Source organism: Pseudomonas sp. HLS-6 TE3448, from assembly GCF_053629555.1.
The window spans coordinates 2459547-2516292 of record NZ_JBRJIO010000001.1; the positions used below are offsets into that span (position 1 = coordinate 2459547).

At 61.0% G+C, this 56746-nt stretch carries 51 protein-coding genes (2 of these 51 only partly in view); 28 read left to right on the forward strand and 23 right to left on the reverse strand.

Annotated features, from left to right (window positions below):
- Together recJ and AB7M23_RS11345 are read left to right on the forward strand one after the other, a co-directional pair.
- On the forward strand, window positions 1-673 hold the final stretch of the coding sequence (recJ, locus tag AB7M23_RS11340; RefSeq protein ID WP_454240848.1) for a single-stranded-DNA-specific exonuclease RecJ. Its footprint begins 1037 nt before the window's first position; 673 of the gene's 1710 nt are visible here — the last part of the coding sequence; its start codon lies off the left edge, out of view; it ends in the stop codon at window positions 671-673.
- Window positions 674-798: 125 nt separating this feature from the next.
- The gene (locus tag AB7M23_RS11345) at window positions 799-1905 is read left to right on the forward strand and encodes an NADH:flavin oxidoreductase/NADH oxidase (protein ID WP_454240849.1); all 1107 of its coding nucleotides are present in this window, start codon (window positions 799-801) and stop codon (window positions 1903-1905) included.
- A gap of 83 nt (window positions 1906-1988) precedes the next feature.
- Here the strand turns inward: AB7M23_RS11345 and AB7M23_RS11350 are convergent, their stop codons facing one another.
- From AB7M23_RS11350 to AB7M23_RS11380, 7 genes are all read right to left on the reverse strand, one after another.
- Window positions 1989-3413, reverse strand: a complete 1425-nt coding sequence (locus tag AB7M23_RS11350) for a gamma-aminobutyraldehyde dehydrogenase (protein ID WP_454240850.1) — start codon at window positions 3411-3413, stop codon at window positions 1989-1991.
- An 18-nt stretch (window positions 3414-3431) separates the two neighbouring features.
- Window positions 3432-4238 (reverse strand): ABC transporter permease, encoded by an 807-nt coding sequence (locus AB7M23_RS11355; RefSeq protein ID WP_454240851.1) that lies wholly within the window; start codon window positions 4236-4238, stop codon window positions 3432-3434.
- On the reverse strand, window positions 4228-5178 hold the full coding sequence (locus AB7M23_RS11360) for an ABC transporter permease (RefSeq protein WP_454240852.1): 951 nt from the start codon (window positions 5176-5178) through the stop codon (window positions 4228-4230). The genes AB7M23_RS11355 and AB7M23_RS11360 overlap by 11 nt, the downstream gene beginning before the upstream one ends.
- Before the next feature lies 1 nt (window position 5179).
- Entirely contained in the window at window positions 5180-6220 is a 1041-nt protein-coding gene (locus AB7M23_RS11365; protein WP_454240853.1) for an ABC transporter ATP-binding protein, read from the reverse strand.
- A gap of 142 nt (window positions 6221-6362) precedes the next feature.
- On the reverse strand, window positions 6363-7514 hold the full coding sequence (gene ydcS / locus AB7M23_RS11370; protein WP_454240854.1) for a putative ABC transporter substrate-binding protein YdcS: 1152 nt from the start codon (window positions 7512-7514) through the stop codon (window positions 6363-6365).
- An 89-nt stretch (window positions 7515-7603) separates the two neighbouring features.
- Window positions 7604-9061 carry a gamma-aminobutyraldehyde dehydrogenase gene (locus tag AB7M23_RS11375; protein WP_454240855.1) on the reverse strand — a complete coding sequence of 486 codons (1458 nt, stop codon included), beginning with the start codon at window positions 9059-9061 and terminating at the stop codon, window positions 7604-7606.
- Window positions 9062-9194: 133 nt separating this feature from the next.
- Window positions 9195-10106, reverse strand: a complete 912-nt coding sequence (locus AB7M23_RS11380; RefSeq protein ID WP_065759944.1) for a LysR family transcriptional regulator — start codon at window positions 10104-10106, stop codon at window positions 9195-9197.
- Window positions 10107-10274: 168 nt separating this feature from the next.
- On the opposite strand from AB7M23_RS11380, the gene AB7M23_RS11385 reads away from it, so the two are divergent.
- The 15 genes from AB7M23_RS11385 (at window position 10275) to AB7M23_RS11455 (ending at window position 26254) form a co-directional block, all read left to right on the forward strand.
- Window positions 10275-10958: a tellurite resistance TerB family protein gene (locus tag AB7M23_RS11385; RefSeq protein WP_454240856.1), complete on the forward strand. Its 684-nt coding sequence runs from the start codon at window positions 10275-10277 to the stop codon at window positions 10956-10958.
- A 137-nt stretch (window positions 10959-11095) separates the two neighbouring features.
- Complete coding sequence (locus tag AB7M23_RS11390; RefSeq protein WP_454240857.1) at window positions 11096-12718, forward strand: methyl-accepting chemotaxis protein; 1623 nt, start codon at window positions 11096-11098, stop codon at window positions 12716-12718.
- Between the two features lie 7 nt (window positions 12719-12725).
- Complete coding sequence (locus AB7M23_RS11395; protein WP_454240858.1) at window positions 12726-13256, forward strand: chemotaxis protein CheW; 531 nt, start codon at window positions 12726-12728, stop codon at window positions 13254-13256.
- Window positions 13253-14533 (forward strand): CheR family methyltransferase, encoded by a 1281-nt coding sequence (locus AB7M23_RS11400; protein ID WP_454240859.1) that lies wholly within the window; start codon window positions 13253-13255, stop codon window positions 14531-14533. Before AB7M23_RS11395 ends, AB7M23_RS11400 begins: the two co-directional genes overlap by 4 nt.
- The gene (locus tag AB7M23_RS11405) at window positions 14530-15198 is read left to right on the forward strand and encodes a chemotaxis protein CheW (protein ID WP_454240860.1); all 669 of its coding nucleotides are present in this window, start codon (window positions 14530-14532) and stop codon (window positions 15196-15198) included. Before AB7M23_RS11400 ends, AB7M23_RS11405 begins: the two co-directional genes overlap by 4 nt.
- On the forward strand, window positions 15195-17516 hold the full coding sequence (locus AB7M23_RS11410; protein WP_454240861.1) for a response regulator: 2322 nt from the start codon (window positions 15195-15197) through the stop codon (window positions 17514-17516). Before AB7M23_RS11405 ends, AB7M23_RS11410 begins: the two co-directional genes overlap by 4 nt.
- Window positions 17513-18523 (forward strand): chemotaxis-specific protein-glutamate methyltransferase CheB, encoded by a 1011-nt coding sequence (gene cheB / locus AB7M23_RS11415; protein ID WP_454240862.1) that lies wholly within the window; start codon window positions 17513-17515, stop codon window positions 18521-18523. Before AB7M23_RS11410 ends, cheB begins: the two co-directional genes overlap by 4 nt.
- 51 nt (window positions 18524-18574) lie before the next feature.
- Complete coding sequence (locus AB7M23_RS11420; protein ID WP_065759936.1) at window positions 18575-19579, forward strand: response regulator; 1005 nt, start codon at window positions 18575-18577, stop codon at window positions 19577-19579.
- A gap of 102 nt (window positions 19580-19681) precedes the next feature.
- Window positions 19682-20777, forward strand: a protein-coding gene (gene prfB, locus AB7M23_RS11425) for a peptide chain release factor 2 (RefSeq protein ID WP_099773686.1) whose coding sequence is annotated in 2 segments (ribosomal slippage) — window positions 19682-19753 and window positions 19755-20777 — 1095 coding nt in all. Because the reading frame shifts where the segments join, the coding sequence is not laid out codon by codon here.
- Between the two features lie 74 nt (window positions 20778-20851).
- On the forward strand, window positions 20852-22354 hold the full coding sequence (gene lysS / locus AB7M23_RS11430) for a lysine--tRNA ligase (protein WP_330522070.1): 1503 nt from the start codon (window positions 20852-20854) through the stop codon (window positions 22352-22354).
- A 102-nt stretch (window positions 22355-22456) separates the two neighbouring features.
- Window positions 22457-23161 carry a TetR/AcrR family transcriptional regulator gene (locus tag AB7M23_RS11435; protein WP_454240863.1) on the forward strand — a complete coding sequence of 235 codons (705 nt, stop codon included), beginning with the start codon at window positions 22457-22459 and terminating at the stop codon, window positions 23159-23161.
- A 27-nt stretch (window positions 23162-23188) separates the two neighbouring features.
- On the forward strand, window positions 23189-23734 hold the full coding sequence (locus AB7M23_RS11440) for a hypothetical protein (RefSeq protein WP_102052890.1): 546 nt from the start codon (window positions 23189-23191) through the stop codon (window positions 23732-23734).
- Between the two features lie 24 nt (window positions 23735-23758).
- Window positions 23759-25036 carry a flavohemoglobin expression-modulating QEGLA motif protein gene (locus AB7M23_RS11445; protein ID WP_102052889.1) on the forward strand — a complete coding sequence of 426 codons (1278 nt, stop codon included), beginning with the start codon at window positions 23759-23761 and terminating at the stop codon, window positions 25034-25036.
- Window positions 25008-25925, forward strand: coding sequence for an alpha/beta hydrolase (locus AB7M23_RS11450; protein ID WP_454240864.1), 918 nt, complete (start codon window positions 25008-25010; stop codon window positions 25923-25925). Before AB7M23_RS11445 ends, AB7M23_RS11450 begins: the two co-directional genes overlap by 29 nt.
- A 2-nt stretch (window positions 25926-25927) precedes the next feature.
- Entirely contained in the window at window positions 25928-26254 is a 327-nt protein-coding gene (locus AB7M23_RS11455; protein WP_065761723.1) for a hypothetical protein, read from the forward strand.
- Window positions 26255-26306: 52 nt separating this feature from the next.
- Here the strand turns inward: AB7M23_RS11455 and AB7M23_RS11460 are convergent, their stop codons facing one another.
- On the reverse strand, window positions 26307-26651 hold the full coding sequence (locus AB7M23_RS11460; protein ID WP_099773688.1) for a pilin assembly protein: 345 nt from the start codon (window positions 26649-26651) through the stop codon (window positions 26307-26309).
- Between the two features lie 132 nt (window positions 26652-26783).
- On the opposite strand from AB7M23_RS11460, the gene ppc reads away from it, so the two are divergent.
- From ppc to AB7M23_RS11485, 5 genes are all read left to right on the forward strand, one after another.
- On the forward strand, window positions 26784-29411 hold the full coding sequence (gene ppc, locus AB7M23_RS11465; RefSeq protein ID WP_454240865.1) for a phosphoenolpyruvate carboxylase: 2628 nt from the start codon (window positions 26784-26786) through the stop codon (window positions 29409-29411).
- Between the two features lie 209 nt (window positions 29412-29620).
- A complete protein-coding gene (gene adk, locus AB7M23_RS11470; protein ID WP_099773690.1) occupies window positions 29621-30268 on the forward strand; it encodes an adenylate kinase in 648 nt (215 codons plus the stop codon).
- A gap of 88 nt (window positions 30269-30356) precedes the next feature.
- The gene (gene tsaB, locus AB7M23_RS11475) at window positions 30357-31031 is read left to right on the forward strand and encodes a tRNA (adenosine(37)-N6)-threonylcarbamoyltransferase complex dimerization subunit type 1 TsaB (protein WP_099773691.1); all 675 of its coding nucleotides are present in this window, start codon (window positions 30357-30359) and stop codon (window positions 31029-31031) included.
- Between the two features lie 129 nt (window positions 31032-31160).
- Entirely contained in the window at window positions 31161-31454 is a 294-nt protein-coding gene (locus AB7M23_RS11480) for a hypothetical protein (RefSeq protein ID WP_099773692.1), read from the forward strand.
- A 3-nt stretch (window positions 31455-31457) separates the two neighbouring features.
- Window positions 31458-32327 carry a DUF72 domain-containing protein gene (locus AB7M23_RS11485; protein ID WP_454240866.1) on the forward strand — a complete coding sequence of 290 codons (870 nt, stop codon included), beginning with the start codon at window positions 31458-31460 and terminating at the stop codon, window positions 32325-32327.
- Window positions 32328-32349: 22 nt separating this feature from the next.
- On the opposite strand, the gene AB7M23_RS11490 is transcribed toward AB7M23_RS11485, so the two are convergent.
- Window positions 32350-32970 carry an energy transducer TonB gene (locus tag AB7M23_RS11490; RefSeq protein ID WP_454240867.1) on the reverse strand — a complete coding sequence of 207 codons (621 nt, stop codon included), beginning with the start codon at window positions 32968-32970 and terminating at the stop codon, window positions 32350-32352.
- Between the two features lie 95 nt (window positions 32971-33065).
- Between AB7M23_RS11490 and AB7M23_RS11495 the strand changes: the two genes are divergently transcribed.
- Complete coding sequence (locus tag AB7M23_RS11495) at window positions 33066-33848, forward strand: class I SAM-dependent methyltransferase (protein ID WP_454240868.1); 783 nt, start codon at window positions 33066-33068, stop codon at window positions 33846-33848.
- On the opposite strand, the gene AB7M23_RS11500 is transcribed toward AB7M23_RS11495, so the two are convergent.
- Window positions 33849-34484 (reverse strand): TetR/AcrR family transcriptional regulator, encoded by a 636-nt coding sequence (locus AB7M23_RS11500; protein ID WP_454240869.1) that lies wholly within the window; start codon window positions 34482-34484, stop codon window positions 33849-33851.
- A gap of 202 nt (window positions 34485-34686) precedes the next feature.
- Here AB7M23_RS11500 and AB7M23_RS11505 point away from each other — a divergent pair, with 202 nt between their 5' ends.
- A complete protein-coding gene (locus AB7M23_RS11505; protein ID WP_102052881.1) occupies window positions 34687-35787 on the forward strand; it encodes an efflux RND transporter periplasmic adaptor subunit in 1101 nt (366 codons plus the stop codon).
- Window positions 35788-35793: 6 nt separating this feature from the next.
- Window positions 35794-38859, forward strand: a complete 3066-nt coding sequence (locus AB7M23_RS11510; RefSeq protein ID WP_454240870.1) for an efflux RND transporter permease subunit — start codon at window positions 35794-35796, stop codon at window positions 38857-38859.
- 108 nt (window positions 38860-38967) lie between these two features.
- Here the strand turns inward: AB7M23_RS11510 and AB7M23_RS11515 are convergent, their stop codons facing one another.
- From AB7M23_RS11515 to plsB, 3 genes are all read right to left on the reverse strand, one after another.
- Window positions 38968-39657, reverse strand: coding sequence for a DUF4197 domain-containing protein (locus AB7M23_RS11515; protein WP_102052879.1), 690 nt, complete (start codon window positions 39655-39657; stop codon window positions 38968-38970).
- A 33-nt stretch (window positions 39658-39690) separates the two neighbouring features.
- Entirely contained in the window at window positions 39691-40089 is a 399-nt protein-coding gene (locus AB7M23_RS11520) for a YbaY family lipoprotein (protein WP_454240871.1), read from the reverse strand.
- A gap of 81 nt (window positions 40090-40170) precedes the next feature.
- The gene (gene plsB / locus AB7M23_RS11525) at window positions 40171-42657 is read right to left on the reverse strand and encodes a glycerol-3-phosphate 1-O-acyltransferase PlsB (protein WP_454240872.1); all 2487 of its coding nucleotides are present in this window, start codon (window positions 42655-42657) and stop codon (window positions 40171-40173) included.
- A gap of 210 nt (window positions 42658-42867) precedes the next feature.
- Between plsB and AB7M23_RS11530 the strand changes: the two genes are divergently transcribed.
- Window positions 42868-43077 carry a cold-shock protein gene (locus AB7M23_RS11530; protein ID WP_099773702.1) on the forward strand — a complete coding sequence of 70 codons (210 nt, stop codon included), beginning with the start codon at window positions 42868-42870 and terminating at the stop codon, window positions 43075-43077.
- Between the two features lie 59 nt (window positions 43078-43136).
- Here AB7M23_RS11530 and AB7M23_RS11535 read toward each other — a convergent pair whose 3' ends face one another.
- The 4 genes from AB7M23_RS11535 to AB7M23_RS11550 form a co-directional block, all read right to left on the reverse strand.
- Window positions 43137-43514: a hypothetical protein gene (locus AB7M23_RS11535; RefSeq protein WP_099773703.1), complete on the reverse strand. Its 378-nt coding sequence runs from the start codon at window positions 43512-43514 to the stop codon at window positions 43137-43139.
- Window positions 43515-43536: 22 nt separating this feature from the next.
- Entirely contained in the window at window positions 43537-44349 is an 813-nt protein-coding gene (locus tag AB7M23_RS11540) for a putative RNA methyltransferase (RefSeq protein WP_454240873.1), read from the reverse strand.
- The gene (gene dapE, locus AB7M23_RS11545; RefSeq protein ID WP_099773705.1) at window positions 44349-45500 is read right to left on the reverse strand and encodes a succinyl-diaminopimelate desuccinylase; all 1152 of its coding nucleotides are present in this window, start codon (window positions 45498-45500) and stop codon (window positions 44349-44351) included. The genes AB7M23_RS11540 and dapE overlap by 1 nt, the downstream gene beginning before the upstream one ends.
- A gap of 96 nt (window positions 45501-45596) precedes the next feature.
- Entirely contained in the window at window positions 45597-48188 is a 2592-nt protein-coding gene (locus AB7M23_RS11550) for a glycosyltransferase (protein ID WP_330522080.1), read from the reverse strand.
- 282 nt (window positions 48189-48470) lie between these two features.
- Between AB7M23_RS11550 and tcdA the strand changes: the two genes are divergently transcribed.
- Window positions 48471-49295 carry a tRNA cyclic N6-threonylcarbamoyladenosine(37) synthase TcdA gene (tcdA, locus tag AB7M23_RS11555; protein WP_454240874.1) on the forward strand — a complete coding sequence of 275 codons (825 nt, stop codon included), beginning with the start codon at window positions 48471-48473 and terminating at the stop codon, window positions 49293-49295.
- On the opposite strand, the gene AB7M23_RS11560 is transcribed toward tcdA, so the two are convergent.
- Genes AB7M23_RS11560 through AB7M23_RS11575 form a run of 4 tightly spaced genes read right to left on the reverse strand, consistent with a single transcriptional unit; the run spans window position 49274 to window position 52358 of the window.
- On the reverse strand, window positions 49274-49684 hold the full coding sequence (locus AB7M23_RS11560; RefSeq protein ID WP_330522081.1) for a SufE family protein: 411 nt from the start codon (window positions 49682-49684) through the stop codon (window positions 49274-49276). The two genes, tcdA and AB7M23_RS11560, sit on opposite strands and share 22 nt — an antisense overlap.
- Complete coding sequence (locus AB7M23_RS11565; RefSeq protein WP_454242169.1) at window positions 49681-50886, reverse strand: aminotransferase class V-fold PLP-dependent enzyme; 1206 nt, start codon at window positions 50884-50886, stop codon at window positions 49681-49683. Before AB7M23_RS11565 ends, AB7M23_RS11560 begins: the two co-directional genes overlap by 4 nt.
- Window positions 50887-50940: 54 nt before the next feature.
- On the reverse strand, window positions 50941-51975 hold the full coding sequence (gene dapD, locus AB7M23_RS11570; RefSeq protein ID WP_454240875.1) for a 2,3,4,5-tetrahydropyridine-2,6-dicarboxylate N-succinyltransferase: 1035 nt from the start codon (window positions 51973-51975) through the stop codon (window positions 50941-50943).
- Window positions 51976-52016: 41 nt separating this feature from the next.
- Window positions 52017-52358 (reverse strand): ArsC family reductase, encoded by a 342-nt coding sequence (locus AB7M23_RS11575; protein WP_256587616.1) that lies wholly within the window; start codon window positions 52356-52358, stop codon window positions 52017-52019.
- Window positions 52359-52612: 254 nt separating this feature from the next.
- On the opposite strand from AB7M23_RS11575, the gene AB7M23_RS11580 reads away from it, so the two are divergent.
- Entirely contained in the window at window positions 52613-54271 is a 1659-nt protein-coding gene (locus tag AB7M23_RS11580; RefSeq protein WP_102052911.1) for a Na+/H+ antiporter, read from the forward strand.
- Window positions 54272-54369: 98 nt separating this feature from the next.
- Here the strand turns inward: AB7M23_RS11580 and dapC are convergent, their stop codons facing one another.
- Both dapC and AB7M23_RS11590 read right to left on the reverse strand, forming a co-directional pair.
- Entirely contained in the window at window positions 54370-55563 is a 1194-nt protein-coding gene (gene dapC, locus AB7M23_RS11585; RefSeq protein WP_330522082.1) for a succinyldiaminopimelate transaminase, read from the reverse strand.
- Window positions 55564-55585: 22 nt separating this feature from the next.
- Window positions 55586-56746: the end of a [protein-PII] uridylyltransferase gene (locus AB7M23_RS11590; RefSeq protein WP_099773712.1), read on the reverse strand. 1539 nt of this gene lie beyond the right edge of the window; only the last 1161 of its 2700 coding nucleotides appear in the window; the start codon falls outside the window, past its right edge — the gene reads right to left on this strand; its stop codon occupies window positions 55586-55588.

The window sequence follows — 56746 nt, forward strand, 5'->3', positions numbered from 1 at the left end:
GCCGTTCGGCCTGTGCCTGTTCGAGCCCGACTGGCACCAAGGCGTCATCGGTATTCTCGCCTCGCGACTGAAGGAGCGTTACCACCGCCCGACCATCGCCTTTGCCGATGCCGGTGAGGGCATGCTCAAGGGCTCGGCCCGCTCGGTGCCGGGGTTCCATATCCGCGATGCACTGGACGCGGTAGCTGCTCGTCATCCACAGTTGATCAGCAAGTTCGGTGGCCACGCGATGGCGGCCGGTCTGTCATTACCGGCAGAACACTTTCCGGCGTTCGCTCAGGCCTTTGATGAGGAAGTGCGTCGGCAATTGCGTGAAGACGACCTGACCGGTCGGTTGTTGTCCGACGGCAGCCTTTCGGCGGAGGAGTTTCACCTGGAGCTGGCGCGGGCGTTGCGTCATGCCGGCCCATGGGGGCAACACTTCCCTGAACCGCTGTTTCACGGGGTGTTTCAACTGGTCGAGCAGCGGGTGGTGGGGGAGCGCCACCTGAAAGTGGTGCTCAAGAGTGAGTGTGGCTCGGTCAAGCTCGACGGTATTGCCTTTGGCATTGATCGGGATATCTGGCCCAACCCTACCGTGCGTTGGGTGGAGCTGGCCTACAAACTCGACCTTAACGAGTTCCGAGGGCAGGAAACCGTGCAATTGATGATCGTCCATATGGAGCCGCGCTGATTGCAGGGAGCAAAGTGGTCTAGGCTCTAAAAAGGGTTGATCGGGTCGAAGAGCCTGCGGGGAAGATTCTGTGGTCGGCCGATCAATGCCTCTGGAGCCTTACCACTTAATTTGAGAGGTGCCCCATGAGCTTGCTGCTTGAGCCCTACACCCTGCGCCAACTGACCCTGCCCAACCGAATCGCCGTATCACCCATGTGCCAGTATTCGGCCGCGGATGGGCTGGCCAATGACTGGCATCTTGTACATCTGGGGAGCCGCGCGGTCGGCGGTGCCGGGTTGGTCTTTACTGAAGCGACTGCGATCACCGCCGAAGGCCGGATCACCGCTCAGGACCTTGGCCTGTGGAACGATGCACAGATCGGCCCATTGCAACGTATTACCCGGTTCATAACGGCCCAAGGCGCGGTACCCGGCATTCAGCTGGCGCATGCCGGACGTAAGGCCAGTACCCATCGGCCCTGGCTTGGCAAGCGTGGCAGCGTCAAACCCGAAGACGGTGGCTGGGTACCGGTGGGGCCGTCGAAAATTGCCTTCGACCCTGAGCACACCGCCCCCAGTGAATTGAGCGTGGCGCAGATTCACGAGGTGATTCAGGCCTTCGTCAGTGCGGCCAAGCGTGCGTTGACGGCCGGCTTCAAAGTGGTCGAGGTGCATGCCGCCCATGGTTATCTACTGCACCAGTTCCTGTCGCCCTTGAGCAATCAGCGCCGTGATGAGTACGGCAGCAGCTTTGAAAACCGAATTCGCTTGACGCTGCAGGTCACCGAAGCTGTCCGTGAGGTCTGGCCCCGTGATCTGCCCGTATTCGTAAGGGTGTCGGCCACTGATTGGGTCGAGGATGGCTGGAACCCGGATGAAACCGTCGAATTGGCCAGACGCTTGAAAGCCCTGGGGGTCGATTTGATTGATGTGTCCTCCGGCGGGACCTCCGTACATGCCGAAATCCCGATCGGGCCAGGCTACCAGACCCGATTCGCCGAGCGGGTACGCAAGGAGTCGGAAATCGCTACAGGCACAGTGGGCATGATCACCGAGCCGGCTCAGGCCGAACATATCCTGCGCACCGGTCAGGCCGACATTATCCTGCTGGCCCGAGAGCTGCTGCGCGATCCTTATTGGCCGCTGCATGCCGATGATGACCTGGGCGGTAACAAGGCGGTCTGGCCTGCACAATACCAGCGAGCCACCAGCCGCGAGCAGCCGATTCACGAGTCAGATTTGCGCGATTGAAGGCGAGCCTTCATCGTCGATGCTCTGGAAAACATCGCAGGCAAGCCCGCTGCTGCCATTTGGGCTTGCCTGCGATTGGGCGATCAGTGCTTGAACATCACATGGCGAATGCAGGTGTAGTCCTCTAGCCCGTACATCGACATGTCCTTGCCGTACCCGGACAGCTTTTGCCCGCCGTGCGGCATTTCACTGACCAGCATGAAGTGGGTGTTCACCCAGGTGCAGCCGTACTGAAGGCGTGCCGAGATACGGTGTGCACGGCCCACGTCGGCGGTCCAGAGTGAGGAGGCCAGGCCGTAGTCGGAGTCGTTGGCCCAGGCCACTACTTGTGTTTCATCCTCGAACCGGGTCACGGAAACCACTGGGCCAAACACTTCACGGCGGACGATTTCATCGTCCTGCTGGGCGTCGGCCAGTACGGTTGGCTCGAAGAAGAAACCATGGCCAGGCACTGATTTGCCGCCCGTGATCAGACGGATATGTGGCTGGGCAATCGCGCGCTCGACGAAGCCGGCAACGCGTTCACGGTGCTGGGCGGTGATCAATGGGCCGAGTTCGGTACTGGGGTCGCCTTGCTTGCCGTACTTGATGGTGGACACCGCCTTGCCGAGTTTCTCGACAAAACGTTCATAGATACCGCTCTGGGCGTAGATGCGGCAGGCGGCAGTGCAGTCCTGGCCTGCGTTGTAGAAGCCGAACGTGCGGATGCCTTCGACGGCGGCATCGATGTCAGCGTCGTCAAAGATGATGACCGGTGCCTTGCCGCCCAGTTCCATGTGCATGCGTTTCACGCTGTCGGACGTGCTGGAAATGATGTTGGCGCCGGTGGCAATGGAGCCGGTCAGCGAGACCATGCGCACTTTCGGGTGAGTCACCAGCGGCGTGCCGACACTCGGGCCACGGCCAAACAGGATGTTGAGGACCCCTGCCGGAAAGATCGGGGCGGCCAGTTCGGCCAGGCGCAGGGCCGTCAGAGGGGTCTGCTCCGAGGGCTTGAGCACCACGGTATTGCCGGCGGCCAGCGCGGGGGCGATCTTCCAGGCGACCATCATCAGCGGGTAGTTCCACGGAGCGATGGAGGCAACAACACCGATCGGGTCGCGACGGATCATCGAGGTATGCCCCGGCAAATACTCGCCCGCCGCCGAGCCGCTCAGGCAACGGCTGGCACCGGCGAAGAAGCGGAACACATCAGCAATGGCCGGGATCTCGTCATTCAGGGCCGCGTGGTACGGTTTGCCGCAGTTGTCCGACTCCAGTTTTGCCAGCTCGCCACCATGCGCTTCGATGGCATCGGCCAGTTGCAGCAACAGGTGTGAGCGGTCTTTCGGCGTCGTCTGCGACCAGCTTTCAAAGGCCAGGTCTGCCGCGCGGACGGCGCTGTCGACCTGCGCTTCGCTGGCTTCATTGATTTCTACCAGCACGCTGCCCTGTGCCGGGTTGATCACTGGGTAGGCGCTACCTTCGCCGGCAACCAGTTGGCCGTTGATCAGCAGTTTGGTTTGCATGTTCGAGTCCTCCAGGAGTTATTTGCCGCTGCCGGCAACGCTTTCGCCGCCGCGGGTCAGGTAGTAGGCGCCAAGGATCGGCAGCATGGTCACCAGCATCACCAGCATTGCAACGACGTTAGTGACAGGTACATCGCGTGGCCGGCTGAGCTGATTGAGCAGCCAGATCGGCAGGGTGCGCTCATGGCCGGCGGTAAAGGTGGTGACGATGATTTCATCGAACGACAGGGCAAAGGCCAGCATCCCGCCAGCCAACAGGGCTGAACCCAGGTTGGGCAGAACGATGAAGCGGAAGGTCTGCCAGCCATCGGCACCCAGGTCCATGGACGCCTCGATCAGGCTTTGCGAGGTTCGGCGCAGGCGAGCGATGACGTTGTTGTAGACGATCACCACGCAGAAGGTGGCGTGGCCAACCACGATGGTGAAAATGCCCGGTTCGATGCCCAGGCGCTTGAACGCGGAGAGCAGGGCTATACCGGTGATGATGCCAGGCAGGGCAATCGGCAGGATCAGCATCAGCGAGATGCTTTCCTTGCCAAAGAAACTGCGCCGGTACAGGGCCGCCGAGGCCAGGGTTCCCAGTACCAGGGCAATCAGGGTGGCCATGCAGGCGACCTGCAACGAGAGCTTGATCGACTCCAGCACGTCGGGGCGCGAGAACGCCACGCTGATCCACTTCAGGGTGAAGCCCTTAGGTGGAAAACTGAAGGCGGCGTCTTCAGTGTTGAAGGCGTAGAGGAAGATGATCAGGATCGGGAAGTGCAGGAACACTAGCCCGCCCCAGGCGGCCAGGCGCAGGCCCAGGGACGCTTTTTCAGAGTGCATCGAAGGCCCCCAGTCGTTTGACGATGGACAAGTAGATGGCAATCAGCACGATTGGCACCAGGGTAAAGGCTGCGGCCATCGGCATGTTGCCGATAGCGCCTTGCTGGGCATACACCATGCTGCCAATGAAGTAGCCGGGCGGGCCGACCAGTTGCGGCACGATGAAATCGCCCAGGGTCAGCGAGAAGGTGAAGATCGAACCGGCGGCAATGCCCGGTATCGACAGCGGCAGGATGACCTGCATGAAGGTTTGCCGGGGTTTGGCGCCCAAGTCCGCCGAGGCTTGCAGCAATGAGGGCGGCAGGCGTTCCAGCGATGCCTGGATCGGCAGGATCATGAACGGTAGCCAGATGTAGACAAACACCAGAAAACGGCCCAGGTGCGAGGTCGACAGGGTGCTGCCGCCAACGCCCGGAATACCGAGGATGACATGCAGTACCGGCTCCAGATTCAGTTGCTGAATGAACCACTGGGCAACCCCGCCCTTGGCCAGCAGCAGGGTCCAGGCATAGGCCTTGACGATGTAGCTGGCCCACATGGGCATCATCACGGCAATGTAGAAAAAGGCCTTGGTCTTGCCACTGGTATAGCGCGCCATGTAGTAGGCAATCGGGAATGCCACCACTGCACTGGCCAAGGAGACCGCGACGGCCATACCCAGGGTGCGCAGGATGATGTCGAAGTTTGACGGGTTGAACAGGGCGGTGAAGTTCGCCAGGGTCAGCTCGGGGGTGACCGCCATGGTGAAGTCGTCGAAGGTGTAGAACCCTTGCCAGAGCAACGTCAGCAGTGAACCCAGGTAAATCGCTCCGAACCAGATCAGTGGCGGCACCAGCAGCAAGGCCAGGTACAGGTTCGGCCGTCGGTAGAGCAGGTTGGAGAAGCGTCGCAGCGCAGGCTCGTGTTGTGCGGGCGCCTGTTTATCCAGGGTCAGGCTCATCTTACTGGCCCTCGTGCAACGCGGTTTCCTGCAGGGCGGTCATGGCCTCGCGGGCCCAGCGCGCGGTCAGGCGTTGGCCAGGCTGAAAGACCGGCGACTGGGCTTGCCACTGGTTATTGGCCTGGCTTACCGCCAGGGTCTGGCCGCTGTCCAGCGTCAGTTCGTAGCGGGTGGCGCTGCCCTGATACTGAATGTCATGAAGCAGCCCGCTGACCTGCACCTCATGGCTGGCCAAGGGGCCTTCGCCGAAGCGGATATGTTCCGGGCGAATGGAGAACGGCAGGTTGCTGCCATTGAGCTGTTGGGCCAGCTCGCCACGGACCACGTTGGAGGTGCCGACGAACTCGGCGACGAACGTGGTGGCCGGCTGCATGTAAAGATTGCGCGGGGTATCGACCTGTTCGATGCGCCCTCGGTTGAATACGGCTACGCGATCAGACATCGACAGTGCTTCGGTCTGATCGTGGGTGACGAAGATGAAGGTAATGCCTAACTGACGCTGGAGCTTCTTCAGCTCACTCTGCATCTGCTCGCGCAGCTTCAGGTCGAGGGCGCCCAAGGGTTCGTCGAGCAACAGTACGCGCGGCCGGTTGACCAGGGCGCGGGCCAGGGCCACACGCTGGCGTTGACCACCGGACAGTTGCGCCGGTTTGCGCGCGCCGTAGCCCCCCAGCGCGACCATGGCCAAGGCTTCTTCGGCGGCGGCGTGGCGTTCGTTTTTTGAGACGCCTTTGACCTTCAGGCCGTAGGCGACGTTATCGAGAACGTTCATGTGCGGGAACAGGGCATAGTCCTGAAACACCGTGTTGACGTCACGCTGATAGGGCGGCAGGCCGGCAGCCTCCACGCCGTGTATGCGAATCGAGCCGGCACTGGGTTGTTCGAAACCGGCGATCAGTCGCAAGCAGGTCGTCTTGCCTGAGCCGGACGGGCCCAGCATGGAGAAGAACTCGCCGTCCTGAATATCAATGGAAACCCGGTCTACGGCCTTCACTTCGCCGAACAGACGGGAAACGTGGGTGAACTGGACTGCAAGCGTCATGGTGCGGTGCTCCGGATAGGCGTAAGGGCGCGCAGCGCGCCCAAAGCCTGGACTGCTGAAATCGATGTAAGGTGTCTCTCAAGGCTTTGACCTTGCCGGTGCAGGGTTATTACTGCACCGGCAAGGTCGGCACTTGAAGCTGTCAGCGACCGCCCATGATCGCGATGTAGTCTTGAGTCCAGCGGCTGTAAGGCACGAACTTGCCACCTTCGGCCTGTGGGGTCTTCCAGAAGGCGATCTTGTCGAACTGGTCGAAACCGTTGGTTGCACAGCCTTCTGCGCCCAGCAGTTCACTGGCCTTGCAGGCTGCAGGGACGGCGGGCAGCGAGCCGAACCAGGCCGCTACATCGCCCTGGACCTTCGGTTGCAATGACCAGTCCATCCACTTGTACGCGCAGTTGGGGTGCTTGGCTTCGGCATGCAGCATGGTGGTGTCCGCCCAGCCCGTGGCGCCTTCCTTGGGAATGGTCGAGGACACAGGCTGTTTCTCGGCTTTCAGGCCGTTGACCATGTAGCCCCACGAGCTGGAGGCAACCACACCTTCGTTTTTCACATCGCTCATCTGGACGGTTGCGTCATGCCAATAGCGGTGAATCAGCGGTTGCTGCTGACGCAGCAGGTCAAGCACGGCCTTGTACTGGGTTTCGGTGAGTTCATAGGGGTTCTGAATACCCAGTTCCGGTTTGGCCGATTTCAGGTAGAGCGCCGCGTCGGCAATGTAGATGGGGCCGTCGTAGGCCTGGACCCGGCCCTTGTTGGGTTTGCCGTCTGGCAGGTTCTGTGGCTCGAACACCACGCTCCAACTGGTCGGGGCCTGCTTGAACACATTGGTGTTGTACATCAGCACGTTCGGGCCCCATTGGTACGGGGTGCCATAGACTTGCTTGTTGACCACATACCATGCGCCATCTTTCAGGCGCGGATCGAGGTTCTTCCAGTTGGGGATCAGTGCGGTATTGATAGGCTGTACGCGTTTGCCAACGATCAGGCGCAGGGAGGCATCGCCCGATGCGGTGACCAGGTCGTAACCGCCTTTGGCCATCAGGCTGACCATCTCGTCGGAGGTCGCGGCGGTTTTCACGCTGACCTTGCACCCGGTCTCTTTCTCGAAACCGGTTACCCAGTCGTAGTTCTTGTCACTTTCGCCGCGTTCGATGTAGCCGGGCCAAGCGACGATATCCAGTTGGCCTTCACCCGCACCAACAGCCTTGAGTGGTTCGGCCGCTTGCAGGCTGGCACTGGCCAGCAGCGCGGTAGCCAAGGAACTGAGCACTGCAGTCTTGTTCACGAACATGGTTATCCCTCTTCTTTAAATTATGGTCGGGGCAGTAGTGAAGGCGTTATCTGATCTACTTCTTATAAGCGTAGTGCGGTTCTGCGGGTCTAACCCCATGGTTCGCCCTGGCGGGCCATGATGTGCCGGACCACGCTGTAGTCCTGCAGCGAGTCGCTGGACAGGTCCTTGCCGTACCCGGAGCGCTTGAGCCCGCCGTGAGGCATTTCGCTGACCAGCATGAAATGGCTGTTGATCCAGGTGCAGCCATACTGCAGCCGAGCCGCAACCTGCAGGGCCTTATCCAGGTTCTGCGTCCATACCGATGAGGCCAGGCCGTATTCGGAGTCGTTGGCCCAGTCCACGGCCTGGGACAGTTCGTCGAAGCGGGTAACGGTCACCACTGGGCCGAATACCTCACGCTGGACAATTTCGTCGGTCTGTTTGCAGCCGGCCAGCAGGGTCGGCTGGTAAAAGAAACCTGGCCCGGAATGCACCGCAGCCCCAGTGATGCGTTCGATGTGGGGCTGGCTCAGGGCGCGCTCGACGAAGCTTGCGACCCGGTCCCGCTGGCGGATACTGATCAGTGGGCCGATCTCGTTGTCGGCATCGCGCTTGCCGGCAAAGCGTACGCTGGAAACGGCGCTGCCGAGCTCGCTGACCAACCGATCATGGATACCGGCTTGAGCATAGATGCGACAGGCCGCGGTACAGTCCTGGCCTGCATTGTAGTAACCGTAGGTGCGTACAGCCTCGACGACGGCCTTGAGGTCGGCATCGTTGCAGACGATCACCGGTGCCTTGCCGCCCAGTTCCAGGTGCGTGCGCTTCAGGGTTTTGGCGGCGCTCTGGAGGATTTTCTGGCCGGTGACGATATCGCCGGTCAACGACACCATGCGTACCGCCGGGTGGCTGACCAAGTGGCTGCCAACCCCTTCGCCACCGCCACAGACAATATTCAGTACCCCGCGTGGCAGGCGTTCTGCCAGCGCCGGGGCCAGTGCCAGGATCGACAGTGGTGTGTGCTCGGAAGGTTTGAACACCACGGTGTTGCCGGCGGCCAGCGCAGGCGCGATCTTCCAGGCGGCCATCATGATCGGGTAGTTCCATGGCGCAATCGAGGCGACCACACCGAGTGGATCACGGCGCACCATGCTGGTGTAGCCGGGCAGGTACTCACCGGCCAGTTGACCGGTCTGGCAGCGCACGGCCCCGGCGAAGAACCGGAACACGTCGATGGCGGCCGTCAGGTCGTCCTGGCGTGCCAGATGCAGGGGTTTTCCGCAGTTCAAGGCGTCAAGGCGCGCCAGCAGGTCTGCCTGCGCTTCGATGGCATCGGCAATCGAGAGCAGGGCGCTGGAACGTTGCTGTGGCGTTGTGCGGGCCCAGCCAGCAAATGCGCGTTGAGCCGCCTGAATGGCCTGCTCGACCTGCTCGGTGCTGGCGTCGGCAACCTGGGTCAGCACCTCGCCGGTCGCAGGATTGATGATTGCTTCGGCCCGACCGTGACCGGCCACCTGTTCGCCGTCAATCAGCAGATGGGTGAGCAGTGGGGGCGTGCCAGCCATAGTGCGAGTTCTCTTTTGTTCTGTCGGTGCCAAGTGCTTCGTCGGGAAGCCTGGGGCCTTGCGTGCTCGTCACAGAGAGACTAGTGGCCATGAGCTAGGTCTACAAATTCTAAATACTGAAGGCTGCGTTCGATTAAATAGATGGCTTGCGCCCGGAGGGTTGTTCACGGGCCACGGTGAGAAAGGGGTCGACCAAGGCCGGCCTTGCCGTGCCTCGGCGCCAGGCCAGACCGACGTCGAGGGTCTGGTTGAGGTCTGCCAGGGGGCGGGCCTCGATAATGTCGCCCTCCAGCGACCAGGGGCGGTAGGTCATGTCCGGTTGTATCGAAACCCCCAGGCCGGCCGCGACCAGGCTGCGCACCGCTTCGGTGGATGCAGTGCGAAGGCTGATGTTGGCCTGCAGGCCGGCACCCGCCCAGATGCGCTGGGCATTACGCTCCATTTCATCGACGTTGAGCTGGATCAGCGGTTCGCGGGCAACGTCGGCCAGGCTGATGCTGTCGTGTTCGAGCAGAGGGTGACGCGCGGGCAGCCAGAGCCTGTGGGGGGAGTGGGTAAGGACTTCAGTCTGCAGGGCCAGGCGGTCTTCAAGGTTGGACAGGATCAGTACCCCGACATCAATTTCACCGTTGACCAACAGGTGCTCGATGTAGGGGCGTTCATCCTCGGTCACGCGGATATCGACATTCGGGTAGGCCCGCTGGAAGCGGGTCAGCAGGTCGGCCAGGTAGTAACCGGCGACCAGGCTGGTTACGCCAATGGTCAGCTGCCCGGCAACCTGATCGGTACTCTGCTGCAGGCTGCGCTTGGCATTGTCGACCGTGGCGAGGATCAGGTGGGCCTGACGCAGGAACTGATGGCCCTGATGGGTCAGGGTCATTCCCTTGGCGTGCCGACTGAACAGGCTGACGCCGATGTCCTGCTCCAATTGCTGGATCGCCAGGGTCAGGGTTGATTGGGAAATGAACGCGGTTTGAGCGGCGGCGGAAATGGACCCGGTTTCAGCGACGGCGATGAAATGGCGGATCTGGCGCAAGGTCATCATGGCGTTGGCTTTTATGAGTTTTTATGGGATTGGTGAGTCTATATCGTTTTTATCAATAGGCGTGTTTTGCCTCGGGTGCAACATCCAGAAGCAAATACACCGGTATGCAAGAAAGCTGATCGGCTTAATCTGGACCGCAGTTTTTCGTCCCTCTCTTGGAGGTTGTGAATGGATACCCGTGGCTTGCTCGACCAACTACTCAAATCCGGCAAGGACCTGTTGCAGAACCAGGCTGGCAATGTGACAGCCGCAAAGGCAACCAAGAGCGGCGGGCTTGGCAGCTTGCTCTCGGGCGCCGGAGGTGGCGCGCTGGCTGCCGGAGCCATGGGTTTGTTGCTGGGTAACAAGAAGGCGCGCAAGTATGGTGGCAAGGCGTTGACCTATGGCGGTTTGGCCGCCCTGGGTGTGCTGGCCTACAAGGCGTATGGCAACTGGCAGGCCAGTCAGGCCTCGGCACCGAAGGGCGAGCCGCAGACCCTTGATCGGCTGCCTCCTGCGCAGGTCGAACAGCACAGCCAGGCGATCCTCAAGGCGCTGGTGGCGGCAGCCAAGGCCGATGGGCATGTCGATGAGCGCGAACGTGCACTGATCGAGGGTGAGTTCGTCAAACTGACGCCGGATCAGGCATTACGCCAATGGTTGCATGCCGAGCTGAACAAACCCCTTGATCCGGCGGATGTTGCTCGTGCAGCCAGTACGCCGGAAATGGCCGCTGAAATGTACATCGCCAGTGTCATGCTGGTGGATGAAGAGCATTTCATGGAGCGCGCCTACCTCGATGAACTGGCCAGGCAACTGGGGCTCGACCCGGCATTGAAGCAGGCACTGGAGGCACAGGTTCGCGAGGCCTGAGGTCAAAAAGTATGGGCTGATTGCCACTATTTATGACTTTCAGCCAGTTCAATGCGCTATGTCAGCCGCAAAAGCGACGAGTGGCGGGCTATAATCCGCCCATTTTTCCGCTCGCGTAGAACACTTGAGGGCTGACTGTGAATAATTGGACACTGCGCCAACGGATCCTGGCGAGCTTCGCCGTGATCATCGCCATCATGTCGCTGATGGTGGTTGCTGCCTACTCACGGCTGGTGACGATCGAGTCCGGTGAGGAGGATGTGCGTGCCAACAGCATCCCGGGTGTCTACTACAGTTCGATGATTCGTGGCGCCTGGGTCGATAGCTACGTGACCACCCAGCAGTTGGTTGGGTTGAGTGACAACCGTGAAATCACCAGTGCTGACATGGCGCTCTACAAAAGCTTCGACGAGCGCGTGAAGCAACACATGGCCAGCTACCAGGCAACCATTGAGGACGCTGAGGAAAAAACCAATTTCGAGGAATTCGCGCGCCTTGAACAAGCGTACCGGGCTACCCTCGACAAAGTGCTTGATGCCTATCGCGGCAAAAACTACCCAGAGGCACGGCGTCTGTTGGAGCTGGAGCTGACGCCTGCCTGGATGAATGGCCGTAAAAACCTGACTGCAGTGATCGAGCGTAGCCGTCATATGGCCGAAGATGCGACGTCGTCGATCGTCAGCGCCGTGTCTACCGCCAAGGTCAGCATGATCATTTCGTTGTTGATGGCGATTGTGGCAGCCACCGTCTGCGGTCTGGTGCTGATGCGTGCGATCAGTACGCCGATGCAACTGATTGTTCGCGCTTTGGATGGGCTGCGCAGTGGTGACCTCAGTGTGCGCCTGGACCTGCACCGCAAGGATGAGTTCGGTGCGGTGGAAACCGGTTTCAACGACATGATGGTCGAGTTGACCAATCTGGTATCCCAGGCCCAGCGTTCTTCGGTGCAGGTGACCACCTCGGTGACTGAAATTGCCGCCACCTCCAAGCAGCAGCAAGCTACGGCGACGGAAACTGCAGCGACGACCACTGAAATTGGTGCTACGTCACGGGAAATCGCCGCCACCTCGCGCGACCTGGTGCGCACCATGACCGAGGTGACCAGCGCTGCCGATCAGGCCTCCATCCTGGCCGGTTCCGGGCAGCAGGGCCTGGCACGCATGGAAGAGACCATGCTTCAGGTCATGGGGGCTGCGGACCTGGTGAACAACAAACTGTCGATCCTCAATGAGAAGGCCGGCAATATCAATCAGGTGGTCGTGACCATCGTCAAGGTGGCCGACCAGACCAACCTGCTGTCGCTCAATGCGGCGATTGAGGCCGAGAAGGCGGGCGAGTATGGTCGCGGCTTTTCGGTGGTGGCTACGGAAGTGCGCCGTCTGGCCGATCAGACCGCCGTGGCGACCTACGATATCGAGCAGATGGTGCGGGAGATTCAGTCGGCGGTTTCGGCAGGGGTCATGGGCATGGACAAGTTCTCCGAGGAAGTCCGCCGCGGCATGTTTGAGGTGCAGCAGGTCGGCGAGCAGCTCTCCCAGATCATTCAGCAGGTTCAAGCCCTTGCACCGCGTGTATTGATGGTCAATGAAGGCATGCAGGCCCAGGCCACAGGCGCCGAGCAGATCAATCATGCGTTGGTTCAGTTGGGTGATGCCAGCAGCCAGACAGTGGAGTCGCTGCGCCAGGCCAGTTTTGCCATTGACGAGCTTAGCCGGGTCGCGAGTGGCCTGCGTGGCGGCGTTTCACGGTTCAAAGTCTGACACGCCGATGAACGACCTCCCGGCGCACGGCAGCGCGGATGCGGCCAACAAGGGCAGACTCTTCCTGTTATTTCGCATTGGTGATCAGCGTTTTGCCCTCGACACCCATGAAGTGGTTGAGGTGTTGCCACGTTTGCCACTCAAGCCTATTGCCCAGGCGCCACATTGGGTGGCCGGGGTGCTGGCCCACCGGGGCATTTTGGTGCCGGTGATTGATGTTGGCGCGTTGAGCTTTGGCCAACCGGCACCTGTGCGTACCAGCACCCGACTGGTACTGGTGCATTACCGTGTCGATCCCGAACGGCCAGATTTGCTGCTGGGGCTGATTCTCGAGCAGGCCAGCAACACCTTGCGCTGTGATCCTGACGAATTTCGCCCCTATGGCCTGGATAACAGCCAGGCGCCTTACCTGGGGCGGGTGCGCGAAGATGCGCAAGGCCTGCTGCAGTGGATTGGGGTTCAGGCGTTGTTGAGCGATGAGGTGCGCCAGTTGCTGTTTCCGGCCTTAGCCGATGCGGGCCTGGAGCAGCAGGCATGAACAGCGAGCAACGCTTCTTTCGCTTTCTTCAGGAGCGTATTGGCCTGGATGTCGCCTCGGTGGGTGAGCCAATGGTCGAGCGCGCCTTGCATCAGCGCTGCGCTGCGGTTTCGGCACGTGATCTGGACGACTATTGGCTGCAAATGCAGCAGTCGAGCCAAGAGCAGCAGGCGCTGATCGAGGCGGTCATTGTCCCTGAAACCTGGTTCTTTCGTTACCCGGAGTCGTTCGCGGCGTTGGCCAGCCTGGCCCTCAAGAGACTGGCCGTGATCGCGGGTAGCAGGCCATTGCGTATTCTCAGCCTGCCGTGTTCGACCGGCGAAGAGCCCTACTCGATTGCCATGGCCTTGCTGGATGCTGGCGTCCCTGCGCAAGCGTTTCGTGTGGATGGTATCGACATCAGTGGCGGCTCTATAGCCCGTGCGAAACAGGCTGTGTATGGCCGAAACTCGTTTCGTGGCCAGCAGCAGCACTTTCGCCAGACGCATTTCAGTGAGTGTGCCGAGGGGCATCGATTGGATGAACGCGTGCAGCAACAGGTCAACTTGCAGGTTGGTAATGTCCTGGACCCGATGCTGCGCACGCGTGAAGGGACGTACGATTTCGTCTTCTGTCGCAATTTGCTGATCTATTTTGACGTGCCCACTCAGCAACGGGTCTTTGAAGTGCTTAAGGGCCTGACCCACGAAGAAGGGGTCTTGTTCATTGGCCCGGCCGAGGGCAGCCTGCTGGCGCGCCTGGGTATGCGTCCCTTGGGTATTCCCCAATCATTTGCCTATGTCCGTCAGGCGCCGGTGGAACTGCCGGTCAGCAAGCCTGTGCCGGTATTGAAACCGGCACCAGTGGTTGTACCCCGCCCGGTGCTGGAACCTGCGCGACGGCCATTTACCGCGCCTCAGCTCAAGCCACAGCCACAGCCACAGCCACAGCCACAGCCACAGCCACAGGCCAGCACTGAAACCGCTGTGCAATTGCTGGCACAGATTGCCCAGTTGGCCAATAGCGGCAGCAGTGTGCAAGCACGTGCCGTGTGCGAGCGTTACTTGCGCGAGCATGAGCCTTGCGCCCAGGTGTTCTACTGGATGGGGCTGCTTGCCGATACGGCCGGTGACAGTGCCGACGCTGTGCGGTACTACCGCAAGGCCCTGTATCTGGAGCCGCAACACCCTGAAGCGCTGGTTCATCTGGCCGCCTTATTGGCCTCTCAGGGCGACCTGGTCGGTGCGCGTCGATTGCAGGAGCGAGCGGGACGCTTGGAACGGGAGTCTGAACGATGAACGAGCACAGCGCATGGAGTGTGATTGCCAGCGACCAGCCGAGTATCGACGACTGCTGGAATCGCATCGGTGTTCACGGCGACAAGCAGTGCGCGTTGTTGGTCGAGCATGTTCATTGTCGTAACTGCGCTGTTTATGCGGCTGCGGCAACCCTTTTGCTTGACCGTTATGCTCTGTCTCAGGATGCGCATCAGCAAGCGGAAAGTGTCCAGAACATTGGTCCTACACGTTCCTTGCTGTTGTTTCGATTAGGTGATGAGTGGCTGGCCTTGGCGTCGCGCTGCCTGGTGGAGGTCGCGCCGCTGCAATCGGTGCACTCCTTGCCGCATCAGCGTTCCCGGGTACTGCAGGGGGTTGCCAATGTGCGGGGAGCGCTGGTGCCATGCCTGTCGCTGGGGTATCTGCTTGGGCTTGAGGGCGGCGCGTCAACCTCGACGGTGTCGCGTGTGGTACCTCGGATGTTGATTCTGGCCGCCGAAGGTGGCTCTGTCGTGGCACCAGTTGATGAAGTAGAGGGCATTCATGCCCTTGAGCTGTCCCGGCTGACTCAGGACAGCCCGCCCGAAGAGCGCTTTACCGAGGCTGTTTTGCAATGGCGTGGGCGCACGGTGCGGGTGCTGGATGAAAAACAATTGCTGTCTGCCGTGAGCCGGAGCCTGTCATGACCCCAGAGCAAATGCGTGATGCGTCGTTGCTCGAACTGTTCAGCCTTGAGGCCGAAGCGCAGACCCAGGTGCTGAGCGCCGGGTTGTTGGCCTTGGAGCGCAATCCGCGGCAGGCGGATCAGCTGGAAGCCTGTATGCGTGCGGCGCACTCGCTCAAGGGCGCAGCGCGCATTGTCGGGGTCGACGCCGGAGTCAGCGTTGCCCACGTCATGGAAGATTGCCTGGTTGGTGCGCAGGAGGGGCGGTTGTTTCTGCGCCCGGAACATATCGACGCCCTGCTGCAGGGCACGGACCTGTTGATGCGCATCGCCACCCCAGGCGATGTTTCGATTGATGCGGCGGTCCAGGCGTTTCTGGTGCAGATGGCAGTGCTGCTGGATCCGGCGGCTACTGCTGCGGTTGTTTCCGAGCCGTCCATCCCCGGCACCCCAGTTGTCAGTCCGCCGGCCCCCCCGTCGAGCGTGCCCGAGCGCTTGTCGATGCCTGAGCCTGCGCCATCGGCGCCGCTAGGCGAGCCCGTCGTTGCCGGGCCGGTCAGCGGTCGCCGGAGCAAGCGCAGCAGTGAGGGCTCGGAGCGCGTGTTGCGGGTGACCGCCGAGCGTTTGAACAGCCTGCTGGACCTCTCGAGCAAGTCGTTGGTCGAGACTCAGCGGCTCAAGCCTTACCTGGCCACCTTGCAGCGGCTCAAGCGCATGCAGAACCAGAGCATTCGAGCCCTTGATGGCCTGAAGCATCAATTGGAAGCAAGCGGTCAGAGCGCGGAAGTGCAGGAGGCGCTGGCGTTGGCACAGCGTCTGTTGGGTGAAACGCAACAGATCCTTCTGCAGCAGGCCGCCGACCTTGACGAGTTTGGCTGGCAGGCCAGCCAGCGCGCGCAGCTGCTTTACGATACCGCGCTGGCCTGCCGGATGCGTCCCTTCGCCGATGTCCTGACGGGACAGAGCCGCATGGTGCGCGACCTCGGACGCTCGCTGAACAAGCAGGTGCGGTTGGAGATCGAGGGCGAAAAAACGCAGGTTGACCGCGATGTACTTGAGCGGCTCGAAGCGCCTTTGACGCACCTGTTGCGCAACGCCGTTGATCACGGCATTGAAACGCCTGAGCAGCGGCTATTGGCGGGTAAGCCCCTGGAGGGGCGAATCCGTCTTCGCGCCTCGCATCAGGCGGGGTTGTTGGTGTTGGAACTGCGCGATGACGGTGCCGGGGTTGATCTGGAGCACTTACGTCACGCCATTGTCGAGCGCCAGTTGTCCCCAGCGGAAACCGTGGCGCAGATGAGTGAGTCCGAACTGCTCACCTTCCTGTTCCTGCCCGGTTTCAGTTTGCGCGATACCGTGACAGAAGTCTCCGGCCGTGGTGTTGGGCTTGATGCCGTGCAGCACATGGTCCGCCAACTGCGTGGGTCAATCGAGTTGACCCAGGTCAGCGGTCAGGGCAGCTGTTTCCACCTTGAAGTCCCGCTGACCTTGTCGGTGGTACGCAGCCTGGTCGTTGAGGTGGGGGGAGAGGCCTATGCCTTCCCGCTGGCCCATATTGAACGCACGCTGGAGTTGCCGGCTGAGGCGGTCGTGCAGATCGACGGGCGTCAGCACTTCTGGCATGAGGGTCGGCATATCGGCCTGGTCGCGGCTAGCCAGCTATTGAACAGGCCGGCTAGCGCCTCTGATGGGCAAGGCATCAAGGTGGTGGTGATCCGTGAGCGCGAGACACTCTATGGGGTTGCGGTCGAGCGCCTGATCGGTGAGCGGGTGCTGGTGGTGATGCCGCTCGACGCCCGTTTGGGCAAGGTCCAGGATATTTCTGCCGGTGCGTTGCTGGATGACGGTTCGGTGGTCCTGATCATTGATGTGGAGGACTTGCTGCGCTCGGTTGAAAAGCTGCTCAGTACCGGTAGCCTGGAGCGCATTGAGCGTGGTCGGGGCGTTGCCAGCAACAGCGTACGCAAGCGCATTCTGGTGGTCGATGACTCGCTGACCGTGCGTGAGCTGCAGCGCAAGCTGCTGAGCAATTGCGGTTATGACGTCGCGGTAGCGGTTGATGGCATGGATGGCTGGAATGCCCTGCGCAGCGAAGACTTTGATTTGCTCATCACCGATATCGACATGCCGCGCATGGACGGTATCGAACTGGTTACCCTGCTGCGTCGTGACAATCGATTGCAGTCGCTGCCGGTGATGGTGGTCTCCTATAAGGACCGTGAAGAGGATCGCCGACGTGGACTTGATGCCGGTGCCGACTACTATTTGGCGAAGGCCAGTTTTCATGATGATGCCTTGATCGATGCCGTGGTGGAACTGATCGGGGGAGCACAGGGATGAGAGTCGCGATTGTCAACGATATGCCCTTGGCGGTTGAGGCCTTGCGCCGAGCCTTGGCGTTTGAGCCTGCGCATCAGGTGGTCTGGGTCGCGAGCAACGGTGCCGAGGCGGTGCAGCGTTGCACCGAGGTGCTCCCGGACCTGATCCTGATGGACCTGATCATGCCGGTGATGGATGGTGTTGAGGCTACCCGGCGGATCATGGCCGAAACACCCTGCGCCATCGTCATCGTCACGGTCGACCGTAAACAGAATGTGCACCGGGTCTTTGAGGCCATGGGGCATGGCGCCCTGGATGTGGTCGATACGCCCGCCTTGGGCGGCGGTGAGCCCAGAGAGGCAGCGGCCCCGCTGTTGCGCAAGATCCTCAATATCAGCTGGCTGATCGGCCAGCGCAATGCCGCGCTGCAGCCGTTGAACACACACTTGCGGGATGCGGCGCAGCGTCAGAGGCTGGTTGCCATTGGCTCTTCGGCGGGTGGTCCGGCCGCACTCGAAGTGTTACTCAAGGGCCTGCCGCGCAACTTTTCCGCCGCGATCGTTCTGGTTCAGCACGTCGATCAGGTGTTTGCCGCCGGCATGGCCGACTGGCTGGCGAGTGCTTCTGGCTTGAACGTACGCCTGGCACTTGAGGGCGAGCCGCCGCAGCCCGGTCAGGTGTTGCTGGCGGGAACCAATCACCACATTCGGTTATTGAGCAATGGCACCCTTGGTTATACCGCTGAACCGGTGAACGAAATCTATCGTCCCTCGATCGATGTGTTTTTCGAGAGCGTGGCACGGTTCTGGCGTGGTGATGCGGTCGGTGTGTTGCTTACCGGTATGGGCCGTGATGGTGCCCAGGGGTTGAAGTTGATGCGCCAGCAGGGGTTTCTGACGATCGCCCAGGATCAGCAAAGTAGCGCCGTTTACGGTATGCCCAAGGCTGCTGCGGCCATTGATGCAGCGGTGGAGGTTCGTTCGCTGGAACGCATTGCCCCCCGACTGCTGGAAATTTTTTCAAAATGACAATATCTATTGAAGCGGGCCGTTTGGCCGGCAGAGGCCAGGTGACAGCGCATGAATGATTTACCGATCAGTGGCTTTCCGAGCACCAATGAGAATTCAGCGATGGTTCTGCTGGTAGATGATCAGGCCATGATCGGTGAAGCGGTGCGACGCGGCCTGGCCCAGGAAGAGAACATCGATTTTCATTTCTGTGCCGACCCTCATCAGGCAGTGGCCCAGGCGATCCGTATCAAGCCGACCGTGATCCTCCAGGATTTGATCATGCCCGGTCTTGATGGCCTGACGCTGGTACGTGAATACCGCAGCAATCCGGCCACCCAGGACATTCCGATCATCGTCCTTTCCACCAAGGAAGACCCTCTGGTCAAGAGCGCCGCGTTTGCTGCCGGTGCCAACGATTACCTGGTCAAGTTGCCGGACAACATCGAGTTGGTGGCGCGAATTCGTTACCACTCGCGCTCGTACCTGACCCTGCTGCAGCGTGACGAGGCCTACCGGGCCTTGCGGGTCAGCCAGCAACAGTTGCTCGACACCAACCTGGTGCTGCAGCGGTTGATGCACTCCGATGGCTTGACCGGGTTGTCCAATCGCCGCCACTTCGACGAGTACCTTGAGCTGGAATGGCGCCGTTCAATCCGCGAGCAGACACAATTGTCGCTGTTGATGATTGATGTCGACTACTTCAAGGCGTTCAACGATACCTTTGGTCACTTGGCCGGCGATGAGGCCTTGCGCAAGGTCGCCGAGGCCATTCGCAGTTCCTGCAGCCGGCCCAGCGACTTGCCAGCGCGCTATGGCGGTGAGGAGTTCGCGCTGGTGCTGCCCAACACCTCTCCGGGCGGCGCCCGCCTGGTAGCCGAGAAATTGCGCCAGACCGTGGAAGCGCTGCAGATTGCGCACACCCTGCCAGAGGCCGGCTCAAGCCTGACGGTCAGTATTGGCCTGGCGACGCACATCCCAGCGGTTGGTAGCCATTGCCGGCAGCTGATTTCGGCGGCGGACAAAGGCTTGTACCTGGCCAAGAATGGCGGGCGCAACCAGGTCGGGGTGGCCTGAGGCGAGTTTTCTTGCGGCAGGCCGTCGGGCGGGCTGCCGCAGGCATTTGAGTGCGTTATACTCTCCGGCTTTTGACAGATTACGCACGAGAGCTGCCCGCCCATGGAAATCAACCCGATCCTGAACACCATCAAGGACCTGACCGAGCGCTCCGAGACTATTCGGGGGTATCTTTGACTACGATCAAAAGCATGAGCGCCTGATCGAAGTCAACCGCGAGCTTGAAGACCCGAACGTCTGGAACAAGCCCGAATACGCCCAGGAACTGGGCCGTGAGCGCGCCATGCTGGCGCAGATCGTCGAGACCCTGGACGAAATGTCCGGTGGCCTGGCCGATTGCCGTGACCTGCTGGACATGGCCGTTGAAGAAGACGACGAAGCCGCTGTCGAGGACGTCGTCAGTGAACTCGACCGCCTGCGCGTCGCGCTCGAGAAGCTCGAGTTCCGTCGCATGTTCAGCGGCGAGATGGACATGAACAACGCCTACCTGGACATCCAGGCCGGTTCCGGCGGTACCGAGGCTCAGGATTGGGCCAACATTCTGCTGCGCATGTACTTGCGCTGGGCCGACAAGCGCGGCTTCGATACCACGATCATGGAGCTGTCCGAAGGCGAAGTGGCCGGTATCAAGGGCGCCACCCTGCATATCAAGGGTGAGTATGCCTTCGGCTGGTTGCGCACCGAGATCGGTGTTCACCGCCTGGTGCGCAAGAGCCCGTTCGACTCTGGCAACCGCCGTCATACCTCGTTCTCGGCGGTGTTCGTCTCGCCCGAGATCGATGACAAGGTCGAAATCGATATCAACCCGTCCGACCTGCGAATCGATACCTATCGTTCGTCCGGTGCCGGTGGTCAGCACGTTAACACCACCGACTCGGCGGTGCGGATTACCCACGTCCCGACCAACACCGTGGTCAGCTGCCAGAACGAACGCTCCCAGCACGCCAACAAGGACACCGCCATGAAAATGCTGCGGGCCAAGTTGTACGAGCAGGAAATGCAGAAGCGTAACGCCGCCTCCCAGGCCCTTGAAGACAGCAAGTCCGATATTGGCTGGGGGCATCAGATCCGTTCCTACGTGCTTGATGCATCGCGGATCAAGGACCTGCGTACCGGCATCGAACGCAGCGACTGCGACAAGGTGCTCGACGGCGATCTCGACGAATACCTGGAGGCCAGTCTCAAGCAGGGGCTATAACCCCTCAGAGACCTGCCACAAGTCCCTCGCCCGACGGGCGAGGGCAACGAACCCGTGATGGAAAATGTGAAGACATGAGCGACCTACAACTCGATCCGCAAGACCTGCAACAGGAAGAAAACAACCTGATCGCCCTGCGCAAGGAAAAACTTGCCGCTGTGCGCGAACAGGGTCAGGCCTTCCCCAACGACTTCCGCCGTGACAGCTACTGCAACGACCTGCAGAAACAGTATGTCGACAAGACCAAGGAAGAGCTGGAAGCTGCAGCGATCCCGGTCAAGGTTGCCGGCCGTATCATGCTCAACCGTGGTTCGTTCATGGTGATTCAGGACATGACCGGTCGTATCCAGGTCTACGTCAACCGCAAGACCTTGCCGGAAGAAACCCTGGCTGCGGTCAAGACCTGGGACCTGGGCGACATCATCGCCGCTGAAGGCACCCTGGCGCGTTCCGGCAAGGGCGACCTGTACGTGGAAATGACCAACGTGCGCCTGCTGACCAAGTCGCTGCGCCCGCTGCCAGACAAGCACCACGGCCTGACCGATACCGAAACCCGCTACCGTCAGCGCTACGTTGACCTGATCGTCAACGAAGACACCCGCCAGACGTTCCGCGTTCGTTCGCAGGTCATCAGCCACATCCGCAGTTTCCTGGCCAAGCGCGACTTCCTTGAAGTCGAAACGCCGATGCTGCAGACCATCCCTGGCGGCGCCGCGGCCAAGCCGTTTGAAACCCACCACAACGCGCTGGACCTGCCAATGTTCCTGCGTATTGCCCCGGAGCTGTACCTCAAGCGCCTGGTGGTCGGTGGTTTCGAGCGTGTGTTCGAGATCAACCGCAACTTCCGTAACGAAGGTGTGTCGACTCGTCACAACCCTGAGTTCACCATGCTGGAGTTCTACCAGGCGTACGCCGATTACGAAGACAACATGGACCTCACCGAAGAACTGTTCCGCGAACTGGCGCAACTGGTTCTGGGCAGCACTGATGTGCCGTATCAGGGCAAGGTGTTCCATTTCGGCGAGCCGTTCCAGCGTATCTCTGTGTTCGATTCGATCCTCAAGTACAACCCGGAAATCACCGCTGACGACCTGCAGGACATCGACAAGGCGCGCGCCCTGGCCAAGAAGGCCGGTGCCGACGTCAAAGGTTTCGAGGGCCTGGGCAAGCTGCAGACCATGATTTTCGAAGAACTGGTCGAGCATAAACTCGAGCAGCCGACCTTCATCACCGAATACCCGTTCGAAGTGTCGCCATTGGCACGTCGCAACAACAAGAACCCGAACGTCACCGATCGTTTCGAGCTGTTCATCGGTGGCCGTGAAATCGCCAACGCCTACTCCGAGCTCAACGATGCCGAAGACCAGGCCGAACGCTTCATGGCGCAGGTGGCCGACAAGGATGCCGGTGACGACGAAGCCATGCACTACGATGCCGACTTCGTACGTGCCCTGGAGTACGGCATGCCGCCTACCGCCGGTGAAGGCATTGGTATCGACCGCCTGGTCATGCTGCTGACTGACTCGCCGTCGATCCGTGACGTGATCCTGTTCCCGCACATGCGCCCACAGGCCTGAGCGTACTGAACAAGCCGCCTTCCGGGGCGGCTTTTTCTTGCCCGCAATAAGTTGATCGAATCGACAGCAATTCATAGAGGTAGACCTGTAGTGACTCCTGCAATGGCTCAACAAGGTGCTGCTGGCGTGGCCACAGCGGTGGCGGAAAGTGTTCAGTACCAGGGGCGCAAGGCGAGCCGTCGTGGCAGTGAACAGCGTCGTCAGGAGATTCTCGACGCGGCGATGCGCATCGTTGTCCGTGATGGCGTGCGGGGTGTGCGGCACCGTGCGGTAGCCGTCGAGGCAGGGGTGCCCTTGTCGGCCACCACCTACTACTTCAAGGATATCGAAGACCTGCTGATCGACAGCTTTGCCCAGTACGTGGAGCGCAGCGCTGCGTACATGGCCAAGCTCTGGGAGCACACCGAAGTGGTGCTGCGTCAGTTGTTGTCTCAGGGCGACGGCAGTCCACAATCCCGGGCGCGGCTGGCCGACGAAGTGGCGAAGATGATGAGCGAGTATGTGCAACGCCAACTGCATAACCGCCGCAACTTCCTGATGGCCGAGCAGGCCTTTCGCCAGGAGGCGCTGCTGTGTCCGAAATTGGCCGAACTGGTCAAGTCGCACGAGCAGATTTTGCTACGCGGCGCGGGCCAGATGCTTCAGGTCGTGGGCTCTCGTGAACCTCAGCAGGACGCCTTGGTGTTGACGGCGATAATCGAGCAGATGGAATATCAGGGCCTGCTCGATGCTGAGCGACCGCACGCCGAAGCGCAGATGCTCGCTATTCTTACGCGATACCTGCATCTGGTATTGGCTGCGGTCTAAGGCACGATCCATTTCAAGGAGAACCTGATGAAAGCCTGGCGTGTGCTGTTGGCCTTGTCGTTTTTACTGCTTGGCGGTTGTCTGGTGACCTTCAATGAACCCATTCCGGCGAATCAGCCGGCGCCCAAGGCGTTGCTCGGTAGCTGGAGCAGCAAGGATGCCTGGGGCGAACCCTTGAAACTGCTGATCAGTCGCACGGGGGGCAATGCCTACAAGGCAGTGGCCACGGCCAAGGGCAAGCCACGGCAGGAATACACCTTCACGGTCTCGCGTCACGGTAACCGCTGGTATTTCTCGGCTGGCGTGCCGAAAAAGCTCGGCGGGAACTTCCTGATTGCCGGTTTTGACGTGATCGGTAACAACGAGTTAGTGCTCTACAACCTTGATGTTGAACGGATCAACCAGGCGTTGGAGCAGAAGGCACTCAGTGGTCAACGTTACGAAGTGCCGGAAGATAATGGTGAGGGTGTCTTGATCGACAGCCCTGCACAACAGGTTTTCGCCTATCTGGATGACCCTGCCAACTCCGATCTGTTCATCGAAGTCGCGCGGTTCCAGCGCGCAGGCAAATAACCGATTCGAAGCAAGGAGTGTGGTGTGGACGAGTACCAGCAGACGATACGCGGCCTGTCTGATCGCATTGTTCAGGCACAGACGCCGATCCGCGTGCTCGATGCGGTGAAGTGGGACGATAGCATCCGCCAGGGGTTCCTCAAGGCCAAGGGCAAAGAGTTGCCGAAGGTGGACCGTGAGTACTATCTAGGTCGACCACTGTCCTTTGACTCCAGTGCGGTGAAGCTTGAGTTTCAGAACATCGAGCGTGATATTACGCGCCAGCTTGGCCAGTTCAACCCGGTTGGGCAGATCATGCGACGCATGTGCAAGGAGTACCGCATGGTGGTGCGCATGCTCGAGGCGCGCGGCACCGAGGATTTCGGGCTGATCTCCCAGGAGCTCTACGGCGCCGCATCCGATGCCTTTCATGCCGGTGACCCGACCCTGTCCGATCTGGGCCTGATGCTCTCCGACTACCTGAACAACATCGATTGCCTGGGTGACCTGAAGGACGAGCCGAAGAACCTTACCGCCAAGCAGGCCGTCGAGATACTCCAGCATCGCTTGAACAAGGTGTTCGGTGAGGCGGAAGAGACCATCCGTGTATTCGAGTCGGACGGTATCGTTGCCGACGCGGCCGCCGGTGCCGACTACATCAAGATCCGCGCTGACGCGATGTTCAACAACCGCGATGTCCGCGCGTTGGAGGTCCATGAGGGGCTGGTGCATGTCGGCACCACCCTCAACGGCCTGAACCAGCCGATCTGTACCTTTCTGTCCAAAGGCCCGCCTTCTTCCACGGTCACCCAGGAGGGGCTGGCGATCCTCATGGAGGTGATTGCTTTCGCCTCGTACCCCAGCCGGCTGCGCAAGCTGACCAACCGCACCCGTGCCATTCACATGGTCGAGGAGGGGGCCGATTTCCTCCAGGTGTTCGAGTTCTTTCGCGCTCAAGGGTTTGGCATGCAGGAGAGCTATGGCAATGCCAGCCGCGTGTTTCGTGGCTCGGTGCCCAATGGGTTGCCATTTACCAAGGACTTGTCCTACCTCAAGGGCTTTATCATGGTTTACAACTATATTCAGTTGGCCGTGCGTAAAGGCAAGCTTGAGCAGATTCCTTTGCTGTTCTGCGGCAAGACGACGCTGGAAGATATGCGGACTCTGCGCCAATTGGTCGACGAAGGCCTGGTGGAGCCGCCCAAGTACCTGCCTGAGCAGTTCCGCGACTTGAACGCGCTGTCGGCCTGGATGTGCTTCTCCAACTTCCTCAATCACTTGAGCCTGGACCGTATTGAAGCCGACTACTCGAACATTCTCTGACGTCCTTGGCAGGCCGCTGTGCCTGCTTCTTGTGCTGTTGAGTCTGGCCGGCTGCAGTGCCTTGCTGTTTTACCCTGAGCCGGGCGAGCCCTTCACGCCGACGCGTGCCAAGCTTGAGTACCGTGACCTCACCCTGACCGCTGCAGACGGTACGCGCCTGCATGGTTGGTGGTTGCCGGCCAAGGAGGGGGTAGCGGTCAAAGGGACGGTGCTGCACCTGCATGGCAACGGTGGCAACCTGGCGTTGCACCTGGGCGGCAGTTGGTGGCTACCGGAGCAGGGCTATCAGGTGTTGATGATCGACTACCGGGGTTATGGCTTGTCGGAAGGCACGCCGAGCTTGCCGGAAGTCTATGACGACATTGCCGCGGCGATGGACTGGCTGCAGCAGGCGCCTGAAGCGCAGGGTAAGCCGCTGGTGTTGCTGGGGCAAAGCCTGGGTGGCGCCCTGGCCATCCATTACCTGGCGCAACACCCTGAGCAATCACATCGGTTCAAGGCCATGGTCTTCGACGGAGTGCCGGCCAGTTACCGGGATGTCGGGCGTAGCGCCTTGAGTTCGAACTGGTTTACCTGGCCTCTGCAGGTTCCGCTGTCATGGCTGGTGCCGGATGGCGACAGCGCCTTGCGCTCGGTCGGGCAATTGTCCGGGGTTCCGAAGTTGATCTACCACAGCATCGACGACACCACCGTACCCATGGTCAATGGTATCCGTCTGTATCAGGCAGCCCCACCACCGCGCGTGCTGCAGTTGACCCGTGGTGGTCATGTGCAGACCTTCAACGACCCGATTTGGCGTAAGGTAATGCTGCGCTTTCTGGAAGACCCTGAACATTTCAATGGACTGCGACGTTTGGCCGAAGTCCCCAATTACCCTGACGAGAAGTAGTAATGAGTGAAGAACGCAACGCCATCCCGCTGATCATCACCGGTGTCTGCAGCATCATTGGCACTGTCGGTGCGCTTTGGTATTACGGCTACCTGCATTTTGCCAAGCCGGAGGATGCGCTGCTGCTGTCCGACTTCACCATGCTCAAGACTGTTCCCGGTGAAGACTACAAGGTTTCGCTCAGCCCGGCGCCACAGGTGGCGCAATGCATCGATGGCGTGTTGGTGCTGTTCGACACCCAGCAGAAGGGCCTGACCGGCGTACTGGTCGACAACAAGAAGCAGGCGGTGCGCTGCATGGGGCAGGAGACGCCGCAGCAGGTACAGTAATACCGTCAATTGGCGGCGTCCCTATCGCTGGCAAGCCCGGCACCCACCGGTTTCAGTCGTTGGACGCCTCTTTTTCCGCGCTTAAGGTCTGCAGGTAGTGTCGTGACAACGCCAGAAACCGGGGCGTTGGCCCGATGTCTTCATACAGCGGATTGCCTTCTTCATCGGTTTCGATGACCTGTTGACCGCGGACATAAGGGAAGCTTGCCTCCAGCTCTTCGAGCGCGGCGCCGAGCAGTTCGCCGAGCAGTTCCTCGGGTTGACGCTTGGGGTACATCTCGGCCAGCGCCGCCAGACGCGCCGCGGCTTCGACATCCAGGTGCAACACATAGCCGGTAGGGCTCATGCGCCCCGTGGCGGTCTGTTCCCAGTTCTGGGCAAGTTCGCGGATTTTCATGGTGACCTCGTTGAAGACGGATGGCCTCCTTTCAGCGTAGCTACTGGTCGCACTTTGGTCTGCCTTGAAGCACAGGCGGTACTGCGGCACTCTGATGTCATCGCTGTTTGCCCGCGTTGGAGATGAAGGCTGATGACTGGTATTGATGTGCGCTTGCGTGAAGACGTCCATCTGTTGGGCGAATTGTTGGGGGACACCGTACGCGAACAGTACGGCGAAGCTTTCCTGCAGAAAATCGAGGACATTCGTCGCAGCGCCAAGGCGGACCGCAGTGGCAGTGCCGAGCAACTGAGCTCCAGCCTCGACGGCTTGTCCGAGGACGAGTTGCTGCCGGTGGCCCGAGCGTTCAACCAGTTTCTCAACCTGGCCAACATCGCCGAACAGTACCAGTTGATCCGCCGCCGCGACGCGGATCAGCCCGAGCCGTTCGAGGCTAGGGTGCTTCCCGAATTGCTCGACCGCCTGAAAAAAGCGGGTCATAGTCCTGACGCATTGGCGCGCCAGCTCGGCAAACTGAGCATCGAACTGGTGCTTACTGCGCACCCGACCGAAGTCGCCCGCCGCACCTTGATTCACAAGTACGATGCCATCGCCGCGCAGTTGGCGGCTCAAGACCACCGCGACCTGACACCCGCCGAGCGTGCGCAGGTCCGCGAGCGCCTGCAGCGGTTGATTGCCGAGGCTTGGCATACCGAAGAGATCCGCCGTACTCGACCCACCCCGGTCGATGAAGCCAAATGGGGTTTTGCGGTCATTGAGAACTCGCTCTGGCAGGCTATCCCCAACCACCTGCGCAAGGCGGACAAGGCCTTGTTCGCGGCCACGGGCCTGCACCTGCCGCTAGAAGCTGCGCCGATTCGATTTGCCTCGTGGATGGGCGGTGACCGCGACGGTAACCCCAATGTCACGGCCACGGTCACACGCGAAGTGCTGTTGCTGGCCCGCTGGATGGCGGCAGACCTGTTCCTGCGAGACGTCGATTTTCTGGCTGCCGAGTTGTCCATGCAGCAGGCCAGCCCGGCGCTGCGGGCCAGGGTGGGTGAGCATGCCGAACCCTACCGGGCGTTGCTTAAGCAACTGCGCGAGCGCCTGCGGGCAACCCGAAGCTGGGCGCAGTCGTCACTGGCTGTTACGCAACCGGCATCCGCCGAGGTCTTGCACGACAATCACGACCTGATTGAGCCGTTGCGGCTCTGCTATGAGTCGTTGCATGAGTGCGGCATGGGCGTTATCGCTGATGGCCCGCTGCTCGACACCTTGCGTCGGGCGGTGACCTTTGGCCTGTTCCTGGTGCGCCTTGATGTGCGTCAGGACGCAGCACGGCACGCTTCGGCGTTGAGTGAGATCACCGATTATCTGGGGCTGGGGCGCTATGAGGATTGGGATGAAGAGGCGCGTATCGCCTTCCTGCAGACCGAACTGAACAACCGTCGTCCATTGTTGCCACGGCATTTCCGGCCTCAGGCCGAGACGGCTGAAGTGCTTGCGACCTGCAGTGAAATCGCTGCCGCCCCGGCGGCATCGTTGGGGTCTTACGTGATCTCCATGGCCGGCGCGGCTTCAGACGTGCTGGCGGTACAGTTGCTGCTCAAGGAGGCGGGTGTTGCCCGTCCGATGCGGGTTGTGCCGTTGTTCGAAACACTGGCCGACCTGGACAATGCCGGGCCGGTCATGCAGCGTCTGCTGGGGCTGCCGGGCTATCGTGCGGGTTTGCACGGCCCTCAGGAAGTGATGATCGGCTACTCCGATTCGGCCAAGGACGCCGGTACCACAGCAGCGGCCTGGGCCCAGTACCGCGCCCAGGAAACCCTGGTGGAGATCTGTCGAGGGCAGAACGTCGAATTGCTGCTGTTCCACGGTCGTGGCGGTACTGTGGGCCGTGGCGGCGGCCCGGCCCATGCGGCGATCCTGTCGCAGCCACCGGGCTCGGTGGCCGGCAGGTTCCGTACCACCGAGCAGGGCGAAATGATCCGTTTCAAATTCGGCCTGCCGGACATCGCGGAGCAGAACCTCAACCTGTACCTGGCTGCGGTGCTCGAGGCGACCCTGTTGCCACCGCCACCCCCGCAACCGGCGTGGCGCGGCTTGATGGACCAACTCGCGGCGGATGGTCTGAAGGCTTACCGCAGTGTGGTGCGTGACAACCCGGAGTTCGTTGAGTATTTCCGTCAGGCCACGCCGGAGCAGGAACTGGGCCGCTTGCCGTTGGGCAGTCGGCCGGCCAAACGCCGTGCTGGCGGTATTGAAAGCCTGCGTGCGATTCCGTGGATCTTCGGTTGGACTCAGACGCGGCTCATGCTGCCGGCCTGGTTGGGCTGGGAGGCGGCGTTGAGCAATGCACTGGCGCGCGGGCAAGGTGGGCTGCTGGCAGAAATGCGTGAGCAATGGCCGTTCTTCCGTACCCGTATCGACATGCTCGAAATGGTCCTGGCCAAGGCCGATGTTGAAATTGCGCGTTCCTATGATGAGCGTCTGGTGCAATCGCAACTGCGACCTTTGGGTGCACAACTGCGCGACCTATTGTCGCAGGCGTGCCAGGTTGTACTGGGGCTGACCGGGCAGCCGGTGCTACTTGCACACAGCCCCGATACCCTGGAGTTCATTCGTTTGCGCAATACCTATCTGGACCCGCTACATCTGCTCCAGGCGGATCTCCTGGCCCGCTCGCGCACCCGTGATGCCGCTCTGGAAAGCCCTTTGGAGCAGGCATTGCTGGTGACGGTGGCAGGTATCGCGGCAGGCTTGCGGAACACGGGTTGAGGCGTGGTTGCGCCGGGTTGCGCCCGGCGCAACCAGAGCATGACAGGGCCTTCGGCAGCAGGTTATTCCGACTTTGGGGCGCTTGTGTGGCCGAAAGCTGCTGTGTATCTTGAGCAGCCTTTTGACCGAATTGTGGTCATGACCTAATTCCGGGATTTTGCCCTAGCGGCGAATCCTTTGATTTGCTTATAAAAATTGAGGAGCACAAGATGCGTGTAATTCTGCTGGGAGCTCCCGGGGCCGGTAAAGGTACTCAGGCAAAGTTCATCACCGAAAAGTTTGGTATTCCACAGATCTCCACCGGTGACATGCTGCGTGCCGCCGTCAAGGCGGGTACTCCGCTGGGCCTCGAGGCCAAGGCGATCATGGATGCTGGCAAGCTGGTTTCCGACGAGTTGATCATCAACCTGGTCAAGGACCGTATCGCTCAGCCTGACTGCGCGAAGGGCTTCCTGTTCGACGGTTTCCCTCGCACCATTCCCCAGGCCGAAGCCCTGGTAACTGCCGGTGTTGAGTTGGATGCCGTTGTCGAGATCGCTGTGGCTGACGAAGAAATCGTCAAGCGTATTGCCGGCCGCCGTGTTCACGAGGCCTCGGGTCGCGTCTACCACGTGATCTACAACCCGCCAAAGGTTGAAGGCAAGGACGATGAGACCGGCGATTCGCTGGTTCAGCGTAAAGACGACACTGAAGAAACCGTACGTCACCGCCTGGCGGTCTACCACGACCAGACCAAACCGCTGGTGGACTTCTACCAGAAGCTGGCTGCCGCCAATGGCAAGCCGAAGTACAGCCACATTGAAGGCGTTGGCTCTGTTGAGGCCATCACTGCCAAGGTGCTGGAAGCGCTGAGCTGATTTATCGCTCCAGCCCTTGAACAACGGCCCGCTTGCGGGCCGTTGTTGTTTATAATGCCGCTCTTTTTTCTTTCGCCTGGAATCACCGATGACCACTTTGCTGGCCCTGGATACCGCCACTGAAGCCTGCTCCGTTGCCCTGCTGCATGACGGCAAGGTGTTGAGCCACTACGAGGTGATTCCGCGCCTGCATGCGCAGAAGCTGCTGCCAATGATCCAGACCCTGCTCGCCGAGGCCGGTATCGCGTTGTCGGCGCTTGATGCCATTGCCTTCGGTCGCGGTCCAGGCGCTTTCACCGGTGTCCGTATCGCTATTGGTGTGGTCCAGGGCCTGGCCTTCGCGCTGGAGCGTCCGGTGCTGCCGGTATCGAATCTGGCCGTGCTGGCGCAGCGGGCAATGCGTGAACAGGGTGTGCAGCAGGTCGCCGCTGCCATCGACGCCCGTATGGATGAAGTGTACTGGGGCTGCTACCAGTCGACGGCAGGTGAAATGCGCCTGCTGGGTGAAGAGGCTGTGCTGCCACCGGAGCAGGTGGCCTTGCCAGCAGGTGCTACCGGGGACTGGTTTGGTGCGGGTACGGGCTGGGGCTATGCCGAGCGCCTTGCGGTCAAGGTCAGCGCCCAGGACGCCAGCCTGCTGCCTCATGCCCAGGATCTGCTCAGCCTGGCAACGTTTGCCTGGCAGCGTGGCGAGGCAATCGCTGCTGATCTGGCGCAGCCGGTCTACCTGCGCGATAAGGTGGCTACACCTAAGGCGCGCTGAGCGCCGCCGGTCAGTTAGCGGCAGCAAACCCGAATCTTTTGCCTGATCTGTGGTCCAGTTATCAGTCAGGCATTTGCGAAGGCTCTCAGGTGCCGCTAAATTGCCATCATTGCTCCTGAGTATTCCGCCATGCGTATCGACGGTTTTTCCTCGCAGTCTTATCCGGTCAAACGCTCCGCGCGTAAGGCGCCGCTGCGTGAAGAAGAACTGGACGACGATATTCCGGGTGAATTTGAAACCCAGGCGCAGCCATCGGCGGCTGCAGGCGCCAGCCGTAGTGCGGGGCTTCCCGTCCGTCAGCAGGACATGATCTTTCCTCGGGCCAGCAACAAGCGCACTGCCAAGGCCCTGAGCAGCTACCTGACCACCGCTGGCTTTGTGGATTGGGAGATGGAAGTGCTCGGGCTGGACCTGTACATTTGACGGATGATTCCCTCATCCCTTCCTTATTTTCTGGGTTGCCCGTCCTGGAGTGAAAGCGCCTGGCGCGAGTACCTGTACCCCGCTGACGCGAAAACCACCGACCTCCTTGGGCTTTACTGCCAGGTGTTCAATGCCGTAGAAGGCAACACCACGTTCTATGCCCGTCCGGCTAGTGCCACGGTTCAGCGTTGGGCGCAGATCATGCCTGAGCACTTTCGTTTTACCGCCAAGTTTCCTGGTGACATCAGTCATGGCGGCGACCTGCGCGAGCAACTGAGTGCTGCCCAGGGCTTCATCGAGTTGCTGCGGCCTTTAGGTCGGCGGGTAGCCCCTTACTGGCTGCAATTGCCGGCCAGTTTCGGGCCAGCGCGGCTTGCGGAGTTGGTCGGGTTTCTGGACGAAGTCGGTGTGCCTGTCGCAGTAGAGGTTCGCCATGCGGACTTCTTTGCCAAAGGAGAGGAGGAGCGCCTGCTCAATCGCCTGCTAATGGAGCGGGGCGTGGAGCGTATTTGCCTGGACCCGCGTGCGTTGTTCAGTTGCACATCCCGCGAGGCCTCGGTGCTGCATGCCCAAGCCAAGAAGCCCAAGGTACCGCCACGGCCCGCCGCATTCACCGCGTGCCCGCAGGTGCGTTTTATCGGGCACCCCGAGCTTGCTGCCAATGAGCCATTTTTGCGGCCTTGGCTGGATAAGGTTGCGGCCTGGATCGAAGAGGGGCGCACCCCCTACGTTTTCCTGCACACCGCCGACAATCGCCTGGCCGCTGCGCTGGCTCAGCGTTTTCATCAGGGCTTGATGGAGCGGCTGCCGGGTCTGGCGGCATTGCCTGAGTTGGAAAGGGCACCACTCGCCGAGCAGTTGGGCCTGCTCTAGTCGGTTAGCCGATGACCTGCCGTTACGCGGCGAGGCGTACGTTGTTCAGGACGACCGGGCGAGCCCAGCGCAGGTCGAAGTCCAGGTGCTTCTGTTGTTCGATCAGCGTGTGCTCATCGAACGGTTCTGCAGCCTTGGCCAGCAGGTCCATCTCGAACTCGGCTATTGGCAGGTGCAGTGGGCGTGATTGAGGGGCCGGGCCTGGCTCAGGTGTGGGCTGACCGGCGCTGAGTACGATTGGTCGAACCCAGCTGTTGCTGATGTCCAGTTGGCGTTGTTGCTCGATCAACTCGGCGGCGCTGAAGGGTGGAGCCGGTTTTTCCAGCAGTTCTGGCTCGAACTCGGCGATCGGCAGAAACAGGGGCTCAGGTGGGATGATCTCGCTGTCCTGAACATCGCAGTCGCGCTGGCTATTGATCTGTGCCAGGGTCTGGCTGCCGCCTACGGGTTCGCCTGTGGTGGCATCTACCGGGAGACTCGCCAGTGTTGTCGCGTCAGTGCCTTCAGCCTGTTGCTCCGCCAAGGCCCGGGCAAAGAAGTCTTGCCACAGGTGGCTTACGCCACCCAATGCCTGGGTGTTGTGGCGGCTGTAGTCGCCGACGGGCGACAGGTAGCCTGAATTGAGCTGAAGAATGTCTGACATGGCAGTCGGAGGCTGTCCGGGTCTGGCAAAATACTGAGTACTTCCGTTATCGGCCACGGCCGCCGATCATTTAATTTTTTTTGGATGCACGAACTATGGTTGAGCAACTGGCGGACAGCCGTCTGCGGGTCGAGGCGTTGTCGCCCGAGTATCAGGGGCATGCCGAGCAATGGGCACAACGCCTGGGCTTGCCGCTGGATGACGACGCTGCTGGCTTCGCCGTTCAGGTTGGGAGCGAAGGGCTGCAGATCCAGCAGTTGGGGCCGCAGGCACCCGGCCCTGTGCGGGTCGACTTCGTGGAAGGGCAAGCCGCTCACCGACGGCTGTTCGGCGGCGGAAGCGGGCAGATGATCGCCAAGGCCGTGGGCATCGCCCAAGGCGTGCGCCCGCGTGTACTGGATGCCACGGCGGGCTTGGGCAAGGATGCCTTTGTCTTGGCCAGCCTGGGTTGCGAGATGCAACTGATCGAGCGTCAGCCGCTGGTCGCCGCGTTGCTTGAGGACGGCTTGGCGCGAGGCCGGGGTGATGCCGAGGTCGGTCCAATCGTGGCACGTATGCAGCTGCAGACCGGCAACGCGATTGACCTGATGCGCCATTGGCAGGGCGAGGCGCCGCAAGTGATCTACCTCGACCCGATGTTCCCGCACCGGGACAAGAGCGCACTGGTCAAGAAGGAGATGCGCGTGTTCCGCCCGTTGGTGGGTGACGATCTCGATGCCCCGGCGCTGCTTGAGGCCGCCTTGGCGCTGGCCACTCACCGGGTCGTGGTCAAGCGCCCGCGCAAGGCGCCGATCATCGAAGGCACCAAGCCAAGCCATAGCCTGGAAGGCAAGTCGAGCCGCTACGACATCTATCCGAAGAAAGCCCTCAAGGCCTGATCAGGGCGCGAAGGCGCGCATGAACAGGCTGACCACATCCTGTACGTGCGCTTCGGCGCCCTCGGCGTCCAGCGGTTCGCCGCAGCCGAGCAGCAAGCGGAAGTTGGGGGCGCCCTTGAGCAGGCAGAAAAAGTGCTCCGCAGCATTGCCCGGATGCTCGATCCTTAGCAGGCCGAGTTCGTCAGCCTTCTGCAGCAGTGCCTCCATTTCCCGTAGCACGCGCATCGGGCCTGCCTCGAAGAAAATCTGGCAGAGCTTGGGGTCCTGGCTGCCCAGCGCCATGATCAAACGGTGCAGCTTGATCGACTCTTCGCCGTTGATCAGCCCCTGAAAGCCACGGCCAATGTTCAACAGCACCTGTTGCAGTGAGGCGCCGTCGGGCAGTTCGAAAATCAACTCGGGCAGTTGTGCCTTGCAGGTTGCCACCACTGCCGTGCAGAACAGTGTCTCTTTGTCGGTGAAGTGGCTGTAGACCGTCAGTTTCGAAACACCTGCCGCTGTCGCGACTGCATCCATGCTGGTGCTGGCATAGCCATGGGTCAGGAACAGTCGCTTGGCCGCTTCAAGAATGGCCTGGCGCTTGGCCAGGTCTTTCGGTCGGCCTGGACCGTTGGGTGCGGGGGTTTCGTTGAGCATGGTGTCCTTAGGCAGCGGTTAAAGGGCGTTCATGGTACATCGCGTGCTCCTTGTGCGAGCGGGAAATTCGACTGGCCGGTCAAGCGCTCCCCAAAAATTGTCGGACAAAAAAACGGACTTTCGCTTCCCAGCGCTGTGGGCTCTGATTAATATACCGATCAGTTCAAATATTAAAAGCGCCACTCGCGAAAGGGTTTTCCATATGTTGCGCCATTTCCTGCCCCTTGCTTTGCCCGTCAGTTTTGCCGTGTTACTGAGTGCGTGTGGCCAGGAAGGCCCGCAACAGGTAACCATTCGGCCGGCCATGGTGGTTCAGCCACAACCGGCCAGTGCGGCGGTCGCCAGTTATCCGGGGGAAGTGCGCGCGCGGTTTGAGCCAGAGTTGGCATTTCGCATTGCTGGCAAGGTCAGCCGGCGCTTGGTGGAGGAGGGGCAGCGGGTCAAGGCCAATCAGCCACTGGCCGAGCTTGACCCGCAGGACGTGCGCTTGCAGTTGGAGGCCGCGCGTGCCCAGGTTGCGGCCGCTGAGGCCAACCTGAGCCTGGTGCAGGCTGAGCGCGATCGCTACCAGAAGTTGCTGGAGCGGCAGATGGTCAGTCGCTCCCAGTATGACAACGCCGAGAACCTCTACCGTGCAGGCCAGGCTCGGCTCAAGCAGGTACGTGCCGAGTTCGATGTGGCGGGCAACCAGGCCGGCTATGCGGTGCTACGCGCGCCGCAGGATGGGGTGATCGCCAAACGCCAGGTCGAGGTCGGGCAGGTGGTGGCGGCAGGGCAGACGGTGTTCACCCTCGCGGCCGATGGCGAGCGTGAGGTGTTGATCAGCCTGCCGGAGCAGAATTTTTCCCGCTTCAAGGTGGGCCTGCCGGTGTCGGTGGAACTCTGGTCGCAGCCTCAAGAGCGGTTCGATGGGGTCATTCGTGAGCTGTCGCCTGCTGCTGACCCACGCTCGCGTACGTTCGCCGCCCGTATTGCGTTCAATGTCGGCAAGGTTCACGCGGAACTCGGACAAAGTGCGCGGGTGTTCATTCAGCACGTCGAGCAGGTACCGCTGGCGGTGCCGCTTTCGGCGTTGACTGCCGAGAATGGCCAGACCTACGTCTGGCGCGTGGACGCCAACAATACGCTCAAGCGAACGCCGGTACGTGTCGGTGCCTATGGCGAGACCAGCGTACCGGTGCTTGAGGGCTTGAGCCCCTCTGACTGGGTGGTTGCTGCGGGTGTGCATGTATTGCACGACGGCCAGCAGGTACGCCCGGTGGACCGTTCCAACCGTGTGGTCAATCTGGCGACTAAGGAGTAGTCCCTGATGGGTTTCAACCTTTCTGCATGGGCGTTGCGTAATCGCCAGATCGTCCTGTTCCTGATGTTGTTGGTCGCCATAGTCGGCGCATTGTCGTATACAAAACTCGGCCAGAGTGAAGACCCGCCATTTACCTTCAAGGCCATGGTGGTTCGTACCCTTTGGCCTGGCGCGAGTGCCGAGGAAGTGTCGCGCCAGGTGACCGAACGTATTGAAAAAACGCTGATGGAAACCGGCGAGTACGAACGCATCGTGTCGTTCTCCCGCCCCGGCGAATCGCAAGTCACCTTTATGGCCCGGGACTCCATGCACTCGGACGAGATCCCTGAGTTGTGGTACCAGTTGCGCAAGAAAGTCGCGGACATCCGACACACCTTGCCACCGGGCATTCAGGGGCCGTTTTTCAATGATGAATTCGGTACCACGTTCGGCAATATCTACGCCCTGACAGGCAAAGGCTTCGATTATGCCGTGCTTAAGGACTACGCCGACCGTGTGCAGGTCCAACTGCAACGGGTCAATGATGTGGGCAAGGTCGAGCTGCTGGGGCTGCAGGACGAGAAAATCTGGATCGAACTGTCGAACGTCAAGCTGGCTACCCTTGGCTTGCCATTGGCGGCGGTGCAGCAAGCACTGGAAGAGCAGAATACGGTCAGCACGGCGGGCTTCTTTGAAACGCCCACCGAGCGTTTGCAACTGCGCGTCAGTGGTCAGTTCGAGACGGTTGAGCAAATCGAGCAGTTTCCCATTCGTGTCGATAACCGCACCTTCCGCATCGCCGATGTCGCCGACGTGCGTCGTGGCTTCAACGACCCGCCCGCGCCACGTATGCGTTTCATGGGCGAGGACGCCATCGGTCTGGCGGTGTCGATGAAGCCCGGTGGCGATATTCTGGTGTTGGGCAAGGCACTGGAAACCGAGTTTTCGCGGATTACCCGCAACCTGCCTGCCGGCATGGAGCTGCGCAAGGTGTCTGACCAACCTGCGGCGGTGAAGACCGGTGTCGGTGAGTTTGTCAACGTACTGGTCGAAGCCTTGGCCGTGGTCTTGCTGGTGAGTTTCTTTTCCCTGGGCCTGCGCACCGGGCTGGTGGTCGCGCTGGCGATTCCAGTGGTACTGGCAATGACCTTTGCCACCATGTACTACCTGGGCATCGGTCTGCACAAGATCTCCCTGGGGGCGCTGGTACTGGCGCTGGGGTTACTGGTGGACGATGCGATCATTGCGGTAGAGATGATGGCGATCAAGATGGAGCAGGGCTTTGACCGCTTCAAGGCCGCCAGCTTTGCCTGGACCAGCACGGCATTTCCGATGCTCACCGGCACGCTGATCACTGCGGCAGGCTTCCTGCCGATCGCAACAGCGCAGTCAGGTACTGGCGAGTACACCCGCTCTATCTTTCAGGTGGTGACGATTGCGTTGTTGGCGTCCTGGATTGTCGCGGTGGTGTTTGTGCCTTACCTGGGCGAACGGCTGTTACCGGACCTGGCCAAGCTGCATGCGGCTAAACACGGTACGAACGGCAACGCGCCTGACCCCTATGGCACGCCGTTCTATCAACGGGTTCGGCGAGTGGTGGCATGGTGTGTGCGGCGGCGTAAGACAGTCATTGTGCTCACCATCGGCATGTTCATCGCGAGCATCCTATTATTCCGTTTCGTCCCTCAGCAATTTTTCCCGGCTTCCGGGCGTCTGGAGTTGATGGTTGACCTGAAACTGGCTGAAGGCGCCTCGCTGAGCAATACCGCTGAGCAGGTCGAGCGGCTGGAGGCGATGCTCAAGGCGCGTCCTGATATTGAAAACTATGTGGCGTATGTCGGCACCGGTTCGCCACGCTTCTACCTGCCCCTGGATCAGCAACTGCCCGCAGCGAGTTTTGCCCAGTTCGTGGTGCTGGCCAAGACCATCGAAGACCGTGAGGCGCTGCGTAGCTGGTTGATCGAAAACCTGAACGAACAGTTCCCGCAACTGCGCTCGCGTGTCACTCGGCTGGAAAACGGGCCGCCGGTGGGCTATCCGGTGCAGTTCCGGGTCACGGGGGAGCACATTGAGGTCGTGCGAGCGTTGGCGCGCAAGGTTGCGGCCAAGGTCCACGAGAACCCCCATGTGGCTAACGTGCACCTGGACTGGGAAGAGCCAAGCAAGGTGGTTCACCTGATCATCGATCAGGACCGAGCACGTGCACTCGGCGTGAGCACGGCCAACCTCGCCCAATTCCTGCAAAGCACCCTGAGCGGTTCAGGGGTTAGCCAGTACCGGGAAGACAATGAGCTGATCGAGATACTGCTGCGTGGCACGCTACAGGAACGGCGTGAGCTTGCGAACCTGCCTAGCCTCGCGGTACCGACTGATAGCGGCCGCAGCGTTGCACTGTCGCAGATCGCGACCTTGGAATACGGTTTTGAGGAAGGGGTGATCTGGCACCGTAACCGACTGCCGACGGTCACCGTGCGCGCCGATATTTACGGCAAGGAGCAGCCGGTGACCCTGGTTCAACAGATCCTGCCAACACTTGAGAGCGTGCGTGCGCAACTGCCGGATGGCTACTTGCTGGAAGTGGGCGGTACGGTCGAGGATTCCACGCGAGGGCAAAACTCGGTGAAAGCCGGTTTCCCGTTGTTCATCGTGGTGGTGCTGACCTTGCTGATGCTGCAGTTGCGCAGCTTCTCGCGCACGGTGATGGTGTTCCTGACGGCCCCGTTGGGCGTAATCGGCGTGACCTTGTTCCTGTTGGTGTTCCGACAGCCGTTCGGCTTCGTCGCGATGCTTGGCACCATTGCGTTATCAGGGATGATCATGCGCAACTCGGTGATCCTGGTGGACCAGATCGAGCAGGACATTGCCGCAGGGCTTGACCGTTGGCAGGCGATCATCGAAGCCACGGTACGGCGTTTCCGGCCGATTGTGTTGACGGCGTTGGCGGCGGTGTTGGCCATGATCCCACTGTCGCGCAGTGTGTTTTTTGGGCCGATGGCGGTAGCCATCATGGGCGGCCTGATCGTCGCGACGGTGTTGACCCTGTTGTTCCTGCCAGCTCTGTATGCGGCCTGGTTCAGGGTCAAGAAACCCTAGAGACCGGCATCGCGGGCAAGCCACCCCCACAGTGCGCAACATGTGTGGGAGCGGATCTTGCCCGCGATGGTATGGGGTGTCATGCCTTATGTGGCGACCCCTGCCGTGTCAGAGCGCGCCAAACACCTTCTTCGCCAGGCTGGTGGCCGCACCGGCCGGGTTTTCACGAATGCTGGCTTCCTGCTTGCCGATCATCTCGAACAGGCCATTGAGCGCTTGCTCGGTCACGTAGTTCTCGACGTTGGCATTTTTCGAGTCCAGTACACCCAGGCTCGCAGCCTGGCCGGCGAAGCTGTTGTACTGCTGCGCCAGGCCAACCTGGTCGGTAGCCTGCTTGACGATTGGCAGGAACTTGGCGCGGATCTGTTCACGGCTGGTCTTGTTCAGGTACTGCGTCGCCGAGTCGTTGCCGCCGCTGAGAATGCTCTTGGCATCGGCCACGGTCATTTTCTTCACGGCATCCACCAGCAGTGCCTGAGCTTGCGGTACGGCCGCCTCGGCGGCTTTGTTCATGCTGGTTTCCAGTTGGTCAACCTCGGCGCCCATGCCGAATTTCCTCATCGTTTTGGCGGCCTTGCCAAGGTTGCCAGGCAGCTCGATGCGTACATCCGGGTTGTTGCTGAAACCACCTGGGGTACCCAGTTGCTTGACGGCAATCTGGGCGCCTTGGGTCAATGCATCCTTGAGGCCACCGCTGGCATCCTGTTGCGAGAGATCGCTCAACGACAGGGCCATGGCGCTGGCCGAGAGCAGCAGGCCTGCACACAGGCTGGTAAAGGTGAGAACGGGGCGAAACATGGCAGCATCCTTTTCTGGGAACGAAGGGGGAAATCAGCGAATCGCGTCGACCTTGATGCGCACGGGTTGCGGGTCGTGGCCATCAAGTTGCACGGCATGCTGTTCGGTGTTGATGAACATCAGTTTACCGTCCAGCTCGATACGTGCGCTGACGGCATAGCGGTGGCCTGGTTTGACCTGGCTCGGGTCGTAGGTGAGGTGGAACGGCAGCGGAACCTGACCGTTTACCGGGCCGCTCTGCCTGGCCAGCGTGACGGCTGGCGCGTCAGCCAGGGAGACATCTTGCAGGCTGACACTCAGGGTGGCGCTTGGAGGCAGGGCGATACGCTGAAGGTAGAACACTTCGCCGTCCAGGCTGGCCTTGGGGGGTGGGGGCGTACTGCTGCACGCTGCCAGCAGGCTTCCGATCAGGGCCAGGGTCAATTTTTTCATCAGGATCTCCTTATCGAAGGCGCCGTGACGTCGGCGCCCACGTTGTTTCGTGGTCGTGCTCCGGGCAAGACCACGTAGGGTTCATGTCGTCGTTTCGGGGTTATCGTCATTGCGATGCAGGGCCACCTGACGGATTGACAGGCGCACCTCCGCCGAGAGCACACGCTTGGCCGCCCCCTCTGCCAACTCACTGAGTTTTTCGTGGTATCCCAGTTTGCCAGCGGTATCGGGGCGCAGAACTCCCTGTTCGATCAGGGTTTGAATGAAGTGGCGGAACAGGCTTTTATCGAAGAACTCCGGGGCATTGAGCCCGTGCAGGATCGACAGCCGCTGGGCCATGACCACGCAAAGGTCTTCCAGTGCTTCGGCGCTGAGGCTGTGTTGGCCGCTATTGAGCAGCAGGGCGGTGGCCATGTAGAAGCGCTGCAGGGTCTGGGTAATGGCCCGGGCCAGCAGGGTCAGCAGCACGAATTGGCGCGAACTCGGGGCAGGGCGCAGGTAGACGCCATTTTCAAAGCGCAGCAGGCCTTGGTCGACAAACGCCTGCAGCCATTGGTCAACCACCGCGTCCAGTTCGTCCAGCGACCAGCGGATAAACAACTCGGATTGCAGGTACGGGTACAGTGCCCGTACGTATTGCAGGATCAAGTCGCGGCTCATCCGCGAGCTGCTCTGGAAGAAGCTCGCCAGCAGTGCGGGCAGGGCAACAATGTGCAGGACGTTGTTGCGGTAGTAGGTCATCAGGATGGCGTTCTGCTCATCCAGGTAGAGGACCTTGCCCAGCGCATCACGCTGTTCAGCAAGCATGTCCATATCCCTGACGTGGGCGATCAGCGCCAGGCCGTCACCCTCTGGCAGCGTCGTGTGCGGTGAGTAGGGCACTTGCCGCAGCAGTGTAAGGTACAGGTCCAGCACGCGTGCCAGGGCACGTTCGTCGAGGGCCAGCTTGCTGGTCGACAGCAGGGCCAGGGCTACCAGGTTGACCGGGTTGATTGCCGCCGCTTCGTTCAAGTGCCGGGCGACTGTCTCGCCCAGGCGTGAGGTGGTCTGGTTGAGCCAGGCCGGGCGGAACTGGGGTCCATGCTCATGCTCGCGCCAGCCGGGCTGCTGCGCGTCGAGGAAACTGGCCAGGCGAATGGGGGCGCCGAAGTTGACCGACACTTGGCCAAAGCGCTGTTTGAGGGCACCGAAGACCTTGAAGATATCGAAAATCGACTCTTTCTTCTTGCTCGCACCGCGCAGTTCACCCAGGTAGGTACGCCCCTCCAGGACGCGTTCGTAGCCGATGTACACCGGTACGAAGACAATAGGCGTGCGTGAGGAACGCAGGAAGCTGCGCAGGGTAATTGCCAGCATCCCGGTTTTGGGTTGTAACATGCGCCCGGTTCGCGAGCGTCCGCCTTCGACGAAGTACTCCACGGGGAAGCCTTTGCTGAATAGGGTGTGCAGGTATTCGTTGAACACGGCGGTGTACAGCGGGTTGCCCTTGAACGTACGGCGCATGAAGAATGCACCGCCTCGGCGTAGCAGGCTACCAATGACGGGCATGTTCAGGTTGATGCCGGCGGCAACATGCGGCGGGGTCAGGCCATTGCGGAACAGCAGGTACGACAGCAGCAGGTAGTCGATGTGGCTGCGATGGCAGGGGACGTAGATCACCTCATGTCCCGGTGCGATACCTTGCACCTGCTCGATGTGGTTGACCTTGATGCCATCGTAGATCTTGTTCCAGAACCAACTGAGCACCACCTCAAGGAAGCGAATGGCGGTGTAGGTGTAGTCCGAGGCGATTTCGTTGCCATAGCGCAGTGCCTGGGCTTCGGCCTTGGTCAGCGGGATGTTCTCGCGTTCGGCTTCCTCGGCGATGGCCTGGCGTACCAACGGGTCGTGGATCAGGCCCTTGACCAGGTTGCGCCGGTGAGAAATGTCCGGGCCGATGACGGCTGTCTTGAGGTTGCGAAAATGAACCCGTAGCAGGCGTTGGGCCATGCGTACCGTGCGCGCCTGCCCTTTTTCGTGTTGCACCAGTTCGCGCAGATGGATCGGTGCGGAGAACTGCACGCGGGTCTTGCGCCCCAGGATCAGAATGCTCAGCAGCTTGCGCAGGCGCCCGGTCACGGCCCAGCTGTCGGCGAACAGCAATTTCCACGGGCTCGATTCACTGGCTGGTGACTGGCCCCAGAACACACTGACCGGGATGATCTGTGCATCGTTTTCATCATGCAGGCTGACCGCGTTGACCAACCGAGCCAGCGTTGGTGGTGCGCCGCGTTTGTCATGCCGGCCGAGCCAGTCCGGGTCTGGGGTCAAATAGAAGAAAGCGGCCGGTTCTTCGAGGTTACCGAGTGAAACGGGTAACACGGGGCGTGGCAGCCCGGCTTTGGTGCATTCACTGTCCAGCACGGCCAGGTCGGCCAGCGACGGTGATTGCAGGGCATAGAACACCGGGCGACTGCGGTCCAGGTTCAAGGTGAAAGACGACTGGTTGATTGTCTCGGAGCGAACCCATAGGTACAGCAGGCGGCGCAGAGCACCAAAAATCAGGCGGTGCAAAGGTGAACGGGTCATACAGGCTCTGCTCTGGATATTGAATTCAAGCAGGTTAGTGTGCCGTATCTGCGCAAGTTCAGCAAAAAGCACTCAGGTCATAAAAATTCTTTGAAGGCTGCCTTATACTCGGTCCGCCGCTTGCAAGTTTTTTGTTGCAAGCTGCGTCGGTAGAGGGTGGTGACCCCTGCCTGCACGGCGATTCCAAAATAAAAAACCGGAGTAGTAAAGATGTCGTCTCGTGAGACTGGGAACGTGAAGTGGTTCAATGACGCCAAAGGTTATGGCTTCATTCAGCGTGAAGGCGGTGCCGATGTATTTGTTCATTACCGTGCGATTCGTGGCGAGGGGCATCGCACCCTGAGCGAGGGGCAGCGAGTGGAGTACGCATTGGTAGAGGGCCAGAAAGGCCTTCAGGCTGAAGACGTGGTTGGTCTCTAGGCCTTGAACGAAAAGGCCCGTCGCCGGACGACCGGGACGGGCCTTTTCGAGAGTGCGGATTACTGCGTGCGCCAGGTGATTTCCTCTTCACCGTCGGCACTGATGCGAATCCAGCGATCGGCGTCTTCCTCGCCTTCTTCTTCTACCCAACTGCCCGGTGCGCAGCGTACTTCGACATTCAGCACGGCAAATGCTGCACGCGCGCAGGCAATGTCGTCTTCCCACGGGGTCTGGTCGCTTTCCAGGTACAGGCTGTTCCATTTGCCAACGGCTTTCGGCAGCCAGGTCACAGGCACGTTTCCAGCCTTGCATTTCCAGGTCTGGCCTTTCTGCACCCACTCAGTGCATGGGCCGAGGGCTTCGCTTAGCCAGGCAGCAATGGCTTTGTGGTCGACGTCCGCATCCTTGAGGTAAATCTCGATATCGGGTTGACGCATGGGGCAATCCTCCAGGTTCGGCTCAGCCTTGCCGTACAAAATAGTCGTAACGCATGGACACCGTCACCTCAAAGGGCTCGGCCTGGTCGATGACCGCGGTGCGTTTTTCTGCGCTGGCACGCCAGCCATGAGGGGTCATGGCCAGCAGGTCGGCACGTGCCTTTGGGGTGTCCAGGGTCAGGCGAAAGGTCAGGGTTTCGCTGTGATCATGAATCATTCCCTCGGGGACCAGCGCCAAGTGTTTATCATCGGAGTAGTCGCGCACCTCATCGTACAGGCGCTGGCGCAGCTCCATCAGGTGCTCACGGGTCGGGCCGATACGCATCAGGCCACCCCCCGGCACCAGCAGGCGTTTCGCCTCTTGCCAGTCCAGCGGGCTGAAGACGCTGGCCAGAAAGCCGCAACTGGCATCGGCCAGCGGTATCCGGGCCATGCTCGCGACCAGCCAGGTGACTGCGGGGCTACGCCGGCAGGCACGCTTGACCGCTTCCCGGGAGATGTCCAGGGCATAGCCTTCGGCCGCAGGCAGGGCTTCGGCGATCTGCGCGGTGTAGTAGCCTTCGCCACAGCCGATGTCCAGCCAGCGCTGAGGTGCACGCTCAGCGGCCAGTTCGGCCAGGCGGTGTGCAACCGGAGCGTAGTGGCCTGCGCTGAGAAAATCCCGACGCGCCTCGACCATGGCCTGGTTGTCGCCCGGGTCACGGCTGTTCTTGTGCTGCACTGGCAGCAGGTTCAGGTAGCCCTGACGAGCACGGTCGAAACGATGACCTGCGGGGCAGGCAACGCCATTATCGACGCTGGCCAGTGGCGCACTGCAAAGAGGGCAGATGAGCATCAGGCAAGCAGCCGGGTCAGGGTCTGGTAGTAGATCTCGGTCAGCACATCGAGATCGCTGGCCAGGATACGCTCGTTGACCTGGTGAATAGTGGCATTGACCGGGCCCAGTTCGACGACCTGAGTACCGAGGGTCGCGATGAAGCGGCCATCGGAGGTACCGCCGCTGGTCGACGGCTGGGTCTCGCGGCCAGTGACGGCCTTGATGCTCGCCGATACCGCATCGAGCAGTTCGCCCGGTTCGGTCAGGAACGGCAGGCCTGACAGCGCCCATTCCACATCCCAGTCCAACTGGTGCTTGTCGAGGATGGCCGCGACGCGCTGCTGCAGGCCTTCGACGGTCGACTCGGTGGAGAAGCGGAAGTTGAACAGGGCGGTCAGTTCGCCAGGTACGACGTTGGTGGCGCCGGTGCCGGAGTTGAGGTTGGAGATCTGGAAACTGGTCGGCGGGAAGAAGGCGTTGCCTTCGTCCCAGTGCTCGGCGGCCAGTTCGGCCAATGCCGGGGCAGCCAGGTGGATCGGGTTCTTCGCCAGGTGCGGGTAGGCCACATGGCCTTGTTTGCCGCGTACGGTCAGCTTCGCGCCGAGGGAGCCACGTCGACCGTTCTTGACCACATCACCCACCAGGGTGGTGCTCGACGGTTCGCCGACGATGCACCAGTCCAGGCGCTCCTGACGGGCGGCCAGGCGTTCGATCACCGCTTTGGTGCCATGGTGGGCCGGGCCTTCTTCGTCGCTGGTGATCAGGAACGCAACCTTGCCGCGATGGTTGGGGTAGTCGGCCACGAAACGCTCGGTGGCCACGACCATGGCGGCCAGGCTGCCCTTCATGTCGGCTGCGCCGCGGCCGCAGAGCATGCCGTTTTCGTCGATCAGCGCTTCAAACGGATCGTTCTGCCAGGCCTGTACCGGGCCGGTAGGCACTACGTCGGTATGACCGGCAAAGCACAATACCGGGCCGTCCTGAGTGCCGTGGGTGGCCCAGAAGTTGTCGACGTCTTCGATACGCATTGGCTCCAGCATGAAGCCGGCATCGCCCAGGCGCTGCATCATCTGTTTCTGGCAGTCGGCGTCGAGCGGGGTCACCGAGGGCCGACGGATCAGGTCGCAGGCCAGTTCAAGGGTAGGCGAGAGGTCGGCTGGGGCCGTCATGAAAGACTCCGGAAGCAAGGCAAGGCACAAAATTAGGGGCGTTATCTTATAGCAAAAACGGCGGCCCAAGGCCGCCGTTTAGAGGTTGTGCAGATTTTATCCGGCGGTGGCCGGCTGTACCTCATTCGACGGTTTCGGCAGCGACGACAGCATCGCCATGATCAGTGCGGCCAGGTAGGGCAGCGACTGCACCAACAGCATGGCCACCCAGAAACGCATGTCGGCGCTCGGCATGCCTTGAACCAGGTAGATACCGGCCGCGGCACCCCAGAGCAGGAGCATGATGAACAGCTCTTCGCGCGCCTCGGAAATCGCCACCAGCAGACCATGGCTGTCGGCGTTTTTCGGGGTGCGGAAGAACGGAATGCTGCTGGTGAAGAAGCCGTACAGCACCGCCTTGGCAATGGTGTGCGACAGGGCCAGGCCAGCCAGCGCCGCAGCGAAGGCATCCTTGAGGTTCACCCCGACTGCGCGGCGATAGAGGAACACGATCTTGCCGACCTTGAACACGAACAATGCCAGTGGCGGGATGGCGAAAATCATCAGCGGCGGGTCGACCCGCTGCGGCACGATGATCATCGCTGCCGACCAGAGCAGTGCCCCGACGGTGAAGAAAATGTTCATGCCGTCGGCGATCCATGGCAGCCAGCCGGCCAGGAAGTGGTAGCGCTGGCCGCGTGTCAGCTCGGTGTCCTTGCCGCGCAACAGGCTTGCAGCGTGCCGCTTGATGATCTGAATCGCGCCATAGGCCCAACGGAAGCGCTGCTTCTTGAAGTCGATGAAGGTGTCGGGCATCAGGCCCTTGCCGTAGCTGTTGTGGGCATAAGCCGCCGAATAGCCTTTTTCGAACACGCGCAGGCCCAGCTCGGCATCCTCACAGATACACCAGTCGGCCCAGCCCAGTTCTTCGAGCACCGAGCGGCGGGTCATGGTCATGGTGCCATGCTGGATGATCGCGTCACGGTCGTTGCGGGTCACCATGCCGATATGGAAGAAGCCCTTGTACTCCGAGTAGCAGAGCTTCTTGAAGGTGCTTTCATACTGGTCGCGGTAGTCCTGTGGCGATTGCACCACGGCGATTTTCGGGTCGGCGAAATGTGGCACCATGTGTTTGAGCCAGTTGCGGTCGACGCAGTAGTCCGAGTCGATCACTGCGATCACTTCGGCGTCCTTGGCCGTATGCGGGATGAGGTAGTTCAATGCCCCGCCCTTGAAACCGGCCAGTGGTGCGACGTGGAAGAACTTGAAGCGCTCGCCGAGCAGTTCGCAGTGGGCCTTGATCGGCTCCCAGACCGCGGGGTCCTTGGTGTTGTTGTCGATGATCAGGACTTCGTAGTCCGGATAATCCAGTGCGGCCAGCGCGTCGAGGGTCTGTTTGACCATTTCCGGCGGCTCGTTGTAGCAGGGCACATGGACCGAAACCTTGGGGCGGTAGGCGCTGTCGGCCTGTACCGGAAGGAACTCGCGACGCCGCTTGTGTATCCACACGGCTTCGGCCAGTTCATGAGCCTCGGTCAGCAGCACGATGAAGACGCCGAGTGCCCCGAGGGCAAGCAGGAAGCCCACCGTCAGGCTGAACCAGGTGCTGTACTGTTGGCTGTAGTCGTAGCCGATCCAGACCAGTACCGAACCGCACAGGAAGGCGATGAAGGTCAGGAAGGTACGGCCGCGCTGACGCAAGGCCGAGCCGTCGATCAGCAGCAGGGCCAGCGAGAGCATCGCCAGGACCACGGAACTGATGGCCAACAAGCGCCATTGTGGGATCGCGACCACTGGGCCTTCAAAGTTGAACTTCTGTTGGCGAGCCGCGTTGAATACGCCCCAGTACGCGCCGACCGAACCTTCGTCACTGGCTTTCCAGGGTTGGTCGTAGGCTTCGATGACGAAGTAGTTGTAACCCTGGCGGTTCAGTTTGTTGACCAGTGTGCGCAGGTAGATGGCCTGATCGGCCTGGGTTGCTTCAGCACCACCACGCATACGGCCATTGCTCGGCCAGCCGACTTCCGAGAGCAGCAGTGGCTTTTTCGGGAACAGGCGCTTGAGGTCGCGGGCACGGTCGAGAACGAATTGGCCGGCGTCCTGCATCGGGATGAATTCCCAGTACGGCAGGATGTGCGCCGCCACCAGATCGACGTGCTTGGCCAGTTCGGGGTGTTCTTTCCAGATGTGCCATTGTTCAGAGGTTGTGACCGGTACCTTGACGGCTGCGCGCACCCGATCCAGGTATTGCATCAGCGCTTCGGGGGTGATCTCCTTGCGGAACAGGGCTTCGTTACCAACCATTACCCTCACTACGCTGCGTGAGCTGTTGGCCAGTTCGATGGCACGCTGGATTTCCCGTTCGTTACGCTCCTGGTCGGGGCTGATCCATACCCCCAGCGTTACTCGCAGGCCAAACTCCTCGGCCAGTGCCGGAATCTGGTCCTGGGTGCCGTCCACGGTATAGATACGGATACTGTCGGTCAGCTTGCTCAGCTGCTCCAGGTCCTGGCGCATCTCGTCAGTGGTTGGGTATTGCCCTTTCTGCGGGCTTTGCCCCAGGCGGAAAGGCGAGTAGGAGAAGCCGGAAATCTGCTCCGGCCAGTTGGGTGTGGAAACCGGGCGGTTGATCAGCGCCCAGAACCCGGTGAACAGCGCGGCGATTGCCACGACGATGACCAGGTTAAGACCAAATTTACGCGATGACATAGGTAGTTCGGGTTCCAAAGGGTGGAACGGGCAAGCGCCTTACAGCGCAAATCCTGATCGTTACCTGCAGTGCAATACAGGCAGGTATCAACTTGGATTTTCATTAGCAGCTTTAGTTCTGACGCCCGTGCAATTGTCGTCCAAGACTTGGGGGTACGCTGGACATTAAAGCAGCATTGCAACCGGTATGACCAATCGGCTCTCTTGGCTGTCGGTCAGGCACGGTATGGCATCGAACGCAGAGCAGCCTATAATGCGCGCCGGTTTTTTCGGGGTAGGGCCATGAGTACAGAAGATCCACGCTTTGCCGGTGTTGCCCGGTTGTACGGGCTGGAGGGGCTGCAGCGCCTGCGTGACGCCCATGTGGCGATCATCGGCATCGGTGGTGTCGGTTCATGGGTGGCAGAAGCCATTGCCCGCAGTGGGGTAGGTGAAATCTCGCTGTTCGACCTGGATGATGTGTGTGTCAGTAATACCAACCGTCAGCTGCATGCGCTGCAAGGCAATGTCGGCAAACCGAAGGTGGACGCCACAGCCGAACGCTTGAGGGCGATCAACCCGGCATGCACGGTACATGCGGTGGCGGACTTCGTGACCAAGGAAACCCTCGCCCAGTACATCACCGAAGACCTGGATTTTGTCATCGACTGCATTGACGCCGTGCAGGCCAAGGCGGCACTGATTGCCTGGTGCAAACGTCGCAAGATCTCGATCATCACCACCGGTGGCGCGGGTGGGCAGATCGACCCTACCCAGGTTCAGGTCACCGATCTGAACCGTACCTTTAACGACCCATTGGCTTCGCGTGTGCGTTCGACACTGCGCCGTGATTATGGGTTCTCGCGCAATGTCAGCCGCAACTACAGCGTGCCGTGCGTGTTCTCCACCGAGCAGCTGCGCTATCCGAAGCCGGACGGCGGCGTTTGCCTGCAGAAAAGCTTTGTCGGTGATGGGGTCAAGCTGGACTGCTCCGGTGGCTTCGGTGCGGTCATGATGGTCACCGCGACCTTCGGCATGGTCGCGGCGAGCAAGGCACTGGACAAACTGGTGGCGGGTACCCGGCGCCCATCCGAGCGCAAGCCGGCTCAGGCGCCAGAGGCGAGCTGAGCCATACGTTGCAGCACGGCATTGAGGCCGTTGCTGCGCGAGGGCGATAGTTGTCGCCCCAGGCCCAACTGGTTGAACCAGCCGGGCAGGTCCAGCTGTTGCAAGGCGCTGCTGGACAGGCCTTCCACCCGGACCAGCAGCAGGGCGAGCAAGCCACGGATCATCCGGGCATCGCTGCTGGCGCGAAAGTGCCAGTGCCCGGCGCGCTGTTCGGCTACCAACCACACCTGGCTTTCACAGCCATGCACGCGGTTGGCTTCGCACTGTTCGTCACTGCTCAAGGCTGGCAGGCGCTCGCCCCATTGCATCAGCAAGCGGGCACGCTGCTCCCAGCCAGCGGCCTGTTCAAAGCTATCAAGTGCCTCTTGGGCAGCGATTGGCAGGGTCATCGCAGCAGCTCCAGGGACTGGTCCAGTGCTTCAAAGAAGCGTTGCAGGTCATCCGAATCGCTATACAGGGCCAGTGACACCCGTACCGCACCTGCAAGGCCGAGGCTTTTCAGCAGTGGCATGGCGCAGTGGTGGCCGGCACGTACGGCGACGCCCTGCTCGGTCAACAGGTGGGCCAGATCGGCGCTGTGTACACCGTCGATGACGAAGCTGGCCACTGCCATGTCGGGCGTACCAAGCACCCGCACACCTTCACGGTCGTTCAGGCCGCGTAGCAGCAGGCGGTGCAGGGTGGCCTCGTGTTCGTCAACGGCGGACGGGTCCAGGCTGGCCAGGTAATCAAGGCTGGCGCCCAGGCCGATGACGCCGGCTATCGGCGGTGTACCCGCTTCAAAACCCAGCGGGGCGGGGCGGAACGTGGCCTCTTGATAGTCGGCCAACTGCACCATCTCGCCACCGAACTGCCAGTGCTGCAGCAGGTTCAGTGCCTCGTGCCGACCGTAAAGCACGCCGACACCGTCCGGGCCATAGAGCTTGTGGCTGGAAAAGACATAGAAGTCACAGCCCAGTTGCTGGACATCATGCCGCCCATGGACCACGCCCTGGGCGCCATCGACCACACTCAGTGCTCCTTGAGCCCGGGCATGGGCCAGCAAGGGCGCGAGGGGTTGCCAGGTACCCAGTACATTCGACAGTTGACTGAGTGCGACAAGGCGTGTGCGCGGGCCAATCAACTGCAGCGCAGCCTCGACATCGATGAAGCCCTCAGGGGTGATGGGCAATATCACCAGCGTGAGGCCGCGTCGCCGGGCCAACTGCTGCCAGGGCAGCAGGTTGGCATGGTGCTCCAGGGCGCTGACCGCGATCTCATCGCCGGGATGAAAGCGCGCTTCCAGGCCGTAGGCCAGCAGATTCAGTGCCGAAGTGGCGCCGTGGGTGAAGATGATCTCGTCGGTGCTGGCGGCATTCAGCCAGCCGGCAACCTTTTCCCGGGTGCGTTCAAAGGCTTGTGTCGCCAGCGCGCCGGGCAGGTGTTGGGCACGGTGAACATTGGCAGCACCGTGACTGTAATAGTGGCTCAGGGCATCGAGCAGGGCTTGAGGCTTCTGAGTGGTTGCAGCATTGTCCAGATAGGTCTGGTGCTGTCGTTGCAGGGCAGCGATGGCCGGAAAGTCAGCGCGCCATGGAGAAGGCAGGAACATGATGGTCGGGCTCTGGGCATCGGGCTTGGCAAGCGCCAAGCCCGATCGTACCACTTAGTTGTGAGCGTGCAGCGCTTCGTTCAGCTCGATAGCCGACTTGTGGGTCTTGCACTCCACTGCGCCGCTGACCGAGTTGCGACGGAACAGCAGGTCTGGCTGGCCAGCCAGGTCGCGTGCCTTGACCACTTTGACCAGTTGGTTCTGCTCGTCAAGCAGGGCCACCTTGGTGCCAGCAGTGATGTACAGGCCTGCTTCAACGGTATTGCGGTCGCCCAGCGGAATACCGATACCGGCGTTGGCGCCGATCAGGCAGCCTTCACCGACCTTGATCACGATATTGCCGCCACCCGACAGGGTGCCCATGGTCGAGCAGCCGCCGCCCAGGTCCGAGCCCTTGCCGACGAATACGCCTGCCGAAACACGGCCTTCGATCATGCCCGGGCCTTCGGTGCCAGCGTTAAAGTTGACGAAGCCTTCGTGCATGATGGTGGTGCCTTCGCCGATGTAAGCACCCAGGCGTACCCGTGCGCTGTCGGCGATACGTACACCGCTCGGCACGACGTAGTCGGTCATTTTCGGGAACTTGTCTACCGAGAAGACTTCCAGCAGCTCGCCCTTCAGGCGTGCTTCCAGTTGCAGTTCGGCCAGCTCGGCCAGGTCGATGGCGCCCTGGCTGGTCCAGGCCACGTTCGGCAGCAGCGGGAAAATGCCGGCCAGGCTCACGCCATGCGGTTTGACCAAACGGTGCGAGAGCAGGTGCAGCTTCAGGTACGCTTCTGGCGTGGAGGTCAGGGCACCGTCTTCGGCCAGCAGGGTGGCGACCAGCGGCTTGCTGCTTTCTGCCAGGCGAGTCAGCAGGGCGGCCTGTGCGGCGTCGACGGTTTTCAGCGCTTCGGCCAGTTGTGCGGCCTGGGTGGTGTTGAAGGCAATGGCCTGGTTGCCACCTTCGTAACCGAGGATCGGGGCAATGGCCGCGATCAGTTCGGCAGCCGGGTTGACCAGCGGTTGTGCGTAGAAGACTTCCAGCCAGGCGCCTTGGCGGTTCTGGGTGCCAACACCAAAGGCCAGGCTGAACAGGGTAGTGGACATGCGGTTACCTCTTGGGAAATTGAATGAAAGCGTGGCGCCGGTCAGGACAGGGCGGCCGCGTAAAGGTCGGGCTTGAAGCCGACCAGGGTTCGTTCACCCAGGTCGAGTACCGGGCGTTTGATCATTGAGGGCTGGGCGAGCATCAACGCGACGGCCTTGGCCTGATCAAGGTCGGCCTTCTGCGCGTCGTCGAGCTTGCGGAACGTCGTGCCTGCACGGTTGAGGACAACCTGCCAGCCATGCTCGTCACACCAGCGTTCGAGGCTTTCGCGGTCGATACCCTGGCTCTTGTAATCGTGAAAGTCGTAGGCAATGGCATTTTCTTCGAGCCAGGTACGGGCTTTCTTCATGGTGTCGCAGGCCTTGATTCCGTAAAGGCGCAATGGCGTGTCGCTCGTAGTCAAGTCATGCCCCTCCTGGGAAAAAATGATGACGGATTATGCCACGACCTACACCGGGGAGTGGCGCTGGTCATGGTTCTTTGTAGCATTGTGTTACAGGTTGCGGCAGTGCTTGCGACTTTTGTGCAGCGGTGTGCGCGCAGCCTAAGCGGCTAATATGTCGCTTCAATGGCGTTTTCCGGCGCAGGATGCCTATCGCTATTGAACGCTTTGAAATCGAACAGGAATTACGCCGCATGCAGTCAGCCTATACCGTCTTAATTCTGCTGATGCTGGTCAGCGTTTCCAAGTTGGTCGGAAGGCTTGTTCCGCTACCTTTGCCGTTGGTACAGATTGCCGCTGGAGCCTTGCTGGCCTGGCCAACCCTGGGGCTTCACGTTGCCCTCGACCCTGAGCTGTTCCTCTTTTTGTTCCTCCCGCCGCTATTGTTTTCCGATGGTTGGCGCATGCCCAAGCGCGAGTTGTGGCGCCTGCGAGGGCCAATCCTGACCCTGGCGGTCGGGCTGGTGCTGTTTACCGTCGTCGGCGCGGGCTACTTCATCCATTGGATTCTGCCGAGTATTCCGCTGCCGGTGGCCTTTGCCTTGGCGGCCGTGCTGTCGCCGACTGATGCCGTTGCCGTTTCGGCCATTACCCAGGACCGTCTGCCGACACCCTTGATGCACATGCTTCAGGGCGAAGCCCTGATGAACGATGCCTCGGGCCTGGTGACCTTCAAGTTTGCCCTGGCAGCAGCCATTACCGGGGTATTTTCCCTGGCCGAAGCAAGCCTGACCTTTGTTTTGGTTGCGGTAGGCGGGCTGGCTATCGGCGTGGCGTTGAGCTGGCTGGTCGGACGTTTGCGTGCCTGGATGATTGCACGGGGGTGGGATGATCCGGCCACCCACGTCGTATTTATGTTGTTACTGCCGTTTGCCGCCTACGTGTTGGCCGAGCGTCTTGGGGCTTCGGGCATTCTGTCTGCCGTAGCGGCAGGCATGATGCAGAGCTGGCTTGATCTGTTGCCACGTCAGACCAGTACTCGCCTGCTCAATCGCAGTGTCTGGTCGCTGTTGGAGTTCGCCTTCAATGGTCTGATCTTCTTACTGCTGGGCCTGCAGTTGCCGGATATCGTCAAGGCGGTGACCAGTCACGAAGCGTCACTGTGGCCAACCCTGCTGTGGCGCTGCCTGGATGTACTGGCGATTTTCCTGGTGTTGATCGCACTGCGTTTTGTATGGGTGCAGAGCATCTGGCGCCTGATCGGTGCGATTCGCCGCTGGCGGGGCAAGGACGACCTGGTTCTGGTGCCCACCGCTCGTTCGTGCTGGCTGTTGACCCTGGGCGGTGTGCGTGGTGCGGTGACCCTGGCGGGTGTCATGTCGGTCCCGCTGTTGATCAGCGCAGGTAAAGCCTTCCCGGAGCGAGACCTGCTGATCTTCATCGCTGCCGGAGTGATTTTGCTTTCGTTGATCTCGGCCTGCATTACCTTGCCAGTGCTGCTGCGCGGTGTGACCAAAAGCCCGGACGATACCTTGCGCCAAGAGGCCAAGGAGGCCTGGCGGCGCACGGCTGAGGCGGCCATTCATGCGCTGGAGGCAGAGGAGGCGGTGGAATCAAGCCTGCCTCAGGATGCCGCGCAGGATGCCAATCACGCGGCGTTGGCGATAGAACTCAAGGGGCGTTTGATGGCGGAGTATCGGCATCAGCTCGATACCTTCAATGACAGCGCCGAAGCACAGGCGTTGGCCGAGCAGATGGACCATTTGGAGCGGCGTCTGCGCTTGCGCGCTCTGCGTGCGCAGCGGCTGGAGCTGTACAACCTGCGTCGCAATCATGAAATTGGTGATGACGTACTGCGTCAGGTATTGGGCGAGCTGGACATGAGTGAGGCCAACCTGGGGCCGGTCAAGTAGCCGGCTCAGGTGAAAAGCAGCGCCGACGGTCGCTCACGTGTGCCGACTCCCGTTTACTGTCTACGGGGGCCGGCTTGCCACGGTACTGGAGCCGCTGCTTAACCCTCGATGAACGCACGAATCCGCTGTGCGGCTTCAACGCACTCGGCCAGTGGTGCGACCAGTGCCAGGCGCACGCGGCTGGCGCCAGGGTTGACGCCATTGACCTCGCGAGACAGGTAAGAGCCCGGTACCACGGTCACGTGCTGCTGTTCGAACAGGTTGCGGCAGAAGGTGGCGTCATCCATCGGCACTTTCGGCCACAGGTAGAAGCCGCCGTCCGGTTTCTTCACATCCAGCACCGGCCCGAGGATTTCCAGCACAGCGTCGAATTTTTCGCGGTACAGGTCGCGGTTGGCGCGTACATGCGCTTCATCGTTCCACGCAGCAATGCTTGCCAGTTGGGTTTGTACCGGCATGGCGCAGCCGTGGTAGGTGCGATAGAGCAGGAAGCCCTTGAGTACATCGGCATCACCGGCGACGAAGCCTGAGCGCAGGCCCGGCAGGTTGGAGCGTTTGGACAGGCTGTGGAACACCACGCAACGCTTGAAGTCGCTGCGACCCAGTTCCGCACACGCACTCAGCAGGCCCGGTGGTGGGCTTTGCTCGTCGAAGTACAGTTCGCTGTAGCATTCGTCGGCGGCGATGATGAAATCGTACTGGTCAGCCAGGGCAATCAGTTTTTTCAGGGTATCGAGCGGAATCAGTGCGCCGGTCGGGTTGCCCGGGGAGCAGAGGAAGAGAATCTGGCAGCGTTGCCAGATTTCGGCTGGCACGGCGTCGAAGTCCGGGTTGAAGCCGTTCTGATCCAGGCATGGCAGGTAGTGTGGCTGTGCACCTGCCAGCAGGGCCGCACCTTCGTAGATCTGGTAGAAAGGGTTGGGGCTGACCACCAAGGCATCGTCGCTACGGTTGACGACGGCCTGGGTGAAGGAGAACAACGCCTCCCGGGTGCCGTTGACCGGCAGTACATGGCGGGCCGGGTCGATCCAGCCCGTTGGCACGTTGAAACGGCGCTCGCACCAGTGCGCAATCGCCTCGCGCAGTGCCGGCAGGCCCAGGGTAGTGGGGTAAACAGCCATCTGATCCAGATTGTCGGCCAGTGCCTTGGCGACGAACGCCGGTGAGGTGTGCTTCGGCTCACCGATCGACAGGGCGATGGCGCGTTTGTCCGCGGCCGGTTGTACAGCGCCGAGCAGGGCGCGCAGTTTTTCAAACGGGTAAGGCTGAAGCTTTTGCAAGGCGTTGTTCATCGGCGCTGAATCTCGTCAAACGTTAAATGGTCAAGCGGGACATTTCGACACCGGCCTGGTCGGCCTGCAGCTGCTGCACGATCGCATCCTGCAGGCGGCTGCACAGCTGCGGGTCGGAGAGCGGCTGGTTGTTGGCATCGGTAATGAAGAACACATCTTCCACGCGTTCGCCCAAGGTGGCGATCTTGGCGTTCTGCAGCGACAGGTCGAACTGCAGGAAGATGAGGCCGATCCGCGCCAGCAGGCCAGGGCGGTCGGGGGCGTTCAGCTCAAGCACGGTGACCGGGCGCTGGGCATCGTTGTGGATGGTCACCTGCGGGGCAAAGTTGAAATGCTTGAGTTGGCGCGGTACTCGGCGCTGGATGATGGTCGGGTAGTCATCCGGGTTGCGCAGTGCTTCAGTCAGGCCGTCGCGGATTTGCTTGACCCGTTTTGGATTGTCGCCAATTGCACCGCCGTCGTTGTCGAGCACGATGTAGGTGTCGAGGGTGAATTGACTGCTGGAGGTGATGATCCGGGCGTCATGGATGTTCAGGTTGAGCTGGTCCATGGCCGCCACGGTCACGGCGAAGAAGTCATGCTGGTCGGGGGCATAGATGAAGATCTGGGTGCCGCCCTCGAACTCGCGTTGCGTGGTTTCCTTGATCAGCACCAGTGGCCCGCCATCCGCGGGTTGCTGCAGGATCGCATCGCTGTGCCAGGCCACATCGGCCGCGGTGTGGCGCAGGAAATAGTCGTCGCCCAGTTGTGACCAGAGTTGCTCGACGTCATCCGGGTCTGTGCCCTCTCGCACCAGGATGTCCAATGCGGCGCTCTGGGTCTGGCGGATCTGTTCCTCGCGGTCCAGCGGGTTCTCAAGGCCACGACGCAGGGCGCGCTTGGTCTCTGTGTAGAGTTGGCGTAGCAGGCTGGCTCGCCAGGAGTTCCACAGGCTCGGGTTGGTGGCATTGATGTCGGCCACGGTCAGTACATAGAGGTAGTCAAGGTGAACCTCGTCGCCGACCAACTGGGCGAAGTCGTAGATCACCTGCGGGTCAGAGAGGTCTTTTCGCTGGGCTGTGGTGGACATCACCAGGTGGTTCTGCACCAGCCAGACGATCAAGCGACTGTCCCAGACGGGCAACTGATGACGCTTGCAGAAGCTTGCGGCATCAATGGCGCCGATCTCGGAGTGGTCGCCTTT

Excerpts from the sequence above, each read along its gene's own strand:
- ydcS (WP_454240854.1), bottom strand. The coding sequence starts at position 7,514 with ATGTTCGTGAACAAGACTGCAGTGCTCAGTTCCTTGGCTACCGCGCTG.
- dapD (WP_454240875.1), bottom strand. The coding sequence starts at position 51,975 with ATGTCCACTACCCTGTTCAGCCTGGCCTTTGGTGTTGGCACCCAGAAC.
- AB7M23_RS11485 (WP_454240866.1), top strand. The coding sequence starts at position 31,458 with ATGATTCCCTCATCCCTTCCTTATTTTCTGGGTTGCCCGTCCTGGAGT.
- AB7M23_RS11400 (WP_454240859.1), top strand. The coding sequence starts at position 13,253 with ATGAACAGCGAGCAACGCTTCTTTCGCTTTCTTCAGGAGCGTATTGGC.
- AB7M23_RS11385 (WP_454240856.1), top strand. The coding sequence starts at position 10,275 with ATGGATACCCGTGGCTTGCTCGACCAACTACTCAAATCCGGCAAGGAC.
- lysS (WP_330522070.1), top strand. The coding sequence starts at position 20,852 with ATGAGCGACCTACAACTCGATCCGCAAGACCTGCAACAGGAAGAAAAC.
- AB7M23_RS11460 (WP_099773688.1), bottom strand. The coding sequence starts at position 26,651 with ATGAAAATCCGCGAACTTGCCCAGAACTGGGAACAGACCGCCACGGGG.
- AB7M23_RS11535 (WP_099773703.1), bottom strand. The coding sequence starts at position 43,514 with ATGCGTCAACCCGATATCGAGATTTACCTCAAGGATGCGGACGTCGAC.
- AB7M23_RS11480 (WP_099773692.1), top strand. The coding sequence starts at position 31,161 with ATGCGTATCGACGGTTTTTCCTCGCAGTCTTATCCGGTCAAACGCTCC.
- AB7M23_RS11495 (WP_454240868.1), top strand. The coding sequence starts at position 33,066 with ATGGTTGAGCAACTGGCGGACAGCCGTCTGCGGGTCGAGGCGTTGTCG.
- AB7M23_RS11420 (WP_065759936.1), top strand. The coding sequence starts at position 18,575 with ATGAATGATTTACCGATCAGTGGCTTTCCGAGCACCAATGAGAATTCA.
- AB7M23_RS11565 (WP_454242169.1), bottom strand. The coding sequence starts at position 50,886 with ATGTTCCTGCCTTCTCCATGGCGCGCTGACTTTCCGGCCATCGCTGCC.
- ppc (WP_454240865.1), top strand. The coding sequence starts at position 26,784 with ATGACTGGTATTGATGTGCGCTTGCGTGAAGACGTCCATCTGTTGGGC.
- AB7M23_RS11350 (WP_454240850.1), bottom strand. The coding sequence starts at position 3,413 with ATGCAAACCAAACTGCTGATCAACGGCCAACTGGTTGCCGGCGAAGGT.
- AB7M23_RS11505 (WP_102052881.1), top strand. The coding sequence starts at position 34,687 with ATGTTGCGCCATTTCCTGCCCCTTGCTTTGCCCGTCAGTTTTGCCGTG.
- AB7M23_RS11490 (WP_454240867.1), bottom strand. The coding sequence starts at position 32,970 with ATGTCAGACATTCTTCAGCTCAATTCAGGCTACCTGTCGCCCGTCGGC.
- AB7M23_RS11550 (WP_330522080.1), bottom strand. The coding sequence starts at position 48,188 with ATGTCATCGCGTAAATTTGGTCTTAACCTGGTCATCGTCGTGGCAATC.
- adk (WP_099773690.1), top strand. The coding sequence starts at position 29,621 with ATGCGTGTAATTCTGCTGGGAGCTCCCGGGGCCGGTAAAGGTACTCAG.
- cheB (WP_454240862.1), top strand. The coding sequence starts at position 17,513 with ATGAGAGTCGCGATTGTCAACGATATGCCCTTGGCGGTTGAGGCCTTG.
- AB7M23_RS11510 (WP_454240870.1), top strand. The coding sequence starts at position 35,794 with ATGGGTTTCAACCTTTCTGCATGGGCGTTGCGTAATCGCCAGATCGTC.
- AB7M23_RS11355 (WP_454240851.1), bottom strand. The coding sequence starts at position 4,238 with ATGCACTCTGAAAAAGCGTCCCTGGGCCTGCGCCTGGCCGCCTGGGGC.
- AB7M23_RS11360 (WP_454240852.1), bottom strand. The coding sequence starts at position 5,178 with ATGAGCCTGACCCTGGATAAACAGGCGCCCGCACAACACGAGCCTGCG.
- AB7M23_RS11435 (WP_454240863.1), top strand. The coding sequence starts at position 22,457 with ATGGCTCAACAAGGTGCTGCTGGCGTGGCCACAGCGGTGGCGGAAAGT.
- tsaB (WP_099773691.1), top strand. The coding sequence starts at position 30,357 with ATGACCACTTTGCTGGCCCTGGATACCGCCACTGAAGCCTGCTCCGTT.
- AB7M23_RS11375 (WP_454240855.1), bottom strand. The coding sequence starts at position 9,061 with ATGGCTGGCACGCCCCCACTGCTCACCCATCTGCTGATTGACGGCGAA.
- AB7M23_RS11380 (WP_065759944.1), bottom strand. The coding sequence starts at position 10,106 with ATGATGACCTTGCGCCAGATCCGCCATTTCATCGCCGTCGCTGAAACC.
- AB7M23_RS11520 (WP_454240871.1), bottom strand. The coding sequence starts at position 40,089 with ATGAAAAAATTGACCCTGGCCCTGATCGGAAGCCTGCTGGCAGCGTGC.
- AB7M23_RS11515 (WP_102052879.1), bottom strand. The coding sequence starts at position 39,657 with ATGTTTCGCCCCGTTCTCACCTTTACCAGCCTGTGTGCAGGCCTGCTG.
- AB7M23_RS11410 (WP_454240861.1), top strand. The coding sequence starts at position 15,195 with ATGACCCCAGAGCAAATGCGTGATGCGTCGTTGCTCGAACTGTTCAGC.
- AB7M23_RS11395 (WP_454240858.1), top strand. The coding sequence starts at position 12,726 with ATGAACGACCTCCCGGCGCACGGCAGCGCGGATGCGGCCAACAAGGGC.
- AB7M23_RS11455 (WP_065761723.1), top strand. The coding sequence starts at position 25,928 with ATGAGTGAAGAACGCAACGCCATCCCGCTGATCATCACCGGTGTCTGC.
- tcdA (WP_454240874.1), top strand. The coding sequence starts at position 48,471 with ATGAGTACAGAAGATCCACGCTTTGCCGGTGTTGCCCGGTTGTACGGG.
- AB7M23_RS11500 (WP_454240869.1), bottom strand. The coding sequence starts at position 34,484 with ATGCTCAACGAAACCCCCGCACCCAACGGTCCAGGCCGACCGAAAGAC.
- AB7M23_RS11540 (WP_454240873.1), bottom strand. The coding sequence starts at position 44,349 with ATGCTCATCTGCCCTCTTTGCAGTGCGCCACTGGCCAGCGTCGATAAT.
- AB7M23_RS11405 (WP_454240860.1), top strand. The coding sequence starts at position 14,530 with ATGAACGAGCACAGCGCATGGAGTGTGATTGCCAGCGACCAGCCGAGT.
- AB7M23_RS11440 (WP_102052890.1), top strand. The coding sequence starts at position 23,189 with ATGAAAGCCTGGCGTGTGCTGTTGGCCTTGTCGTTTTTACTGCTTGGC.
- AB7M23_RS11560 (WP_330522081.1), bottom strand. The coding sequence starts at position 49,684 with ATGACCCTGCCAATCGCTGCCCAAGAGGCACTTGATAGCTTTGAACAG.
- plsB (WP_454240872.1), bottom strand. The coding sequence starts at position 42,657 with ATGACCCGTTCACCTTTGCACCGCCTGATTTTTGGTGCTCTGCGCCGC.
- AB7M23_RS11530 (WP_099773702.1), top strand. The coding sequence starts at position 42,868 with ATGTCGTCTCGTGAGACTGGGAACGTGAAGTGGTTCAATGACGCCAAA.
- AB7M23_RS11365 (WP_454240853.1), bottom strand. The coding sequence starts at position 6,220 with ATGACGCTTGCAGTCCAGTTCACCCACGTTTCCCGTCTGTTCGGCGAA.
- AB7M23_RS11580 (WP_102052911.1), top strand. The coding sequence starts at position 52,613 with ATGCAGTCAGCCTATACCGTCTTAATTCTGCTGATGCTGGTCAGCGTT.
- dapE (WP_099773705.1), bottom strand. The coding sequence starts at position 45,500 with ATGACGGCCCCAGCCGACCTCTCGCCTACCCTTGAACTGGCCTGCGAC.
- dapC (WP_330522082.1), bottom strand. The coding sequence starts at position 55,563 with ATGAACAACGCCTTGCAAAAGCTTCAGCCTTACCCGTTTGAAAAACTG.
- AB7M23_RS11345 (WP_454240849.1), top strand. The coding sequence starts at position 799 with ATGAGCTTGCTGCTTGAGCCCTACACCCTGCGCCAACTGACCCTGCCC.